Here is a 57,671-nt window from a genome sequence, read left to right as displayed (position 1 = left end):
GATCGGCTCGTAGTCGAAGGAGCCGTAGCCGCGGGTCTTGGACTTCAGCTGGTCGAAGAAGTCGAAGACGATCTCGGCCAGCGGCAGCGTGTAGCGCAGCTCGACCCGGTCCTCGGAGAGGTAGTCCATGCCCTGCAGGTTGCCGCGGCGGGTCTGGCACAGCTCCATGATGGCGCCGACGAACTCGTTGGGGGCCAGGATGGTGCCGCGCACGACCGGCTCGTACACCTCGGCGATCTTGCCGGTCGGGAACTCGCTCGGGTTGGTGACGGTGTGCTCCGTGCCGTCCTCCATCACCACCCGGTAGATCACGTTGGGCGCGGTGGAGATCAGGTCGAGGTTGAACTCGCGCTCCAGCCGCTCCCGGATGATCTCCAGGTGCAGCAGGCCGAGGAAGCCGCAGCGGTAGCCGAAGCCGAGCGCGACCGACGTCTCCGGCTCGTAGACCAGCGCGGCGTCGTTCAGGCGCAGCTTGTCGAGGGCGTCGCGCAGCAGCGGGTAGTCGCTGCCGTCCAGCGGGTACAGGCCGGAGAACACCATCGGGCGCGGGTCCTTGTAGCCGCCCAGCGCCTCGGTCGCACCCTTGTGCATCGAGGTGATGGTGTCACCGACCTTGGACTGCCGGACGTCCTTCACACCGGTGATGATGTAGCCGACCTCGCCGACGCCGAGGCCGTCCGCGACCTTCGGCTCGGGCGAGATGACGCCGATCTCCAGCAGCTCGTGGGTCGCGCCGGTGGACATCATCGCGATCCGCTCGCGCTTGGTGAGCTGGCCGTCGACCACCCGGACGTAGGTGACCACGCCGCGGTAGGAGTCGTAGACCGAGTCGAAGATCATCGCGCGGGCCGGGGCGTCCTTGACGCCGACCGGGGCCGGGATCCGGTCGACCACGTGGTCGAGCAGGTCCTCGACGCCGAGACCGGTCTTGGCGCTGACCTTGAGCACGTCCGCGGGGTCGCAGCCGATGATGTGCGCCAGCTCGGCGGCGTACTTCTCGGGCTGGGCGGCCGGCAGGTCGATCTTGTTGAGGACCGGGATGATCGTGAGGTCGTTCTCCAGCGCCAGGTACAGGTTGGCGAGGGTCTGCGCCTCAATGCCCTGGGCCGCGTCGACCACCAGGATGGTGCCCTCGCAGGCCGCCAGGGAGCGGGACACCTCGTACGTGAAGTCCACGTGGCCGGGGGTGTCGATCATGTTCAGGATGTGCGTGGTACCGGCCTTCTCGCCGGCCCGGGGGGCCCACGGGAGGCGGACCGCCTGCGACTTGATGGTGATACCGCGCTCACGCTCGATGTCCATCCGGTCGAGGTACTGGGCGCGCATCTGCCGGGGGTCCACCACTCCGGTGATCTGCAGCATCCGGTCGGCGAGCGTGGACTTGCCGTGGTCGATGTGGGCGATGATGCAGAAGTTGCGGATCACCGCCGGGTCGGTCCGGCTGGGCTCTGGCACGTTGCTGGGGGTCGCGGGCACCTTGGTCCGATTCTCCGTTGGTCCGGGGGCCGGGGTCTGCGGGGTCATCTCTGACCGCCTTCCCGGCGACCGGACGGTCTCGTCCGATCGATATGGTTCCGCCCATCTTCCCACGAGCCCGGCGTACCGTGCCGGTCAGCTCGGGCGCGGGCCGTCGCGGGGCTCCCGCGAGGGCTTCCGCGGGGCTTCTGCGGGGCCTTCCACGGGGAGGAGTCGCGGGCCGGTGCGAAGCCGGTGCCGGGGCCTTTCCGGAGCGGGGGCCGGTGCGGCAGGATGCCCGACCATGATCCTCGAAAGCGCACTGCTGGACGTCCGCCCCGGGCAGGAGACGGCCTTCCTGGCCGCCTTCGAGCGGGCCGAGCCGCTGATCTCGGCGCAGCCCGGGTTCCGCTCGCTGGAACTGCGGCGCTGCCTGGACGAGGGGCGGACCTCGCGGTTCCTGCTCCAGGTCGGGTGGGAGCGGCTGGAGGACCACACGGAGGGCTTCCGGCGCTCGGCCGAGTACCAGGAGTGGCGGGCCCTGCTGCACCACTTCTACGAGCCGTTCCCCGAGGTCGAGCACTACGGGGAGCCGCTGCTCCGGGCCTAGATGAGTAAGTCCGAAGTCTTCAGGCGCATGAAGCGAGGGCCTCGTTGGTTCGTTTGTGACGACAAACCTCGAGGTCCTCGCAACGGCACTCTACGTGAAGATCGATGACTCTCTGGCGGATACAGGGCGGCGGGGCCGTCCGCCGAGGCTGAGTGACGCCGAGCTGTTGACGCTGGCAGTGATGCAGGCCCTGCTCGGCTTCGTCTCCGAGTCCAGATGGCTGCGCTTCGCCCGTGCCCGTCTGGGGGCCGAGTTCCCGTACCTGCCCGAGCAGTCCGGCTACAACAAGCGCTTGCGGGCAGCGAACGCGCTCATCACCCGGTTCATCCGCACCCTGGCCCGGGACACGGACCTGTGGCACGACGATGTGTGGATCGTGGACTCCACACCGGTCGAGTGCGCCCGTTCCCGGCCCACCGTCAAGCGCTCCGACCTGGCCGGCTGGGCCGGCTACGGCTACTGCCCCTCGCACTCACGCTTCTTCTGGGGCCTGCGTCTGCACCTGCTCTGCACACCGGGCGGGCTACCGATCGCCTGGGCTCTGGCCACCCCCAAGACCGACGAACGCGAGGTCCTGGCCGACATGCTCACCGGCGACCAGGACCTCCTGTCCACGCACCCCGGACAGACGATCGTGGGTGACAAGGGCTATGTCTCCAAGCACCTCGACGCGTTCCTGGCCGGCCTCGGCCTGACCCTCCTGAGGCCGAGCTACCGCAACCTCAGGCCCCGACCCGGCGAACATCTGCTCAAGCCGATCCGTCAGCTCATCGAGTCGGTCAACGACACGCTCAAGGGCCAGCTCGACCTCGAACGCCACGGGGCCAGGACACCAGCCGGCGTCCTGGCCCGTGTCGGCCAACGCCTCCTCGCCCTGACCAGCGCCATCCGGCACAACCGCCAGACCGGCACCCCGATCCCCCGATCACTGATCGCCTACGACCACTGACCAGGACTTCGGACTTACTCGTCTAGGGCTGCGGACGCCGTACCGGGGCCGGGCCGGGAGGGTCGGCGCGTCCGGGCCGGGAGGGTCGGCGCGTCCGAGTCGGTTTGGGGCGCGGACGGCGCCCCTGCTAGCCTGGGTCGCTGCACCTGGCCTCGGCATGCCCTCTCGGCCCACCCGACGGCCGCCGGTGCAGACCCGTTCCACACCGAATTCACACAGACTGAGGCTCCTTCGTGGCGAACATCAAGTCCCAGATCAAGCGCAACAAGACCAACGAGAAGGCGCGCCTGCGCAACAAGGCCGTCAAGTCCTCGCTGAAGACCGCCGTGCGCAAGGCCCGCGAGGCCGCTGCCGCCGGTGAGGTCGAGAAGGCCACCGAGCTGGCCCGTGCCGCCTCCCGCGCCCTCGACAAGGCCGTGAGCAAGGGCGTCATCCACAAGAACCAGGCCGCCAACAAGAAGTCGGCGATCACCAAGCGCGTCAACAACGCCGCCGCCTGATTCTCGCTCCACGCACCACCACCGGGCCGAGCCCGGACCGGACGGCGCAGCCGGCGGCCCTCTACCCGCCCCGCGCCGACCATGCCTCGACGGCCGCTCCGGCCCTCTATCCGGAAGCCCGAGGCGATTGACCCCGTACCGCACGCGGCCTGCGTTCGCCACGCGGGTGCGGTACACAGCTGAAGATCGACAGGCGTCGCAGCCGAACCCATTCCCCGGGTGGCTGCGGCGCCTGTCGGCGTTTGCGGGACCGTGCCCGGTGGTAGGCACGGCGGGCACGGGGGTGGGCAGCGGTATGGTTCGGTGCGACCGCCCGACCGCGGTCCAGGACCGGCCAGCTGGGGGCACCGATGCCGACACCACCACCGCCGAACATGCCCTCCTCACCGTACGGCTCCGCGCCGACCCGTCCGGGGGGACAGCGGGTCGGAGCGCCGGTAGGCGGGCAGGGCGGGCCGCCCGTCGGCGGGTACGGGCCGACGCCGGGCGGCAGCTCCACCGCTCCGCCCCGGACGGGTGGCGGGCGCGGGCTGCTGTGGGGTGTGGGCGGCGCGGTGCTGGCGTCGGCGCTCTGGACGGCCGCCCTGCTGACGGTGCCCGGGATCGTCACGCCCGCCGGCGCCAAGGCACCGGACCTGGCCTCCTACCGCGTGGTGGACAACCTCTGCGAGACCGTCGAGCTGGCCAAGCTCAGCCAGCTCTACCCCGCGCCGAGCGGCACGCCCTACCACTACGCGACCCGGCACGCGGCGCTCGACGACATGTACTGCAGCCAGTACCGCAAGAAGCTCAGCGGCGACAGCGAGTACGTCTCGCTCTACCTGGACGTCCAGCTGCACCGGAAGACCGACCCGCGGCCGGAGTTCGAGGCGCAGCGCGCGGGTCTGCAGCAGCGCAAGTACCAGATCAGCCTGGTGCCCTCGCTCGGGGACGACGCCTACCTCGGGTACCTGGACGACACCAGCGGCTCGGACAAGAGCTGGCACTACCTGACCCAGGTCCTCTACGTCCGCCAGGGCGGTATGACGTACTACGCCAGCTGGTCGGGGTCGTACCAGGAGGGCAAGTCCGCGGTGGTGCCGGACCGGGAGGCGATCCGGCAGGCGTTGCTGATCGACAGCCGGGACGCGCTCAAGGTGCTGGGCGGGCGGGTCTGACCTCCGCGACCGGTAGCGGCCCGGGACCGGTGGGCGCGGGCGGTGTCGACGCGGGCCGCGTCGGTACGGGCGGTGTCAGTACGGGCGGGCGCCGGCCCGCGAGGCGCGGGCGACCGCGACCACGGCCCGCTCCAGCGCGTACGCCGGGTCGTCGGAACCGCCCTTGACGGCCGCGTCGGCCTGGGCGACGGCGGTGAGCGCGGCGGCGACACCGTCCCCCGTCCAGCCGCGCATCTGCTGGCGGACCCGGTCCACCTTCCACGGCGGCATGCCCAACTCGCGGGCCAGATCGGCCGGGCGCATGTTCCGGCCGACGGTGGCCAGCCGGCCGATGCTGCGGACGCCGGCGGCCAGCGCGTAGGTGATGCCGGTGGGCGGCTGGCCGACGGCGAGGGCCCAGCGCAGCCGCTCCAGCGCCTCGGCGGCCCGGCCGGTCACCGCGAGGTCGGCGACCTCGAAGCCGGTGGCCTCGGCCCGGCCGCTGTAGTACGTGGCGACCGCCGTCTCGTCGATGGTGCCCTCGATGTCGGCGGTGAGCTGGTTGCAGGCGGCGGCGAGCTCGCGCAGGTCGCTGCCGAGCGAGTCGAGCAGCGCCTGGCCCGCCTCCGGGGTGGCGGCCCGGCCGAGCTTGCGGAACTCGTTGCGCACGAAGGCCAGCCGCTCGCCGGCCTTGGTCAGCTTGGCGCAGGCCACCTCGCGGGCACCGGCCTTCTTCGCCGCGTCAAGCAGGCCCTTGCCCTTGGGGCCGCCCGCGTGCACCAGCACCATGATCACTTCTTCGACCGGTGCGTCGAGGTAGGCCTTGACCTCCTTGACGGAGTCGGCCGAGAGGTCCTGCGCGGCGCGGACCACGATCACCTTGCGCTCGGCGAACAGCGAGGGGGTGGTCAACTCGGCCAGGCTGCCGGGCTGGAGCGCACCGGGCGGGAGGTCGCGGACATCGGTGTCCGGGTCGGCGGCCTTCGCGGCGGCCACCACCTCGGCGACCGCGCGGTCGAGCAGCAGCTCCTCCTGGCCGACCGCGAGGGTCAGCGGGGCGAGCAGGTCGTCGGGTGCACTCTTCCTGGCCATCGCGTACCAGCATCGCACGAGCCGCGGACACCGCCGGACCTCGGTGCGGGGCACCCGTACGGGGGTTGGACAATGGTGCGATGACCGTGAGCCACCGCCGCCAACTGCTCGTCCTGCCCGACCGCGACTGCGCCGAGGAGGCCGCCGAGCAGCTCTCCGGGGAACTGCCCGGCCTGGCGCGGCCGGAGCTGGTGCGCGACGCCCTGGCGGGCGAGGACGACGCCGAGGACGCGCAGTGGCTGGTGGTGCTGGAGGCCCCGGAGGCGGACGGCTGGACGGCGGAGCACCTGGTGCTGCTGGACGGGATCGCCGCCGGGCTCGACGGCTGGCGCGAGGAGGACTGAGCCCGGACGCCGGGTGGCGTCCGCGCGGCGTTCCCCTGGTCATGGGTGTGCCGACCTGACAGGGATCGACCGTGGCCGCCCGTGCGTCGGGCGGGCCGGGCAGGATGAGCCCATGGAGATGGACCGCCGCGAACTCGCCGACTTCCTCCGCCGCTCCCGGGAACGGCTCCGCCCCCAGGACGTCGGCCTGCCGGACGGGCCCCGCCGCCGCACCCCGGGCCTGCGGCGCGAAGAGGTGGTCCAGCTGGCCGGGATGTCGGCCGACTACTACATCCGGCTGGAGCAGGCCCGCGGCCCCCAGCCGTCCGGCCAGATGCTGGCGGCGCTGGCACGGGCGCTGCGGCTGACCGAGGACGAACGCGACCACCTGTTCCTGCTCGCCGGGCACCGGCCACCGGCCGGGCGGCCCTCCGGCGAACACATCAAGCCGGGCCTGCTGTACCTGCTGGACCAGCTGAAGGAGACGCCGGCCCAGATCGTCAGCGACCTCGGCGACCTGCTCGCCCAGAACGCCATCGCAACGGCGCTGTTCGGCGGGGTCTGCCCGCTCGACCCCGACAACCGGAACGTGGTCTGGCGCTGGTTCACCGACCCGGCGACCCGGGCCGCGTACCCGGCCGAGGAGCACGCGCACCTGGGCCGGGTGCACGTGGCCGACCTGCGGGCGGCCGTCGCCCGCCGGGCCGGCGACGCGCCCTCCACCGCGCTGGTGAAGCGGCTGCGGGCGGCCAGCGACGAGTTCTCCGCGCTCTGGGAGCTGCACGAGGTCGCCGTCCGCCGCTCCGGCCGGATGCGGGTGGTGCACCCGGTGATCGGCCCGGTGAACCTGGACTGCGAGACCCTGCTCGCCCCGACCGAGGACCAGCGCCTGCTGATCTTCACCCCGCCGCCCGGCACCTCCGACGCCGCCCACCTGGAACTGCTCCGGGTGGTCGGCACCGAACGCTTTGACTCCGGTGACCTGCGCCGGGAACGGGTCTGACCGTACCTGCGGAGCCGCCGCCCTGATCGGCCGGGCGCACCGGTCAGTCCCGGTCACTCCCGGAGCGGATGCGGGTGCACCGCGGTCGCCAGGGTGGCGCCGGAGCCGAGCACCGCGATGTCACCGGAGCGGTCCGTCCGCAGCACGGTCGCGCCCTGGGCCCGGAGCCGGTCGACCGTACGCGCCGAGGGGTGCCCGTACGGGTTGTCGGCGCCGCAGCTGATCAGCGCGAGCCGGGGGTGCAGGGCCGCGGTCAATGCCCAGTCCTGGTGCGCCGAGCCGTGGTGCGCGACCTTGAGGACCTGCACCGCCAGCGAGCCCGCCCCCGGCGGCGGAGCACGCCCTCCCTCGCCCGGCGGTCCGCGCCGGAGCAGGGCTGCCTGGGCAGGTGGTTCGAGGTCACCGAGCAACGCGATCCGCAGCTGATCGTCCGGTGGTCCGACGGACGCCAGGACGGCGATGCTGGCGTTGTTCGCCCCCGGGGTGTCGGGCCCGGGGGTGCCGTCCGGCCACAGCACCTCCCAGGAGAGCCCGGGGCCCGCCGACCGGCGCTCACCGCGCTGGGCACGCACCAGCGGCACCCGGGCCGCGGCCGCCCAACCCGCCACCCGGCCCTGCTCCCCCGCCGGGGCGTCCAGGGTGGTGGTCTGGACGGCCCCCACCTGCCGCCCGCGCAGGACGCCGGGCAGCCCTTCGACGTGGTCCGCGTGGAAGTGACTGAGGATCAGGATCGGGACCCGGGTGATCCCGAGGTCGCGCAGGCAGGCGTCGGCGGCCTTGGGATCCGGACCGGTGTCCACCACCACCGCGGTGTCGGCGGCCAGCGGGAGCACCGCCATGTCGCCCTGGCCGACGTCGCACAGCACCAGCCGCCACCCGGCGGGCGGCCAGCCGGTGGCCAGCCTGGTCAGGCCGGGCGGACGCAGGAGCGCGACCGGGAGCAGCAGCGCGCCCAGCACGGCGACCGCGCGGCGCCACCGCCGGCCGCGCGCTTGGTCGGCCACGCGGTCGGCTGGCCGCACGAACAGCGCCGGCGCGGCCCAGCACAGCGCGAGGACGGCGCCGGCCAGCAGCGCTGCCCCCGGCAGGCCGGCCGGCCAGGCGAGTTCGGCGCCGGGCAGGGCGGCGCCCCGCCGGGCGACCTGGACCAGCCAGCCGGCCGGCACGGCCGCCAGGTCCGCGAGCAGGCAGGCGGCCCGGTGCGAGAGCGGATCGACGGCGAGCACCGCGAAACCGAGCAGGGTGGCCGGCCCGACGGCGAGTTCGGCCAGCAGGTTGCAGGGGATCGCGACCAGGCTCACCCGGGGCGCCAGCAGGATGGTGACGGGCGCGCAGAACGCCTGCGCCGCCGCCGTGGCGGCCGTGGCGGTGGCCAGGTGGTGCGGCCACCCGCGGCGGCGCAGCACGGCCGCCCACCGCGGGCCGAGGGTGAGCAGGCCAGCGGTGGCCAGGGCGGACAGCAGGAAGCCGAACGAGCGGGCGAGGTACGGGTCCCAGAGGATCAGCACGAGGGCGGCGCCGGCGAGCGCGGGCAGGGCGGGTCGTGGGCGGCCGCAGGCCAGCGCGAGCAGCCCGATCAGCCCGGTGGCGGCGGCGCGCAGCACGCTCGGCTCGGGTCGGCAGACCGTGACGAACGCGAGGGTGAGTGCGGTGCCGGCCAGCGCGGTGCCACGCAGTGGGAGCCCGAGCAGCCGGGCCAGTCCACGGCGCTCGGTGCCGGCGGCCCGGCCCGGGGAGCCCAGCAGGACCGCCAGCACGATGCCGAGGTTGGCCCCGCTGACCGCCGTCAGATGTCCGAGGTCGGTGGCACGGAAGGCATCCGCCAGGTCCTCCGGCAGCCGGGAGGTGTCGCCGACCACCAACCCGGGCAGCAGCCCGCCCGGATCGGGTGGCAGGTGGGCGCAGGCCGCCCTGAGGCCGGAGCGCAGCCGGGCGGCCGCCCGCTGCGGGAGGCTGGGCGCACCGAGCAGCCGGGGCGGTCCGTGGACCAGCAGCAGCGCCGCGGTGTCGTGCCGCTCGGGGCCCGCCGGCAGCACCCGGACGTCCGCGCCGAGCCTGGTGGACGGGATCACCGCACGCCAGGCGGCCGCGTCCTGGGCCCGGACCATCAGGGTGACGGGGGTCCGGGTGGCGACCGGGGACGAGCCGCCCGGTCCGCCCTGCCGGACCAGGTCGACCGTCGCGGCCACCGTCAGCAGCGGTGGTGCAGCGGCCGTGCCCGTGGCCCGGGGATGGTGGACCCGGGGATCGCCCGCCACGGTCAGCTCCACGGCGATGTCCGCGGCGATGTCCGGGGCGGGCAGCCCGTCGGGCGCCGCGGGGTCGCCCGGAACGGGGGCCGGAGGCGGGTGTGCCAGCTCGGGGACGGGCCCGCGGTGGAGCTCCGCGGTGTGCAGGACGGTGGTCGCGGTGGCGGCGGCTCCGGTGAGCAGGGCGGCTGCCACCAGCATCGCCGCGGGCTGCCTGCGGCGGCGCGGAAGGGTCAGCGGCAGCACCGCGACGGCGCCCGCAGCGGCGACCATCAGCAGCAGCGGATGGTGGCGTGGGTCGGCCTCCAGGACGGCCGCCGTCACCGCCCACGCGCAGCCGGTGGGGACGAGGAGCCGGAGGTCGGCCGCCCGCGGGCCGCCCGGCAGGGCTCGAGGTGGTCGGGGCATGGCGGGGCCTCCCTTCGGCGCCGGTCCCGCTGGGCATAGCAGGGACACCGGCCGTGGCAGGGACAGGAGAGGGCGGGTGGATCGGGCAGCGGAGTGGGTGTCAGAGCGACAGGAGAGCCTTCAGCTCCTCGTACTTGCGCGCGCCGATGCCGCTGACCTGGCGGAGCTGGTCGACCGAGCGGAACGGCCCGTGCTCCTGCCGGTACTGGACGATGCGCTGGGCCAGGGTCGGGCCGACCCCGGGCAGGGTGTCGAGCTGCTCGATGGTGGCGCGGTTGAGGCTCAGCGGACCGGCCCGGACGGTCGACCCGGTGACGGCTGGTTGCCCGGCCTGCCCGGCCTGGGGACCGACCAGGATCTGCTCCCCGTCCGTCAGCACCCGTGCGAGGTTGAGGTTCTCGGTGTCGGTGCCCGGCACCGGGCCCCCGGCGGCGGCCACCGCATCGGCGACCCGGGAACCGCCCGGGAGTCGGCGCAGGCCCGGGTGCAGCACCCGCCCGGCCACGTCCACCACCAAGGCGGTGCTGTCCGCGCTCACCAGCGCGGAAGGGGCGGCCGGCGCGGAGGCATCGGACGACGTGGCCGCGTCCGGCGGCGAGGCGGCGGGCGGGCCCGCCCCCGCAGGACGTTCGGGAGGCTCGGCGACGGCCGTCGTCGGAACGGCGACCGGGTGCGGACGGCCCAGCCAGAAGTGCTGCACGGCGTAGCCGACCGCGAGCAGCAGGAGCACGGACAACCCCAGCACCGCCCGCCGGTCGACCAGCAGCCCGGGATGCAGGCCCGGCCACCGGCGCCCCGACCTGGGCGGCATCGGCGCCAGCTCCGGCTCTGGCACCTGGTCGAACGCGGGGTCGGGAATCGCCGGTGGGGCCGGTGGCGGCTCCGGCGGAAGCTCCGCCGACCGCTCGGGCACGTCGGGCCGCTCCCCGCGCGGCGCGGTGAACAGGTGGGCCATCCGGTCGCGGACGGCTTCGGAGGTCTCTCGGCGACGGGCTGCGCCCGGGGTCATCGTTCCCATGCGCAGGACGTTAGAGCCGCCGCCGGCCCCCGTCCGCAGCCACCGAATTCCTGTGGAAAAACCCGCCCTGTGGATAACTCAGGTCCCTCGAAGGGGTGAACCACACCAGCCTCACCCGCCGGCCCGCACGCCGCAGCGGCCCCACCCGCCCTCAGCGCGGCGAGACCACCACCGCCAGCAGTCCCGGCCCCACGTGCGCGCCGATCACCGCGCCCACCTCGCCGACGTACAGCTCGCGCAGCCCGGGGACCCGCTCCCGCAGCCGCTCCGCCAGCGGCTCCGCCCGGTCCTCGGCCGCCAGGTGGTGCACCGCGATGTCGACCTCCCGGTCGGCCGCCTCGGCCACCGCGATCTCCTCCAGTCGGGCGATCGCCCGGGACGCGGTCCTGACCTTCTCCAGCGGCTCGATCCGGCCGCCGGACAGGTGCAGCAGCGGCTTCACGGCCAGTGCGGACCCGACCAGCGCCCGGGCGGCCCCGATCCGCCCGCCCCGGCGCAGGTACTCCAGGGTGTCGACGTAGAAGTAGCCCCGGGTCAGCTCGGACCGGCGCCTGGCCTCGGCGGCGACCTGCTCGATCCCCTGCCCCGCCGCCGCGGCGGTCGCGGCGGCCAGCACGCTGTGCCCGAGCGCCATCCCGACCAGCCGGCTGTCCACCACCTCGACCGGGATCCCGACCTCGGCGGCCGCGAGCTGCGCGGCCTCGACGGTGCCCGAGAGCTCCGCCGAGATGTGCACCGAGACGATCCCGCGCGCGCCCGCCTCGGCGGCCGCCCGGTACGCGGCCGCGAAGGTCTCCGGGCCCGGCCGGGAGGTGGTCACCCGGTGCTTGGCCCGCAGCGCCTCGGCCACGTCCTTGGGAGAGATCTCGACGCCCTCGGCCAGCACCTCGTCGCCGACGACGACGCTGAGCGGTACGACCTCGATCCCGTGCCGGTCCACAGCGTCCTGCGGCAGATAGGCGGTGGAGTCGGTGACAAGAGCGAGGTGGCCGGGCATGTGCCGGAGGTTACTCCCCGTCGGGCCCGGAGGACAGCGCCCCTCCCCGCCCGTGCCGCCCGCGCCACCGCAGCAGCTCATCGCGCACCTCCCCGGACACTGCCCCGCAGGTCGGACCCACCCCGCGCGGGTCTCGGCCCGCAGGTCTCAGCCCGCGGGCCTCAGCCCGCCGACGATCCGCCCGCGTTCGGCTTGCGCAGCCGGTCGGCCAGCCGGGCGAGCGGCTCCGCGAGCCCGAGCACCTCTTCCGCGCTCGGCCGGCGGCCACCCGCCCCGAGCCCCTTGCGACCGTCCGCGCCGGTCGGAACACCGGCCCCGGCAGCGGAACCGGCCCCAGCTCCGGCCCCGGCCCCGGGACCAGCAGCACCGGAGGCCGAGGCCGCCGCCCCGGTGTCCCAGTGCCGCAGCGCCCCGGCCTCGTTGGCGCACTCCTCCGTCAACCGGCCCAGCTCGTCGTCGGCGAACCGCCGCATCCGGTCCTGCGCCGCCCAGCGCAGCGACTCGGCCGAGTGCGTGATCCGCTCGGCCCGCTCCCGCAGCTCCGCCAGCTTGGCGGTGACCCGGCTCTCGTCCGGCTCCCGCTCCAGCATCCGCAGCTCGGCGTCGAGTTCGGCGGCGTGCGCCTCCAGCCGGGCGAGCAGCTGCATGGCCTCGGCGAGCTGCCCGTCCTGCGGGAGGCCGGCCGCCAGCACCTGCCGGGTGCTGTCGAGCGCGTTGCGCAGGGCGAGCCGGACGGCCGCCAGCCGCCCCTGGGCTCCGGGCTTGGTGAAGGTCTTCGCCTTGAGCGCGACGTTCTCCACCGCGCGGCGGGCGTTGGCCTCGTGCCGCTCCACCTTCGTCGCCACGGCCTTGGCCGCCTTGACCGTACCGACCACCGCCATCCCCAGCAGCGCCGCCCCGAAGAGCAGGACCAGCACGAGCACCACACCGAGCGCGTCCATGGAAAGCCCTCCTTCTCCCACCGCCGCCACCGGGCCCGGCTTCCCGGGTACGGCCTGCCGCGACTGCCGATGTCTCCACCGTAGCCGCCGTCCCGCCCCCGCCGGGGGCCCGGGCGGCCCCCGGGCCCAGAGATCAGGGGCAGCTCAGGGACGACTCAGGGACGTCCCCACCTCTCCTACCCCGTCCCCGGGCTCCGCACCGCCCGACGACCGACGACCGGACGACCGGACTGCCGGACTCCCGGGCCAACCCAGCCAGGTCCGTCGCGCCCGGCCGGCCGCGGACCCCGCCGATCCGCTCGGCGTCGAGGTCCGCACGGTCCACCGGGAGGTCCACAGGCTGCACGGCCTCGGCCACCGGGTGGAGTCCGCCCCAGGCCCACGCCAGCCCCGACCTGCCCCCGAACACAACGGCGCCGGCCGCCTTCCCCGAGGGAAGACGGCCGGCGCCCGTGACGATCCGTCAGCCGGTGACGATGTTGACCAGCTTCGGCGCCCGCGCGATCACCTTGCGGACCGGCGCGTCACCGATCGCGGCAACGACGGCCGGGTCGGCCAGCGCCAGCGCCTCCAGCTCGGCGTCCGAGATCGACGGCGGGACGTCCAGCCGGGCCTTCACCTTGCCCTTGATCTGCACGACGCACACGACGCTCTCGTCCACCAGGTACGCCGGGTCGGCGACCGGGTAGTCCGCGAAGGCCAGCGAGTCCTCGTGGCCCAGTCGGCGCCACAGCTCCTCGGCGATGTGCGGGGCCAGCGGGGCGATCAGCAGCACGGTCCGCTCGGCCACCGAGCGCGGCGTGGAGCCGCGCTTGACCAGGTGGTTGTTCAGCTCGATCGCCTTGGCCACGGCCGTGTTGAAGCGCAGGCCGGCCAGGTCACCGCGGATGCCGTCGATCGTCTTGTGCAGGACGCGCAGGGTCGCCTCGTCCGGCTCCTCCTCCGAGACGACCAGCTCGCCGGTGGTCTCGGAGACGATGTTGCGCCACAGCCGCTGCAGGAAGCGGAACGGGCCGACCACGGCCCGGTCGTCCCACGGGCGGGAGACGTCCAGCGGGCCCATCGACATCTCGTACAGGCGCAGCGTGTCGGCACCGTACTGGTCGGCGAAGTCGTCCGGCGCGATGGCGTTCTTCAGGGACTTGCCCATCTTGCCGGCCTCGCGGCGGACCTTCTGGCCCTGCCAGAAGAACTCGTCGTCGATCTCCTCGACCTCGACGGCGGGCACCGGGAAGCCCCGGTCGTCGCGGTAGACGTCGGCGGTGATCATGCCCTGGTTGAACAGCTTGTGGAACGGCTCGACCGAGGAGACGTGCCCCAGGTCGTGCAGCACCTTGTGCCAGAAGCGGGCGTACAGCAGGTGCAGCACGGCGTGCTCGGCACCGCCGACGTACAGGTCGACGCCGCCGGCCGGCTTGTCGGCCGTCGGACCCATCCAGTAGGCCTCGTTGGCCGGGTCGACGACCTGCTCGCGGTTGGCCGGGTCGATGTAGCGCAGCTCGTACCAGCAGGAACCGGCCCAGTTGGGCATGGTGTTGGTCTCGCGGCGGTAGGACTTCGGCCCGTCACCCAGGTCCAGCTCGACGTTGACCCAGTCCTCGTTGCGCGACAGCGGGGTCTTCGGCGAGGAGGTCGCGTCGTGCGGGTCGTAGGTGTGCGGCGAGTAGTCCTCGACCACCGGCACCTCGACGGGCAGCATCGACTCGGGCAGCGCGTGCATCACGCCGTCCTCGTCGTAGACGATCGGGAAGGGCTCGCCCCAGTACCGCTGGCGGCTGAACAGCCAGTCGCGCAGGCGGAAGTTGACGGTGCCCTCGCCGATGCCGCGGCCGGTCAGCCAGGCGGTGACGGCGGCCTTGGCCTCGACCACGCCCAGGCCGTCCAGCGACAGGTCATCGTGCACGGAGTTCACGATGACGGAGTCGTAGGTGTCGAAGGCGTCGTCCCACGTGTGCGGGTCCTCGCCGCGGCCGTCGGTCGGCGCCACGACGCAGCGCATCGGCAGGTCGAAGGCGCGGGCGAAGGCGAAGTCGCGGTGGTCGTGCGCGGGCACGGCCATGATCGCGCCGGTGCCGTAGCCCATCAGCACGTAGTCGGCGATGAAGACCGGGACGGGCTCGCCGCTGACCGGGTTGGTCGCGTACGCGCCGGTGAAGACGCCGGTCTTGACCTTGGCGTCGACCTGGCGCTCGACGTCGGACTTGGCGGCGGCCTCGGCCCGGTAGGCGGCGACGGCCTCGCCGGGGGTGGCGGCGCCGCCGGTCCAGTCCTGGTGGGTGCCGGCCGGCCAGGCAGCGGGGACGATCGCCTCGACCAGCTCGTGCTCGGGCGCCAGCACCATGTAGGTGGCACCGAACAGGGTGTCAGGGCGGGTGGTGAAGACGGTGATCGCGTCGCCGCCGGGCACCGCGAAGTCGACCCGGGCGCCCTCGGAGCGGCCGATCCAGTTGCGCTGCTGCAGCTTGATCGCCTCGGGCCAGTCCAGCTGGTCCAGGTCGGAGATCAGGCGGTCGGAGTAGGCGGTGATCCGCATCATCCACTGGCGCAGCTTGGACTTGAAGACCGGGAAGTTGCCGCGCTCGGAGCGGCCGTCCGCGGTGACCTCCTCGTTGGCCAGCACGGTGCCCAGCCCGGGGCACCAGTTGACCGGCACCTCCTTGGAGTACGCCAGCCGGTACTCGCCCAGCACCTCGTCCCGCTCGGCGGCGGACAGCTCGGACCAGGCCCGGCCGTCCGGCAGCGCCCGGGAGCCGTCGGCGAAGGCGGCGATCAGCTCGGCGATCGGGCGGGCCCGGCCGGCCTCGGCGTCGTACCAGGAGTTGAAGATCTGCAGGAAGATCCACTGGGTCCAGCGGTAGTACTCGGGGTCGATCGTGGCGATCGAGCGCCGCGAGTCGTGGCCCAGGCCCAGCCGGCGCAGCTGGCGGCGCATGTTGCCGATGGCCGCCTCGGTGGTGATCCGGGGGTGCTCGCCGGTGGCGACGGCGTGCTGCTCGGCGGGCAGGCCGAACGCGTCGTAGCCCAGCGTGTGCAGCACGTTGTGGCCGGTCATCCGCTGGTAGCGGGCGTAGACGTCGGTGGCGATGTAGCCCAGCGGGTGGCCGACGTGCAGGCCCGAGCCGGAGGGGTACGGGAACATGTCCATGATGAAGCTGTGCGGCTTGGCGGAGACGTCACCGGCCGAGCCGTCGGCCAGCGGGCCGACCGGGTTGGGGGCGTCGAACGTCCCCTCCTTCTCCCACAGGTCCTGCCAGCGGGACTCGATCTCGGCGGCCAGCGCGGCGCCGTAGCGGAAAGGCTCGGTGGCGGCTTCGGCCGCGCCGGAAGCAGGGGTCGTCTCGCTCATGGTCCTTCGGGCTCCATCGTCATCGTCAGGCGAACCGGGCTGCGTCCCCGGGCAGGCCCCGGGCCCCGAACCGGGCCCGAAAGCAAAAAGGCCCCTCGCAGGAGGGGTTGCCACGCCGACTCCGGCCTCGCCCGGGGGCGTCGGCCGGTCCTGGTCAGCGCGGCCGGCTAAGGAGCAGGCGCACGGTTCGCATGGGGTCAGGGTACCGCAAGGCCGGACGGCCCCCGGGCGGTTATCCGGCCCTGACCGCCGCGTCGAACTCGCGCAGCGCCCGGGCCACCCGGCCCGACTGCATGCCGGCCGCCAGCAGTCTGGCCCGGTCGGCGATCCGGTCCGCCTCCTCCTGCTCGCCGGTGCGCCGGTAGGAGTCGGCCAGCCGGACCATCAGCAGGGCCTTGGCCCGGGCCCGCTCCGGGGAGAGCGCCTCGACGGCCGAGCCGAGCAGCCGGCGGGCCGGCTCGTGCTCGCCCAGGAAGAGGTAGCCCTCGCCGACCATGCCCTCCAGGTCGGCCCGCTCCTGGACGTGGTCCAGCTCGCCGTCCAAGGCCTGGAAGGCCCGCTCGGCGACCGCCTCGGCGCTGATCTGCTCGCCCTTCTTGCCGTGCGCGCGGGCGATCCGGCCCAGTTGCAGCGCCCGCTCACGCGGCGTCAGCACCTCGTCGGCGGCGCGCAGCGCGGTGGAGAGCATCGCCACCGCGTCCAGCCCGCGCCCGCCGGAGTTGTACGTGGCCTGCACGGCCAGGCAGCCGACCACGCTGACCCCGAGCCGCGGGTCGCCGGAGACGTGCGCGGCCCGCAGCGCGGCCACGAAGGCCCGCTGGGCCGCCGCGTCGCTGCCCATGTCGTAGCTGGCCCAGCCGACCAGCCGGGCCAGCCGGCCGGCGGCCGCGTACAGCTCCCGGCCGAGCGGTTCGTCGTAGCGGCCGAGTTCCAGCAGCTTGCCGACCATCGCGAGCTCCGCCCGGGCCGGCCCGAGGATCAGGCCGCCGCCGTACGCCCGCTCCAGCCGCTGCTTGCTGTCGTACGAGAGCCGCAGGTCGGCCAGCTGCTCGGGGGCGATCCGCAGCGCACCCTCGCCGCCGGTGACCTCGGCCGGCGGGGAGGCCCAGTGCCGGGCGGCCTGCTCCAGCTCGTCCCCGCGGAACAGGTCGGTGAGCCGGACCGGCGCCGCGTCCGCGCCGGCCTCGCGCAGCGCGGTCTGCGCGGTGTCCGCGGTCCACGGATCGGTGAGCAGCCGCGGCGAGAGCACCTTGGCCCCGCGGCCGCCGCCCATCTGGCCCCAGAGCTGCTCGTAGGTGACGGCGATGCCGACGGTACGGCTGAGCACCTCGCACACGGTCTGGTCGTGCGGGGAACGCGGCACCATGCCCCGGTCGCGCCACTTGTACGGAGCGGTGGAGCTGATCGCGAGCCCGGGCGGGAGCACGGCGCTCACCTCGCGGGCCAGCCGCTCCGGGCTCCAGCCCAGCTGGTGGAGTATCCGGGCCAGCTCTTCGTTCCGTTTGCGCGCCAGATCGGCCATGGCACGACCGTAGCCGCCCGACCGCGCGGCCCGGTAGGGCCCCACCCCTGCCCCGCCCTCGCCCTCCCACCGCGCCGCCCGGGCCCGCCGGTGGACCCCAGGGCCTGCTGACGGATCGGCCGACTGACGGAACGCCAGAAGGGCCGCCTCCCGGAGGAGACGGCCCTTCTGTTGTTCAACTGTGGAGCTATGGAGAATCGAACTCCAGACCTCCTGCATGCCATGCAGGCGCTCTACCAACTGAGCTATAGCCCCTTGTTACTGCTGTCCCCGGCGTTTCCCCCGGCGACATCGCCAACAATACACGGTCCCGGGGGTGCCTCCCTAATCGCTTTCCGGCACCCCGCCACCGGCCCCCACCAGCCGGATCCGTCCACCTCGACCGTCACGGTGCGGCGCGGTGGCGCGGTGCGGCCGGGAACGCCGAAGGCCGCCGTCCGGATCGGACGGCGGCCTTCGCAGCTCCTGTGGAGCTATGGAGAATCGAACTCCAGACCTCCTGCATGCCATGCAGGCGCTCTACCAACTGAGCTATAGCCCCGCGACACATGCGGTCCTCACGGACCACCGGTGCGGAGTGGAGCTATGGAGAATCGAACTCCAGACCTCCTGCATGCCATGCAGGCGCTCTACCAACTGAGCTATAGCCCCGCGTTCCCGCGATTCCCGCTTTCCTGTCGGTCTGCGTTCCTCGCTGCGAACGAGGAAGACTCTAGCTGGTCAGAGCCGGAACTGCGAAATCGCCCCTAGTTCACCGTCAGGTCTCGTCACCGATGACCGGCTGCGGGAGGGTGCCCGCGTTGTGTTCGAGCAGTCGCCAGCCGCGCGCGCCCTGGCCGAGGACCGACCAGCAGCAGTTCGAGAGGCCGCCGAAACGCTCCCAGTGCACCGCGTCCAGCTCCAGCATCCGGCCGAGCATGGTGCGGATGGTGCCGCCGTGGCTGACCACCACGAGGGTCCCGTCCTCGGGCAGCTTCTCGATCGCGTCCAGCACCACCGGCACCGAGCGGTCGGCGACCTCGGTCGCCAGCTCGCCGCCGCCGCGCCGGACCGGCTCGCCCTGCGCCCACGCCTCGTACTGCTCCGGGAACCGGGCCCGGATCTCGGCGTTGGTCAGCCCCTGCCACTCGCCCGCGTAGGTCTCCCGCAGGCCCTCGTGGTGGTCCACCGCGAGGCCGGTGACCTTGGCCAGCTCGGCCGCGGTGTCCCGGGCGCGCTGGAGGTCGGAGGAGATCAGCAGGTCGGGCCGCAGCCCCGCGAGCAGCCTGGCCGCGCGCCGGGCCTGCTCCAGGCCCTGCTCGGTCAGCGGGATGTCGGTGCTGCCCTGGAACCGGGACTCCAGGTTCCAGGAGGTCTGGCCGTGCCGCCAGAAGACGATGCGCGGCCCCCGCGCGGCGCGGCTCAGCTCTCGTCCCCGGAGACGGCGTTGCCCGCGGCGTCCGTGACGGCGTTCTCGGGCCGGTTGCGGGTGGCCAGCGCGTCGGCCGGCAGCGGGACCTCGGGGCAGTCCTTCCAGAGCCGGTCGAGGGAGTAGAAGGAGCGCTCCTCGGAGTGCTGGACGTGCACCACGATGTCCAGGTAGTCGAGCAGGATCCAGCGGCCCTCGCGCTCGCCCTCGCGGCGGACGGGCTTGACCCCGAGCTGCTCGCGCAGCTGGTCCTCGATCTCCTCGGCGATCGCGCGGACCTGCCGGTCGTTGGCGGCCGACGCGATCAGGAAGGCGTCGGTGATCGACAGCACCTCGCTGACGTCGAAGGCGATGATGTCGTGGGCGAGCTTGTCGGCCGCCGCCTGGGCGGCGACGTCGAGGAGCTGCTGGCTGTGGTCGGTGACGGTCACGTTGTACTTCCCGCTCGGTGGCAATATCGCCTTCCAGGATCTCACGAACGGACCGGGGCCCGGATCGCGTGATCCGGGCCCCGGGATACGGCTGTGTACGAGCCGTGTACGAGCCGCCTGCCGGCGGCGTGCGAGCGGCGGTTACTGCGCCTTCGGCGGCTGGTAGTCCTTGCCGAGGACCACCACCAGGTCCGCGTTCTGCGCGTCGGTGACCTTCTTCAGCACGGTCTCGGGCAGCCCGAGCGCACCGGCCAGGGCCTTGCCGTCGGCGGCCTTGGCGTCGTCCGTGTAGCGGATCTCGGTGGTCGCCTGGGCCGGTGCCTTCGCGGTGCTGGGCACCAGCTCGAGTCCGGCGTTCACGGCCTGGATCCCGGCGGCGGCGGCGTTCGGGTCGCTGCCCGAGGCGTTCACCACCGACACCCGCGAGGTGGCGTCGCCCCCGGTCACCGCACCGGCCTTCACCGTGCCGCCGAGGATCTCCTTGACCTGCTGGCCCGCGGTGGCCTCGTCCAGCGTGCCGTCCGGCTTCACCTTGAGCGTGCTGTCGGTGAGGTGCCCGTCCTTGGCCTGGCCGGCCAGCAGCGCGAGCACCCCGCCGAGCTGCTTCTCCGGCAGCGACGGGTCCAGCACCGCGTTCATCCGGTGCACGTCGTCGGTCGCGTCGGCCAGCGCGATCGGCATGGTGCGCAGCACCGCGTCCAGCACCTTGCCGAACCGGGCCAGCTGGGCGTCCCGGCCCTCCGTCGGCGCCTGGTAGGTGGCGTAGGCCACCGAGGCCTTGCCGCTCAGCAGGACGCCCTTGCCGGCCGTGGCCAGCACCTTGCCGTCGGGCTTGTTGTCCTCGCGCACGTCGACGTCGGCGTCCACCCGGACCCCGCCCAGCTGCGCCACCAGCAGTTCCAGGTACGGGGTGTCCAGCCGCCAGGTGCCGGCCACCGGGGCGCCCAGCACGGTGCTGAGCCCCTCCCGGGTGCCGGAGGCGCCGACGGCGTCCAGCGCCTGCCCGACGGTGGTGGTGCCGGTGTCCCCGCTGCTGGGCAGCTTCAGGGTGTCCGGCAGCATCAGCACGGAGCCCTTGCGGCCGGCCGGGTCGTTCACCAGCAGCGCCGTGGAGACCTTGCCCTGCAGGTCGCGCAGGTGCACCACGTTGACCTGGCGGTCGCCGGCCGCCGCGGCGGCGTCGTCGGCGCCGCCGAGCTTCCCGGCCCACCACAGGTAGCCGAGCACCGCCGCGCCCGCGACGGCGAGCACCGCCAGCAGGGCGATCAGCCGGTTGCGCAGGCGCCGGCGGCGCTCGGCCCGGACCTCGCTGCGGGACTCGGCGAACTTCAGCCAGTCGATGACGTCCTCGGACTCCTCCGCCTGCTCGTCCACGAAGGTGAACTCGCCGGTGGCGTAATCGTCCTTGGGGGCCTTGGGGGTGCGTCGGCCGCCGACCTGCTCGGAGGGCTGCTCGGGCCCGGTGGCCGCCGGGGCGGCGGGCGGGGCCGGCCGGGGGCGCGGCGGCGCGGCGGCCGCCGGGGCCTGCTGGACGGGCGCCTGCTGGGCCGCCTGCACCGGCTGCCCGCCCTGCTGCTGGGCCTGCTGCTGGCCCTGCTGCTGCGCAGGCCGCGGCTGCCGGAGCGGCTGGACGGGCTGCACCGGCTGCTGGAGCTGCTGCGGCGACTGCGCGTACGGGTCCTGGCCGTACGGGTCGTACGGGGCCTGCTGCCCGTACCCCTGCTGCTGACCGTACGGGTCGTAGGACGGCTGGTACGACGGCTGCTGGTAGTACCCCTGCTGGTACTGCGGCTGCTCCGGCGCCGACGGGTACCCCTGCTGCTGCCCGTACGGGTCCTGGCCGTGCTGCTGGCCCTGCTGCTGCCCCTGGTGCCGGCCGTGCTGCTGCTGGCCCTGCTGGTAGGGGTGCTGCTGCTGGTAGTACCCCTGCTGCGGCTCCTGGGGGTACTGCGGGTACGGCTCCTGGTAGGGCTGCTGCTGGTACGGGTACCAGGCCTCGTCGTCCTGGCCGCCGCGGTCTGCCGATCCGGTCACGCCGCCCCTCCCGGGATCAAGGCTGGGCCGGCGCGTAGAGCGCCCGCTTGTCGATGTAACGGACCACGCCGTCGGGCACCAGGTACCAGACCGGTTCGCCCTTGGCGACCCGCAGCCGGCAGTCGGTGGAGGAGATGGCCAGCGCGGGGACCTCGACCAGGGAGACCCGACCGACCGGGAGGCCCGCGTCGGAGAGCGTGTGCCCGGGCCTGGTGCAGCCGATGAAGTGGGCCAGCTCGAAGAGCTCCTCGGAGTCCCGCCAGGACAGGATCTGGGCGAGGGCGTCGGCGCCGGTGATGAAGAACAGCTCGGCGTCCGGGTGCAGCGCGCGCAGGTCGCGCAGGGTGTCCACGGTGTACGTCGGGCCGTCGCGGTCCATGTCGATCCGGCTGACCGAGAACTGCGGGTTCTCCGCGGTGGCGATAACCGTCATCAGGTAGCGGTCCTCGGCGGGCGAGACGCTGCTGTCGTCCTTCTGCCACGGCTGCCCGGTCGGCACGAAGATCACCTCGTCGAGGTGGAACGCGCTCGCCACCTCGCTGGCGGCGACCAGGTGGCCGTGGTGGATCGGGTCGAAGGTGCCGCCCATCACGCCGAGTCGCCTCTTCGCCACGCCGCGCGCGGCCGGGGCCTGCTCTCTCATGGCGCCACACCTTACGCGACCCCGATTGCGGCGGGGTACGTGCGGGGCGCCGGGGCCCCGCGGGAGCCCCGGTACCCGCGTGGGGTCAGCGGTCGCGGTTGAAGCGGGTGGTCACGAAGAGCAGCAGCAGCAGGATGAACAGCGCACTGCCACCGGTCAGGTACGGGTTGAGGCTGTCGTGGTTGCCGCCCTCGGACTCGGCGAGCTGGGTGAGGGCGGACAGTGCGGCGTGGCTCATGGTCGGCAGGACCTTCTCGGCTCGGTGACGGACCAGGGGTGCGGGCCGGCTCGGCCTGCGCGCTCATCGTACGGGGGGCGCCCCCGCAACCGCGCGGCGGCCCACCGCGTCCCAGGGGAGGGGCGGAGCACCGCCGGACGGGCCGTCAGCCGACGCCCGGTCAACGGGCCGGTCGCCGGCCCCTCGTGCCCAGTTGTTGCGGCCGGCTCAGTTGTTGCGGCCGGCCCGCACCAGCAGCCAGGCCAGCAGTCCGACGCCGACGAAGGACGCGACCACGATGATCCGCAGGAACAGGCCCGGCCCGGACTCGGTCGAGATCGGTCCGGCCAGGTGGGCCAGGGTGGCAGGGGACATCGGGGTGCTCCTCGGTGCTGCTGGGCGGCCCGGACCGGTCACCGGGGCCTGCCCTGCCAGGGTAGTCCGGCTTACGGCCGCACCCCGGCAGGCCCCCCACCCGCGACCTGCGGCGGCGGCCCGGGGACGAGTGCGGGCCCACGGACGTTGGAGCCATCAGCAGCGGGGGCCGGCCGGGGAGCCGGTGCCGGCATCGACCAGGGAGGTACTCACAGCATGTCCGATCTGACCAAGGAGACCGCGCCGAGCCGGCGCCGCCAGCGCTTCCCCGAGATCTCCACCCGGGCCTGGGAGCACCCGGCGGACCGCTCGGCCCTGGTGGCCCTGCGCAAGCTCAGCGGCTTCGACGAGGTGCTGAAGAAGCTCGCCGGGCTGGTGTCCGAGCGCAGCGTCCGGCTGATGTTCCTGGCCACCGCGGTGCGGACCTCCGAGCGCCAGTTCCCCGAGCTGTACGACATGGTCCGGGACGCGGCGTACGCGCTGGACCTGGAGCAGGTCCCGGACCTGTACGTGACGCAGGACCCGGCGGTCAACGCCATGTGCATCGGCATGGACACCCCGATCATCGTGGTGACCAGCGGCCTGGTCGAGCTGCTCGACGAGGAGGAGCTGCGGGCGGTGATCGGCCACGAGGTCGGGCACGCGATGTCCGGCCACGCGGTCTACCGGACGATGCTGCTGATCCTCACCAACATCGCCGCCCGGATCGCCTGGATACCGCTGGGCAACCTGGCCATCACCGCGGTCATCACCGCGCTCAAGGAGTGGTTCCGCAAGGCCGAGCTGTCCTGCGACCGGGCCGGCCTGCTGGCCGGCCAGGACCTGCAGGCCTCGATGCGCGGCCTGATGAAGCTCGCCGGCGGCCACAACCTCGCCGAGATGAACGTGGACGCCTTCCTGGAGCAGGCCGAGGAGTACGACCGGGCCGGCGACCTGCGCGACGGCGTGCTCAAGCTGCTCCAGGTGCTGCCGCAGACCCACCCGTTCGCGGTGGTCCGGGTGGCCAAGCTGAAGAAGTGGGCGGAGAGCGAGGAGTACCGCTCGATCCTGGCCGGTGCCTACCCGCGCCGGGGCGACGACCGGGACTCCTCGGTCGGCGCGCAGTGGAAGGCCGCGGCCGACTCGTACTCGCAGTCGGTCAAGGAGAGCAAGGACCCGCTGATGGGCCTGCTGCGGGACGTGGCCGGCGGGGTCGGCACGGTGGGCGGCAAGCTGCGGGACACCTTCGCGGGCGCCCGGGCCGGCGGTGACGGCTCGGCGAACGGGTCTGCGGACGGCTCGACGGACGGCTCGGCGGAGGGTGCCAAGAGCACCGGCTGACGCCCGCTGCGGGAGTGCTCGGCCCCGTCCGGCCTCAGCCGGTCAGCGGGCCGAGCACCCCGCACAGCTGCCAGGCGGGCCGGCTGTGGTCGGCCGGGCTGACCGGTGCCGCACCGGCCGCCGCCCCCGCCAGCAGCGGCTGCAGGTAGGCCGAGGTGTCGGTGCCGCAGGCGGTCGGCCCGGCCTGGACCACGGCGTTCACGATCCGCAGCCGGCCAGTGCCGATGTCGCCGTGCTCGAACTCCAGGCGCAGCTCCCGGCGGACCGAGAACAGGCTGGCCGGCGCGTCCGCCGTCCCGGCCGGCCGTACCGCGTACACCAGCGTGTGGTCGGCGACCAGGTCGAGGGTCCCGCTGTCCACCTCGTCGACGGTGACCGTGCCGGCCACCTTCACGGTCGGCGAGGCCAGCGCCACCTTCCCGGGATCGAAGCGCACCAGCCAGCCGGTGGCGGCGTGCCGCTGGTCGTCCCTCGGCGTGGCCACGCTCTCGTCGTACTGGGTCTGCTCCCCCGCCGTCACCAGGGCGCGCGCCTGGCCGGTCTCCGACTGCGCCACGGTGGCCGGCGCGAGCGCGGACGCCGTGAGGTAGCGCTGCGCGGTCTCCAGCGCCCGGGCCACCTCGCCCCGGGTGAAGTGCGCGGTGGCGGCCGCGGCGGGCAGTCCGAGACCGGCGGCGCCGTCGGCGTAACCCGCGGCGAGCCCGGCGAACGGCTGCGCCGGGTCGGTGACCGCGGCGACCGGGCCGGGCGGGGCGAGCGCCACCGTGCTGGAGGTCAACTGGGCGCCGCTGGGGACCGTACCCGGGCGGTGCGGGGAACTCACCCCGAAGTACACCGCGGCGGCGAACGCCAGCACCACCACCAGCAGCAGGGCGACGGCCTGGCGGGGCAGCGAGCCGAGCGCACCGAAACCGATCCTGGAACGGGTGGCCCGGGGGTGGTCACCGTCCAGCCGCTCCTGGGCGGAGAGCTCCTGGATCCGGGCAGCCCGCACGAACGATTCGTCGAAGACCACGGATCGGAACTCGTCCTCGTTTCCGGAACCGCCCTCGGGGGCACCCTCGGGAGGCTCGCGCGGGTCACCCATACCACCAGGGTAGACGCGGGCCCCGCCCGGTACGAGGGGATGGGCGCAACTTCCGGCCGACGGGGTCAGCCGGAGGGCAGGCCCGCCACCGCCGGCGCCCGGTCGACCGCCGCACCCGTGCTGCTGCCGCTCTCCGGCCGGCGCGGGGACTCCCCGGCGCCACCGGTGCCCCGGTAGATCGCGGCGACCGCGACGGCCACCACTCCGAGCCCCATCACCACCGCCAGCACCCAGGCCACCGGCCGGTGCCAGCGCTGCTGCGCGACGTCGCGGCCGCGGCCCGAGCCGGGCCGCCCGTACCGGGCCGGACGGCCCCGGCGGGAGCGCCGCCGGGAGCGGTCCAGGCCGGACCACGGGTCCGGGAAGTGCCGGTCGTCGTCGAGACCGCGCGGGTGCGGGCGCAGCTCCAGCGGCACGCCCTCCCCGGAGGTCGTCAACTCGTAGCCCCGGCCGGTGCCGACCGCGTCCGGCTCGAACCGCGCCTCGGCGGCGGCCAGCTGCCGCTCCAGCGCGCTCGGCTCGTGGACCGCGGCGGACCGGACGAACGCCTCGTCGAAGACCACGGTGGCGAACTCGTCGTCCGCACCACCGTGATCGGCGCCGTCGGGGTACGGCGAACCCCCCACATCGTCAGCCACGGATTCAGCGTATTACCGGGCGGCCCTTTTGTCTGGGTCTCCCGCCAGTTGCTCCGTCGCACGGGTGGCCCGGCCGCCGCGCCGGACCATCCGTGCGCGCCGGGTTCAGGAGCCGACGGTCTGCGTCGCCTCGCCGCGCACGTGCCCGTCACCGGTGACGATGTACTTGGTCGAGGTCAGTTCGGGCAGGCCCATCGGGCCGCGGGCGTGCAGCTTCTGGGTGGAGATGCCGATCTCCGCGCCGAAGCCGAACTCACCGCCGTCGGTGAACCGGGTGGAGGCGTTGACGGCCACCGTGGTGGCGTCCACCAGCTGGGTGAACCGGCGGGCGGCCGCCTGCGAGGTGGTGACGATCGCCTCGGTGTGGCCGGAGGACCAGCGGCGGATGTGCGCGACCGCGGCGTCCAGCGAGGGCACCACGGCGGCCGCCAGGTCGAGCGAGAGGTACTCGGTCTCCCAGTCCTCCTCGGTGGCCGGCACCACCGTGGCCGCCGTCCCCTCGGCGGCCTTGAGCACCGCCTCGTCGCCGTGCACCGTCACGCCTGCCCCGGCGAGCGCCGCCAGCGCGAGCGGCAGGAACTCCTCGGCCACGTCCTGGTGCACCAGCAGGGTCTCCGCGGAGTTGCAGACGCTGACCCGCTGGGCCTTGGAGTTGAGCAGGATGCCGACGGCCATCGCCAGGTCGGTGTCCGCGTCCACGTACACGTGGCAGTTGCCGGTGCCGGTCTCGATCACCGGCACGGTGGAGCCCTCCACCACGGTGCGGATCAGCGAGGCCCCGCCGCGCGGGATCAGCACGTCGACCAGGCCGCGGGCGCGCATCAGCTCCTGCACCGATTCGCGGCTCTCCCCCGGGACCAGCTGGACGGCGTCGGCGGGCAGGCCCGTGCCGGCCACGGCGTCCCGCAGGACGGCCACCAGCGCGGTGTTGGAGCGGTAGGCGGAGGCCGAGCCGCGCAGCAGCACGGCGTTGCCGGACTTCAGGCAGAGCGCGGCGGCGTCCACCGTCACGTTGGGGCGGGCCTCGTAGATGATCCCGACCACGCCGAGCGGCACCCGGACCTGGCGCACGTCCAGGCCGTTGGGCAGGGTGTAGCCGCGCACCACCTCGCCGACCGGGTCGGGCAGGCCGGCCACGTCCCGGACGTCGGAGGCGATCGCGGCGATCCGCTCCGCGGTCAGGGTGAGCCGGTCCACCACCGACTCGGCGGTGCCCGCCTCGCGGGCCCTGGCGACGTCCTCGGCGTTGGCCGCGGTGATCTCCGCGGTCCGCTCGACCAGGGCGTCCGCGATCGCCAGCAGCGCGACGTCCTTGGCCCGGCGCGGCACTGGGGCGAGCTCGGCGGCCGCCTCCCGGGCACGGCGCGCGGCGGCGAGGACGGGGCTGTCGGTGGTGGCGTGGTCGCTCATGCCGAAAGGGTAGCGAGTCCGGCCCCCGCACCCGGCCCGCATCCCGGCCGGTGAGACACCGTCCCACCGGCCGTCCGGTCAGTACGGGTGCACGCCGCCCAGCTGCGGCGGCGGATCCCCGAAGCCCTCGGCGACCCGCTGGTGGTAGGTCGGCCGGTCGACCACCTCCAGGCCGACGATCTCCCACGGCGGCAGGTTGGCCGAGCCCTTGTGCTCCCCCCACAGCCGCAGCGCGATGGCGGCCGCGTCGTGCAGGTCGCGGGCCTCCTCCCAGTAGCGGATCTCCGCGTGGTCGGTGGCGTAGCGGGCGGTCAGGAAGAACGAGTGGTCGTGCGCGAGCCGCTCCAGCGCGGCCCGCAGCTCCCCGAGCGGGGTGGCCCGGCCGGCCACGCTGAGCACCACGTGCCACAGCCGGCCCTGCTCGGGCTGCGGCTGCTCGTCCTCCTCGCGCGGCCGCAACTCCCGGACGCCCTCCGGCGCTTGGCGCTGCGGCCCGTCGACCGCCGCGCGGCCGCCCGCGATACTGGTCAGCCTCCGCCCCGCCGTCTCTCCGGGCAGTGCTCCCGGCAGCCTGCGTCCCACCGGCGGCCTCCTGTTCGGCGACGACTGTCCGGACCCGGCCGGGCCCGCCTGACCCTCTCCCCCTCGGGGCCTTCCGTCAGCCGCGCAGGACGACCAGGTCGTCACGGTGGACGACCTCGCGCTCGTACTCGGCTCCGAGCTCCTGGGCCAGTTCTCGGGTGGACCGGCCGAGCAGACGGGGCAACTCCCTCGCATCAAAGTTGACCAGTCCGCGGCCGACGATGTGGCCGTTTTCACCAAGAAGGTCGACCGGATCACCCGCGGTGAAGTCCCCGTCCACCTGCGTCACCCCGGCGGGCAGCAGCGACTTCCCTCCGTGCACCACCGCCTCGACCGCGCCGGCGTCCAGGTGCAGCGCGCCGCGCGGGGAGGAGGCGTGCTCCAGCCAGAGCAGCCGGTCCGCGCTGCGGTTGCCGGTGCGCTCGAACAGGGTGCCGGTGGGGCGGCCGGCCAGCGCGTCGGCGGCCTGGCTGGCGGCCGTGAGGACCACCGGGATGCCGGCGCCGGTGGCGATCCGGGCCGCCTCGATCTTGGTCACCATGCCACCGGTGCCGACCCCGGCCTTGCCGGCGCTGCCGATCTCGATGCCGTCCAGGTCGTGCGGGCCGCGCACCAGCTCGATCCGGCTGGTGCCGGGGCGGCTCGGGTCACCGTCGTAGAGTCCGTCGACGTCGGAGAGCAGCACCAGCAGGTCGGCCCGGACCAGGTGGGCCACCAGGGCGGCCAGCCGGTCGTTGTCACCGAACTTGATTTCGGCGGTGGCGACGGTGTCGTTCTCGTTGACGATCGGCATCGCGCCCATCGCCAGCAGCTGGTCCAGGGTGCGGTAGGCGTTGCGGTAGTGCGCGCGCCGGCTGGCGTCCTCGGCGGTCAGCAGCACCTGGCCGACCCGGACGCCGTACCGCGCGAACGAGGCGGTGTAACGGGCCACCAGCAGGCCCTGGCCGACGCTGGCGGCGGCCTGCTGCCGGGCCAGGTCGCTCGGGCGGCGCTCCAGCCCGAGCGGGGCGAGGCCGGCCGCGATCGCACCGGAGGACACCAGCACCACATCGGGCGCGTCCGGGCGGCTGCGCACCTTGGCGAGGGCGTCGACCAGCGCGTCCACCCGGTCGGCGTCCAGACCGCCGGCCGCGGTGGTGAGCGAGGAGGAGCCGACCTTGACGACGATCCGCCGTGCGGCCAGCACCTCCTGCCGCAGTGTCCGATCGGTCATCAGTGCCCTCCGGGTCGTACGGGATCGAGCCCTCGGCTCGGACCGCAATCTACGCGATCCGGCGCCCGCCGCCGCACGCCGTTCCACCCCCCGGACGGCCCGGCGTACGCTCCGGCGGCCGCGGCCCGGGGCGTCGGGTCGGCCCCAACGCCCCTGGCCGGCTTGCTCAGTAGTCCTCGTCGTCGCCTTCGAGGGCCTGCCGGCCGGAGGAGAGCGCCTCGAACGCGAGGTACTCGGACTCGGCGGCGTCGCGCCCCTTCTGGCGCTCCCGGCGGCGGTCGACGGCCGGCCGCTGGGTCTCCATCCGGTGGTCCTCGCCGCGGCGGCCGAGCATCTCCGCACCGGCGGCCATGGTCGGCTCCCAGTCGAAGACCACGGCGTTGTCCTCGGGGCCGATGATGACCGTGTCGCCCTCCTGGGCGCCGACCTTCCACAGCTCCTGCTCGACGCCGAGCCGGGCCAGCCGGTCGGCGAGGTAGCCGACCGCCTCGTCGTTGGAGAAGTCGGTCTGGCGGACCCAGCGCTCGGGCTTGATGCCGCGGATGCGGAAGGCGCCGTCCTCCTCGGTGATGGTGAAGCCGGCGTCGTCCACCGCGGTCGGCCGCAGCACGATCCGGGTCGACTCCTGCACCGGCTTGGCCGCGCGGGCGTCCATGACGATCTGCGCCAGCGCGTAGTTGAGCTCGCGCAGGCCCTTGTGGGCGAGCGCGGAGACCTCGAACACGCGGTAGCCGCGCTCCTCCAGGGAGGCCCGGGTGAGGTCGGCGATGTCCTGGCCGTCCGGCACGTCGACCTTGTTCAGCGCGACCAGTCGCGGCCGGTCCTCCAGCCCGCCGTACGCGGCGAGTTCGGACTCGATGGTCTCCAGGTCGGTGAGCGGGTCGCGGCCCGGCTCCAGGGTGGCGCAGTCCAGCACGTGCACCAGCACCTCGCAGCGCTCGACGTGCCGCAGGAACTCCAGGCCCAGACCGCGGCCCTGGCTGGCGCCGGGGATCAGGCCGGGGACGTCCGCGATGGTGTAGACGTTCTCGCCGGCGGTCACCACGCCGAGGTTGGGGATCAGGGTGGTGAAGGGGTAGTCCGCGATCTTCGGCTTGGCCGCGGAGAGCACCGAGATCAGCGAGGACTTGCCCGCGCTCGGGTAGCCGACCAGGGCCACGTCGGCGACGGACTTGAGCTCCATCACGATGTCGCCGGCCTCGCCGGGCTCGCCGAGCAGGGCGAAGCCGGGGGCCTTGCGGCGGGCGGAGGCCAGCGAGGAGTTGCCGAGTCCGCCGCGGCCGCCGGCGGCGGCGACGAAGCTGGTGCCGTGGCCGACCAGGTCGGCGAGCACGTTGCCCTGCTTGTCGAGCACCACGGTGCCGTCCGGGACGGGCAGCACCAGGTCCTCGCCGGTGGCGCCGGTGCGGTGACCGCCCGCGCCGGGCTTGCCGTTGGTGGCCTTGCGCTTCGGGGAGTGGTGGTACTCGAGCAGGGTGGTGATGTTGGCGTCGACGGTGAGGATGACGCTGCCGCCCTCACCGCCGTTGCCGCCGTCGGGCCCGCCGAGCGGCTTGAACTTCTCCCGGTGCACGGAGGCGCAGCCGTGGCCCCCGTTACCCGCGGCGACGTACAGCTCGACGCGGTCCACGAAGGTGGTCATGGGATGTGCCTCCAGTGCGAAGAAATGATGTTCCTGCGGTAAAACACGGAGGGTGGACCGGGTCATCCCGGCCCACCCTCACTGTGAGTCTTGACGCAAGGTCAGCAGACTCAGGCCTCGACGGCCACGATGTTGACGACCTTGCGGCCGCGACGGTTGCCGAACTGCACCGCACCGGCGGTCAGCGCGAACAGGGTGTCGTCGCCACCGCGGCCGACACCGGCACCCGGGTGGAAGTGGGTGCCGCGCTGGCGGACGATGATCTCGCCGGCGCTGACGACCTGGCCGCCGAAGCGCTTGACGCCGAGGCGCTGGGCGTTCGAGTCACGGCCGTTACGGGTAGAGCTTGCGCCCTTCTTGTGTGCCATCTCGCTATCCCCTTACTTGCTGACGGAGTCGATGCTGGTGATCCGCACAGCGGTGTGCTGCTGACGGTGACCCTGGCGGCGACGGTAGCCGGTCTTGTTCTTGTAGCGCAGGATGACGATCTTCTCACCCTTGGTCTGGTCCACGACCTCGGCGTGAGCCTTCACGCCGGCGAGCACCCACGGGTCGGAGGTGACAGCTTCACCGTCGACGATGAGGATGGTCGAGAGCTCGACCGAGTCACCCGGCTTGGCCTCAATACGGTCAATCTCCAGCACGTCGCCGACGGCGACCTTGTGCTGGCGGCCGCCTGCGCGAACGATCGCGTACATGCGGTACCTGCTTTCTGTACTCGGTCGGAACTCGCCGATGCCAGCCACCTGGGTACGGACACAGGGGCCTCCCCCGGGCCAGAAGGACTGAGCCCGGGAGGTGATCTGCTCGGGAGCGCGGCGCTAAACACGCCAAGGGTCAAGAATACGGACCGGCCGCCCAAGGGGCAAACCGGGCCCTACCCGGTGCCGGCCGGGCCCACCCCGCAGGGTCGGCCCGGCCGGCACCCGGGGCTTACTCGGACGCCGTATCACCTTCGGCGGCCGCGGCCTTCTTGGCCGCCGCGCTGGTCCGCTTGGTGGCGGTCTTGCGGGCGGTGGTCTTCTTCGCCGCGGCGGTCTTCTTGGCCGCCGTCGCCGTGGTCTTCTTCGCGGCCGCCTTGCGCGGCGCCCGCTTCTTGGGTGCCGGGGCCTCCTCGGCCTCCTCGACGGGCGCCTCGGCCTCGGCGGCCTCGGCCTCGGGGGTCTCGACGACCTCCACGACCTCGACGACCTCGGCCTGCGGGGCCGCCTCGACGGCCGCCTCGACGACCTGCTCGGTCACCGGCTCCTCGTCCTGGCGCTGGTCGGCCGCGGCCGACAGCGCGGCCTCGACCACGGCGTCCGCACGGGCCTGCAGCACCACGATCTCGGCCTCGCCCGGGGCACCGGCCGGAGCCGTCGCCTTTCGCACCGCGCGGCGGCGGGTGCGGCCGGCGGCCGGCGCGGCGGCCGGGATCTCGACCAGGCTCGGCTGGGCGGCCGGAGCCTCGGCCTCGACCGGCGCCGCCGGCTCCTCGACCGCGATCTCCAGCTGCTCGCCGGCCTCGGGCTCGACGAACTCGAAGGTCTCCTCGGCCTCGGCCTCGGTCTCGTCGCTCTCCAGCGCCTCCGGCTCGTGCTGCCCGGCGCCGCCCTTGCCCCGGCGCCGGCGCTTGCTCCCGCCCGCGGACTCGCCGGCCGTGCCGGTCTGGCCACCGCCGCCACCACCGTGGCTGTGCGGCTGGTCCATGTGGACGATGACGCCGCGCCCGTTGCAGTGGACGCAGGACTCCGAGAAGGACTCCAGCAGGCCCTGGCCGACCCGCTTGCGGGTCATCTGGACCAGGCCGAGCGAGGTGACCTCGGCCACCTGGTGCTTGGTGCGGTCCCGGCCCAGGCACTCCAGCAGGCGGCGGAGCACCAGGTCGCGGTTGGACTCGAGCACCATGTCGATGAAGTCGATCACGATGATGCCGCCGAGGTCGCGCAGCCGCAGCTGGCGCACGATCTCCTCGGCCGCCTCGATGTTGTTGCGGGTGACGGTCTCCTCGAGGTTGCCGCCCTGCCCGACGAACTTGCCGGTGTTGACGTCGACCACGACCATCGCCTCGGTCCGGTCGATCACCAGCGAACCGCCGCTGGGCAGCCAGACCTTGCGGTCCAGCGCCTTCATCAGCTGCTCGTCGATCCGGTAGGTGGCGAACACGTCGACGTCCGAGGTCCAGCGCTGGAGCCGGTCCGCGAGGTCGGGGGCCACGCCGCCGACGTACTCGTGGATGGTGTTCCACGCCTCGGCACCGCTGACGATGACCTTGCTGAAGTCCTCGTTGAAGATGTCGCGGACGACCCGGACGGTCATGTCCGGCTCGCCGTAGAGCAGCGCCGGGGCGTTGCCGGTGGCGGCCTTCTTCTGGATCTCCTCCCACTGCGCCTGCAGGCGCTGCACGTCACGGGTCAGCTCGTCCTCGCTGGCGCCCTCGGCGGCGGTGCGCACGATCACGCCCGCGTCGTCCGGGACGATCTTCTTGAGGATCTGCTTGAGCCGGGCCCGCTCGTTCTCGGGGAGCTTGCGGCTGATGCCGGTCATCGAGCCCTCGGGCACGTAGACCAGGTAGCGGCCGGGCAGCGAGATCTGGCTGGTCAGGCGGGCGCCCTTGTGGCCGATCGGGTCCTTGGAGACCTGCACCAGCACGGACTGGCCCGACTTGAGCACCGACTCGATCCGGCGCGGACCGCCGTGGCCCATGGCGCCGAAGTTGACCTCACCGGCGTACAGCACCGCGTTGCGGCCCTTGCCGATGTCGACGAACGCGGCCTCCATCGACGGCAGCACGTTCTGGACCTTGCCCAGGTAGACGTTGCCGACGTACGAGGTGGCCTGCTCCTTGTTGACGTAGTGCTCGACCAGCACACCGTCCTCCAGGACGCCGATCTGGGTGCGGGCGCCGTTCTGGCGGACCACCATCACCCGCTCGACCGACTCCCGGCGGGCCAGGAACTCGGCCTCGGTGATGATCGGCACCCGGCGGCGGCCGAGCTCGCGGCCCTCGCGGCGGCGCTGCTTCTTCGCCTCCAGGCGGGTGGAGCCCTTGATGGACTGCACCTCGTCCGGGTCGAAGGCCGGCTCGGTGGAGCGGCGGCGCGGCTCGCGCACCTTCACCACCGTGCGGACGCCGTCCTCGGTGGTCTCGGCGGCCGGGTCGGCGCCACCCTCGCCGCTGCGGCGACGACGGCGACGGCGGCGGCGCGAGGAGGACAGGCCGGCGGCCAGGTCGTCGTCCTCGTCCTCGTCGTCCTCGACGGGCTGGTCCTCGGCCTGCTCGGCGGTCACCGTGGTCTCGGTGTCGGCCTCGGGCTCGTCGCTCTCACCGCGGCGGCGGCGACGGCCGCCCCGGCGGCGGCGACGCGACGGGCGACCGTCCTCGTCCCACTCGGTGTCGGTCTCCGGACCGGCGGCGGGCGCCTCCACGGGCGCCTCGACCGCGGCCGGCTCGGCCTGCGGGGCGCGGGTCTCGGCGGGCACCCGGGCCTCGACGGGCTTCCGGGTCTCCTGCGCGCGGGTCTCCTGCGCCTTGGGCTCCGCCTGCGGGCGGCTCTCCGGGCGGACCCGCACCGAGGTGCGGACCCGGCGCCGGCGGCCGACGCCGCTGTACTCGAACTCGTCCTCGGCGGCCTCCGCGACGGCGGCCGCGGCGGCCTTTCCGGCCTTCACCGGAGCGGCCTTCACGGGCGCGGCCTTGACCGGCGCGGCCTTGACCGGCTGCTCGGCGGCAGCGGCAGCCGGCTCGGCGGCCTGGGTGGGCGCGAACGCGGCGGGCTCCTGGAAGACCGGGGCCTGGAAGATCGCGGTGGACGGGCGCACGGCGCGGCGGCGGACCCGCTGCGGCGGCTCGGCCTCGGCGGGCGCCTCGACGACCGGGGCGGCGGCCTCGGCGGGCGCCTCGGTCTCCTCCTCGGGCTCCTCGACCGGCGCCTCGGCGGCGGCCGGCTCGGCGGGGGTCTCCTCGACCACGACGGGGGCCGACTCGACCACGCGACGGCGGCGCGGGCGGCGGGCCGGGGCCTCCTCGGCGACCGGCTCGGCGGCGGCGGGCTCCTCGGCGGCGGCCGGGGGCTCCACGGCGGCCGGCTCGGCGGCAGGGGTCTGGACCGGCGCCTCGGCCCGCTTGCGGGTCCGGCGGGCCCGGACGGGCTTCTCGGCGGCCGGCTCGGCCTCGGCGGTGGGCGCCTCGGTGGCGGCCGGCGTCTCGGGTTCGGTCACCACGACGGCGGCGGCCTCCGGCGCACCGGCCGGGGACTCGACGCGCTTGCGGGTGCGGCGGGCCCGGACCGGCTTCTCGGCCGGGGCCTCGGCCTCGACCGGGGCGGCGGGCGCCTCGGCGGTGGGGGCATCGGCCGGCAGCACGGTCTCGGCGGACTCCGCGGCAGCGCCCTGCGGCGCCCCGGCGGGGCGGGAGACCGCCCGACGGCGGCGGCGGGGTGCGGCGGCGGAAACGCCGTCGGCATCGTGGTCGGCCGGTTCCGCAGCGGACTGCGGTTCGGTGTTCTCGAGCATGCGGGTGGATCTCCCGTCAGGCCCCCGGGCTCCGCATCCGAGCACGGCCGGTCACCGGGGTTCCGGTCGGTCGCGATGATCGCGGACCGACTCCCACGGCGCCGCCGCGCGGACGCGAGGCCGCACAGGGGCTCGTAGTCTCGCTCGGCGCCCCGCACGGTGCGGGGTGTCGAAAGTCTTCTGGTCTTGGCCAGTGTTCTCAGTTGTCCGGGCCACTCCGGACCCGACCTGGTTGGCTGCCAGGCGGACCCTCCGGCCCGGTTGCGGGGCGGAGGAAGGGTCCTCGGGCCCACCGACCATCCGGGTCGGCAGGCCGCAAGGGCTGGCCTTCATGTGCGACGGCGCTCGCTCCCCTGGGGAGCCGCGGGGCCCGTGGAGCCGCAGGCCCGGAGTTGCTCCGGACCGGGGCTCCCGCCCACTCGGCGGACGCGGATGCGCGCAGCCAGGAGGCCTCTACTGGCCGTCCGTGGCCGCTGCGCGGTCGAGCGCCAGCGGGTCGGTCACCGTGCCGGTCCCCTCGTCGAGCGGCCCCTGCGCCAGCCTGGTCACCTCAGCGGGGACCGGCGGCGCGAGGTCGGCCGTCGCACGGAGACCGGACAAAACGTCGTCGGGTCGTACGGCGGGTGTGGCGTGTCGTACTACCAGCCGCAGTATCGCACAGGGACCGGCAGTCCGAACATCACCGGTACCGTCCGTACCGGTGTCGTTACCATTCCCGACCTGGGCCGGAATAACCTCCAGCGACGCGACGGCACCGCGCGCGTCGAAAACGCGCACGCCGTTCTTGGTCTGCCGCTGCACTTCGACCGCCTCCGCGGCCAGGAACACGCCGACCGCGCGGCCGGCCTCCTCGTGCGGCACGCCGTCGAGTTTCAGCTGCCACTCGGAGGCCTCCAGGCGCTCCACGAAGTTGGGCGTGCGCACCTCGACGGCCTCGATCACGTCCAGGCCGGCCGGCAGCGACTCGTCCAGCTGGGCGCGCAGTTGCTCCGGGTCACGGGCCTCGGCGAGGCCGATCTCCAGGTACTCGGCCTCGCTGGCCACCCCGGTGGGGGCCGCGTTGGCGTACGAGACCTTGGGGTGCGGGGTGAAGCCCGCGGAGTACGCCATCGGGACGGCGGAGCGGCGCAGCGCGCGCTCGAAGGCCCGCTGGAAGTCCCGGTGGCTGGTGAAGCGCAGACGGCCGCGCTTGGTGTAGCGGAGACGGATGCGCTGCACCGTCGGAGCGGGCGGCGGACCGTCGGGCGTGCGGCGTGCCAGGGTCGCTCAGTCCTTAGTCAGTTGGCCAGGCCGGCCCGCCGCCTTCTCGGGGCTGTGGCCGGTCCTCTGTCAGGACAAGGGTACGCGGCCCGCGGGCACCGGTTGCGCCGCACTCAGCCCAGCAGCGCCCGGCGGAACTCCCGGGAGGCCCGGCGGACCTCCTGGCCCATCCGGCGCAGCTCAGCCTTGGCGGGCCACCAGAGCTCCCGCCGCACCCAGCGGCACGGCCGCACCACCAGGTGGCGCCAGGCCCGGCCGGCCAGCCGCCAGGCCCAACGCAGCAGCCGCCACAGGCCGCTCAGGACGGGGCCGAGCAGGTGCCGCCACAGCAGGGCCAGCGGCCGCAGGACCACCAGGCCGAGGACGGTGCCGACCACCACCGCGAGCGCCCCGGCCAGCCACTCGACGGCCGTACGGGTGGCCCGGCCGGCCCGCAGCAGGCCGCGGCCGCACCGGCCGAGGGCGACGGCCAGCACCCGGGCGCACCGTCCGGCGGCCCGGGCGGACCAGCGGCAGCAGCGCGCCAGGGCGCGGCCGAGCGGCGCCAGCAGGTACCGGCCGAGGGCGACGGCGGGGGCGACCAGCAGGTACCGCACGAGCCCGCCGGCGGCCACGCGGGCGCCGCGCAGGGTGGCCGCCAGGCCGGCGAGCAGGGCCCGGCCGAGCGGCACCAGCACGTGCCGGCCCAGCAGTACCAGGGGCAGCACCAGCAGCACCCGTGCCAGCCGGGCGAGGCGGGGGCCGAGTCGGTTCAGCAGGCGGGCGAGCGCCCTCGCGGGGGCGGCCGCGGCCGCCCCGAGGAGGCGCAGCAGCCGGGCCACGGCCTGCCCGAGCAGGCCGACCGCGGCGAGCACCACCAGCACGGCCGGGCCGAGCACCCGCCGCACCAGGAACCCGAGCGCGGTCACCAGGGCGCGGGCCAGCCGTCCGGCGGCCCGGCCGGCCGCGCGTACCAGCCGTCCCAGGCCCCGGCCGGCCGCGTGCACCAGCCTCCGCAGGCCCCGGCCGGCGGGGAGCAGGCAGCGGCGGCCGAACCAGCCGAGCGGACGGACCACCAGGTGGATGCCGAGCAGCCGCAGCCCGCGGCCCAGCGGGGCCAGCAGGTGCCGGTGCAGGAACCGGGCCGGCCGCAGCAGCAGCCACTTCGCCAGCAGCGCCAGGGCCCGCCGCAGGGCACGGTCGGCCACCCCGAGCCCTTCCCAGGCGAACCGCAGCGGCAGCACCACCACCAGCGCCACCACCCGGGCCACCCAGGTCAGGTACCCGCCGGGCCGCTGCTGTCCGTCCATCCGCTCCCCCACCCCGTACACGACGACGTGCCCCGCCCGAGGTCCGTCGGGCGGGGCACGATCAGGTGCGGGCTACTTTACGACCGTCAGCGGCAGCAGCTTCTTGCCGGTCGGGCCGATTTGGATGGCCGTATCCATCTGGGGACACACACCGCAGTCGAAGCACGGGGTCCAGCGGCAGTCCTCGACCTCGACCTCCTCCAGGGCGTCCTGCCAGTCCTCCCAGAGCCAGTCCTTGTCGAGGCCGCTGTCCAGGTGGTCCCAGGGCAGCACCTCCTCGTAGGTGCGCTCGCGGGTGGTGTACCAGGCGACGTCCACGCCGGTGCCGGCGAGGCCCTTGTCGGCGCAGGCGATCCAGCGGTCGTAGCTGAAGTACTCGCGCCAGCCGTCGAACCGGCCGCCGTCCTCGTAGACGGCGCGGATGACGGCGCCGATCCGGCGGTCGCCGCGGGAGAGCAGGCCCTCGATGATGCCGGGCTTGCCGTCGTGGTAGCGGAAGCCGATGTTCTTGCCGTACTTGCGGTCGCCGCGGATCGACTCGCGCAGCTTGGCCAGCCGGGCGTCGGTGTCCTCGGCGCTCAGCTGCGGGGCCCACTGGAACGGGGTGTGCGGCTTGGGCACGAACCCGCCGATGGAGACGGTGCAGCGGATGTCGTTCTGACCGGTGACCTCGCGACCCTTCTGGATCACGTTCTTGGCCATGGTGCCGATCTGCAGCACGTCGTCGTCGGTCTCGGTCGGCAGGCCGCACATGAAGTACAGCTTCACCTGCCGCCAGCCGTTGCCGTACGCGGTGGCGACCGTGTTGATGAGGTCCTCCTCGGACACCATCTTGTTGATCACCTTGCGGATCCGCTCGCTGCCGCCCTCGGGGGCGAAGGTCAGGCCGGAGCGGCGGCCGTTGCGGGAGAGCTCGTTGGCCAGGTCGATGTTGAAGGCGTCGACCCGGGTCGAGGGCAGCGAGAGGCCGATCTTGTCCTCGGTGTACCGGTCGGCCAGGCCCTTGGCGATGTCGCCGATCTCGGTGTGGTCCGCGGAGGACAGCGAGAGCAGGCCGACCTCCTCGAAGCCGGTGGCCTTGAGGCCGCGGTCGACCATCTCGCCGATGCCGGTGATGCTTCGCTCCCGCACGGGGCGCGTGATCATGCCGGCCTGGCAGAAGCGGCAGCCGCGGGTGCAGCCGCGGAAGATCTCGACGGACATCCGCTCGTGCACGGTCTCGGCCAGCGGGACCAGCGGCTGCTTGGGGTAGGGCCACTCGTCGAGGTCCATCACGGTGTGCTTGGAGACCCGCCACGGCACGCCGGCCCGGTTGGGCACCACGCGGCCGATCCGGCCGTCCGGCAGGTACTCGACGTCGTAGAACCGGGGCACGTAGACCGCGCCGGTGCGGGCGAGGCGCAGCAGCACCTCGTCCCGGCCGCCGGGGCGGCCCTCGGCCTTCCAACCGCGGATGATGCCGGTCATGTCGAGCACGGCCTGCTCGCCGTCGCCGATCACGGCGCAGTCGATGAAGTCGGCGATCGGCTCGGGGTTGAACGCGGCGTGGCCGCCGGCCAGCACGATCGGGTCGTCGACGGCGCGGTCCTTGGACTCGATCGGGATGCCCGCGAGGTCCAGCGCCGTGAACATGTTGGTGTAGCCGAGCTCGGTGGAGAACGACAGCCCGAACACGTCGAAGGCCTTCACCGGGCGGTGCGCGTCCACGGTGAACTGCGGCACCCCGTGCTCGCGCATCAGCGCCTCGAGGTCCGGCCAGACGCTGTAGGTGCGCTCGGCGAGCACGCCCTCGCGCTCGTTCAGCACCTCGTAGAGGATCATGACGCCCTGGTTCGGCAGGCCGACCTCGTAGGCGTCGGGGTACATCAGGGCCCAGCGCACGTCGCAGGCGTCCCAGTCCTTGACGGTCGAGTTGAGCTCGCCACCGACGTACTGGATCGGCTTCTGGACGTGCGGGAGGAGGGCCTCCAGGCGTGGGAAGACCGATTCGACTGGCATACGTGAGCCTTTGGCGAAGGGAACAGGACGACTCTCAAGGGTAGCCGAGTCGGACCCTTCCGATTGCTGGCGCCAAAGCCGGCGCCCGCGCCCCCCGAGGGGACGCGGGCGCCGGGCGGACGGGCCTCAGATCCCTATCGGCCGTTGCGAGCGGACCGATTGGAGCAGCCCGACCGCGATCCACACCGCGAACATCGAGGATCCCCCGTACGAGACGAAGGGCAGCGGGATGCCGGCCACCGGCATGATGCCGAGGTTCATCCCGATGTTCTCGAAGGCCTGGAAGGCGAACCAGATCACCACCCCGGCCGCGACGATCGTGCCGTAGAGGTCGGTGGCCTGCCGGGCGATCCGGCAGGCCCGCCAGAGGATCACGCCGAGCAGGCCGAGCAGTGCCATGCCGCCGATGAAGCCGAGCTCCTCGCCGGCGACGCTGAACACGAAGTCGGTCTGCTGCTCGGGGACGAACTGGCCGGTGGTCTGGGTGCCGTGGAACAGGCCCATCCCGCTCAGCCCGCCGGAGCCGATCGCGATCCGGGCCTGGGCGGTGTTGTAGCCGACGCCGCCCGGGTCGAGCGAGGGGTCGGCGAAGGCGGCGAACCGGTCGATCTGGTACTTGCTCAGCACCCCGAGCTTCCAGATCGCCACCGCGCCGCCGGCGCCCACCGTGAGCAGGCCGAGCACCCAGCGGTTGGCCGCGCCCGAGCCGAGCAGGATGCCCATCACGGTCACCGCCATGACCATCACCGAACCGAGGTCCGGCATCAGCATGACGACGCCCATCGGGACGGCCGCCACCACCAGGGCGTGGATCACGCTGCGGCTGGGCGGGAACGCCCGCTCGCCGGCGTCGACCCGGGCGGAGAGCACCACGGCCATCCCCAGCACGATGGCGAGCTTGGCGAACTCGGCGGGCTGGATGGAGAAGCCGCCGCCGAACTGGATCCAGGAGTGCGCGCCGTTGATGGTCGAGCCCAGTGGGCTGAGCACCGCCAGCAGCATCAGCAGCACGGCGATGTAGACGAACGGCACGGCGGTGCGCAGCCGCCTCGTCCCTATCACCACCACGACCCCGCAGAGCACCAGCCCGATCAGCAGGTTGGTGAGGTGGCGGTACAGGAAGTACTGCGGGTCGCCGTGGGTCAGCGAGTCACGGCCGCGGGTCGCCGACCAGACCAGCAGCGAGCTGCCCAGCGAGAGCGCCAGCGCGGCCAGGATCATGATCCAGTCCACCCGGCGCAGCGGGGCGTCCTTGGCCAGCGCCCGCGAGATGGTGCCGCGCTGGGGGCTGAGCCGGACCTGCCGGTACGAGCCGTAGGAGGTCATGCCCGGCTCCTTCCGCCGGTACGGGTGGGTTCGAGCGCGACGGGCGCGACCGGGTAGGGGTCGGCGCTGCCGCCGGTCGGCGGGGCCTGGTCGAGGAAGGTGGAGCCGGCCGGGAAGGCGGCGCCGTCCTGGAACGAGGCGGCCTTGACGATCGCCGTGCCGTCCGGGTTGAACTTGGGCAGCTCGGCCTGCGGCTTGGGCAGCAGGGCCTTGGAGTTGTCCACGTTGCCCTTGTCGTCCACGCCGTACAGCGCCTGGTAGATCCGTCGCACCGAGTCACCGGAACCGCCGGAGCCGGTGCCGCCTTGGCTTATCGTCATCACGACCGCGTAGTCGCCGCTGTAGGTGGTCAGCCACGAGGTGGTCTGCTTGCCGGCGACCTCGGCGGTGCCGGTCTTGGCGTGCAGCTCGATCTTCCCCTGCGGCCAGCCCGCGCCGGTGAACTTCCAGGCGGCGGTGCCGCTGGTGATGACGCCGGCGGTGGCCTGGTTGATGTAGCTGAGCAGCTTGTTGTCGGCCGGCAGCTTGCCGTCCTCGTGCGGGGCGATGTCCCGTACCAGGGTGCCGTCGGGGCTCATGACCGCCTTGCCGACGGTCGGGCGGTAGAGCGTGCCGCCGTTGGCGAGGGCGGAGTAGATCCGGGCCATCTGCACCGGCGTGACCAGGGTGTCGCCCTGGCCGATCGCGAAGTTGACGCTGTCACCGGCGCGCATCTGGTTGCCGTCGACGCAGTTCTCGCGGGCGATCTCGTCGGCGTACTCGTGACCGCCCTTGGCCGCCTGGGCGCACCAGGAGTCCTTGTTGGCGTCGAAGAAGGACTGCTTCCACTGCCGGTCGGGCACCCGCCCGGGCACCTCGGCCGGCAGGTCGATGCCGGTCTTGCTGCCGAGGCCGAACTGGTGGGCGGTCTTGAAGAACCAGTCGTTCGGGTTGGTCGGCTTGATGCCGCCGTCCTTCATCCACTGGTCGTAGGCGAGCCCGTAGAAGACGGTGTCGCAGGAGACCTCGAGCGCCTTCTCCAGCGTGATGTCGCCGAAGCTCTCGCTCTCGAAGTTCTTGAACTCGCGGCCGCCGATGGTGAGGCTGGTCGGGCAGGGGTAGTGGCCGTCGAGCGAGTAGCCGGCCTGGACGGCCGCGGTGGTGGAGATCACCTTGAAGGTCGAACCGGGGGCGGACTGACCCTGTATGGCGCGGTTGATCAGCGGGTAGTTGGAATCCTTGCTGGTCAGGTTCTGGTAGTCCTTGGCCGAGATGCCGCCGACCCACAGGTTCGGGTCGAAGGTGGGGGCGCTGGCCATCGCGATGATCCGGCCGGTGTGCACGTCCATCACCACGGCCGCGCCGGAGTCGGCCTCGTAGTTCTTCTGGGTCTCCTTGTCGTACACCTTGCGGGCGTCGACCATCGCCTGGGCCAGCTGGTCCTCGACCACCTTCTGGACCCGGGCGTCGATGCTGGTGACCAGGTTGTCGCCGGGCTTGGCCTCGGTGCGGCCGGCGCTGCCGATCACCCGGCCGAGGTTGTCGACCTCCAGCTTGTCCACGCCGGTGGTGCCGCGCAGGGCGTCGTCGTAGACGGACTCCAGCCCGGCCCGGCCGATCTGGTCGGAGGGCAGCCGGCGCTCGCGGCCGCTCTTGTCGGCGCTCTTGGTGACCTCGTCGTCGGTGACCGGCGAGAGGTACCCGAGCACCTGGGAGGCGTTGGCCCCCTCGACGCCGGTGTAGCGGCGGACGGCGGTGGGCTGCGCGGTGACGCCGGGGAAGTCCTCGCGGCGTTCCATTATCTGCATCGCCTGCTGGGTGGTGGCCTGCTGGGTGACCGGGATCGGCTGGTACGGCGAACCGTTCCAGCACGGCTGCGGGGTCTTGGCGTCGCAGAGCCGGACCTTGTCCTGGACGTCCTTGGCCGGCAGGCCGAGCACGTCGGCGAGCCGGGTCAGCACGCCCTTGCCGTGGTCCTTCTGCTGCAGCAGCGAGGTGCGGCTGACCGAGACGACCAGCTTGGTCTCGTTGCCGGCCAGCACCCGGCCCGAGGCGTCCAGGATCTCCCCGCGGATGGCGGGTTCCACCACCTCGCGGATGTGGTTGCCCTGGGCCTTGGCCGCGTACTCGTCGCCGGTGCGGATCTGCAGGTACCAGAGCCGGCCGCCGAGGGTGGCGAGCAGCGAGAGGACCAGGATCTGCAGCACCACAAGACGGATCGTCACCCGCTGGGTGCGGCCGGTCTCCGGGATGTTGCTCACGGGGCAGTGACTCCTATCACCGTGCTGCTGCTCAAGGGCGCTTGGCGAGGTTCAGCGGACGCTTCTTCTTGGTGTTCACCGGCAGCGGCGAGGCCTCCCGGGTGGTCCGGTAGCGCGCCAGCGAGCCGAGGCCGCCGCCGTCCCCGGTGCCGACCTCGGCCGGCGCCGGGCCGTGGTCGAACCGGCGGGCCAGCAGCATCACGGCGGGGACCACGAACGGGGCCAGCAGCACGTCGTACAGCAGCGCGCTGAGGACCAGGCCGGTGAGGCCGACGTGGCGCGCCGCGGTGTCGCCGACCAGGGCGCCCACCGTGGCGTACAGCAGCGTGGAGACCACGGCCGCGCTGGCCACCACCAGCAGGGCGCTGAGCGCCGAGCGCTGCCGGCCGGCCTCCGGGCGCAGCAGGCCGGCGGCGTAGCCGACCAGGCAGAGCACCAGGGCGTAGCGGCCGATGGCGTGGTCGGACGGCGGTGCCAGGTCGGCCAGCAGGCCGCCGGCGAAGCCGACCAGGGCGCCGCCGCTCGGCCCGTAGACCAGGGCGAGGCCCACCACCACGAGCATCAGCAGGTCCGGGGTGGCCCCGGGGAGTTGGAGCCGGCCCAGCACGCTGACCTGGATGACCAGGGCGAGCAGCAGCAGGGCGGCGGGCAGCAGGATCCGGCTAGGACGCACGGTCAGTTCCCCCCGGCGGGCTTGGTGGGCGGTGCGGCGGCGCTCGGCTGGGCCGGGGCCGCCGGGGCGGCGGCGCCGGTGGGCGCGGGCGGCAGGACGGCGTCCCGCGGGTCGGTGCGCGGCGGCACCACGACCACGCCGACCAGGTCGAGCCGGGTGAACTGGACGAACGGTTCGACCAGCACGGTCTTGGTGAGCTGGCCCGGGGTCGCCTGGACCTCGACCACCTTGCCGACCGGGACGCCGGGCACGAACGGGCGGCCGCTGTGCGAGCCGAAGGTGACCAGCCGGTCCCCCGGCTTGACCTGGGCCTTGCCGTTGAGCAGCTGGACCTTCATCGGGCCGGTGCCCTGGCCGGCGGCGAAGCCGATCTCCTCGCTGCTCTCGATCCGGGTGCCGGCCGTGAAGCCGGGGTCGGAGGCGAGCAGCACGGTGGCGGTGGTCGGGGCGACGGTGGTGATCCGGCCGACCAGGCCCTGGCTGTTGATGACCGTCATGTCCCGGGTCAGCCCGTCGTCGCTGCCGGCGTCGATGGTGATGGTCCAGGAGAAGCCCTGGGCTGCGCCGATCGCGATCACCTGGGCGGCCTTGACGGTGTAGCCGCCGGCCCCGGCGGTGCGGAGCATGTCGTCGAGCTGCTTGGTGCGGCCGGCGGCGGCGTCGGAGGAGGCGAGCCGCTGGCGCAGCTCGGTGTTCTCCCGGGTGATCAGGTCGAGCCGCTCCTGGTGGGTGCCCGCGTCACGGACCGCCCGGACGTACCCCGCCACCGGGTCGACCACCCCTGCCGCCCCGCGCTCGACCGGTCCGAGCGCCCCCGCGGCGGCCCTGCGGGCCCCGTTGAGGGGGGAGCTCTCGCCGCCCTTGATGTCCACGGTGATCAGTGCGAAGGCGACAGCCACCAGCAGGATGAGCAGTAGTCGGCTCTCTCGTGTGTCCCTCACGGTGCTGGAACTGCCCCTTCAGTTGCCGGGCCCCCACCCGCCGGGAAGGAGGGCGGGGACCATTCAGTTGACGAACGCTTCCTACGTACCAACGACCGGCCGGGGCCGGCGTCGCGGCCGGGTCAGCGGCGCGGCTGGGCGTCGAGGACCTGCTGCAGGGCCTCGAACTCCTCCACGCACTTGCCCGAACCCAGTGCGACCGAGTCCAGCGGGTTCTCCGCGATGTGGATCGGCATGCCGGTCTCGCGGCGCAGCCGCTCGTCCAGCCCGCGCAGCAGCGCACCCCCGCCGGTGAGCACGATGCCCCGGTCCATGACGTCGCCGGCCAGCTCGGGCGGGCACTGGTCGAGGGTGGTCTTCACCGCGTCGATGATCGAGTTGACCGGCTCGTCGATCGCCTCGCGGACCTCGGCGGCGGAGATCACCACGGTCTTGGGCAGGCCGCTGACCAGGTCGCGGCCGCGGATCTCGGCGTGCTCGTCCTTCTCGCCCTCCAGCGCGAACGCGGAGCCGATCGACATCTTGATCTGCTCGGCGCTGCGCTCACCGAGGAGGAGGCTGTACTCCTTCTTGATGTGCTGGACGATCGCGTTGTCCAGCTCGTCGCCGGCCACCCGCAGGGACTGCGCGGTGACGATCCCGCCGAGCGAGATCACCGCGACCTCGGTGGTGCCGCCGCCGATGTCGACGACCATGTTGCCGGTCGGCTCGTGGACCGGAAGGCCGGCGCCGATCGCGGCCGCCATCGGCTCCTCGATGATGTGCACCTGGCGCGCGCCGGCCTGCGAGGAGGCCTCGATCACAGCGCGGCGCTCGACCCCGGTGATGCCGGAGGGCACGCAGACCACGACCCGGGGGCGGGCCAGGTAGCGGCGCCGGTGGATCTTGAGGATGAAGTAGCGCAGCATCCGCTCGGTGATCTCGAAGTCGGCGATCACGCCGTCCTTGAGCGGGCGGATGGCGACGATGTTGCCGGGCGTGCGCCCGATCATCTTCTTCGCCTCGGCACCGACCGCGAGGATCCCGCCGGTGTTGGTGTTCACCGCGACCACGGAGGGCTCGTTGAGGACGATCCCCTTGCCCCTGACGTACACCAGCGTGTTGGCAGTGCCGAGGTCGATCGCCATGTCACGGCCGATGAACGACAGGTTGTTGGCCATGGGGTGTGGAGTGCCTTCCCGGGTTCGGTATGGATGGCGGGGCGGGAGCGGGCCGACCGCGGCGCGCCCGCAGCAGGGCTGACATCAGCTGAGCAGCCGTACCGGGCCCATGAGTTGTGTCCATCGTAGCCAGGCCGGTCGAGCTGGTCGGCGGGCCACGGCATGCTGCTCATTCTCCGGGGACCGGTCGGCTTCTCGCAGGATTGGGACGCCGTGTCGGAGGTCCCAGTTCCGTATTTGAGGATGAAAAGGTGAGATTCGCCCGGTCGGATCAGCAGGTGGCGAGGGGTGCGGGCACCCGGGCCTGCGCCGCCCGCCGGGTCGCGACGGGGCGGGCGGCGCCGGGTGCCTGCCGGGCGTGCTGCTAGGCGTGCGCCGGGAAGAAGATCTTGATCTCGCGCTCGGCCGACTCCGGGGAGTCCGAGGCGTGGATCAGGTTCTCCCGGGTGATCGTCGCGTAGTCGCCGCGGATGGTGCCGGCGCCGGCCTGCAGCGGGTCGGTCGCGCCGGCCAGCACGCGGATGCCCGGCACGACGTTCTCGCCCTCGACGATCAGCGCGATCGACGGGCCGGAGGTCATGAACTCCAGCAGCGGCTCGTAGAACGGGCGGCCGACGTGCTCGGCGTAGTGCTGCTCCAGCGTCGCGCGGTCGAACGTGCGCAGCTCGACGGCGGCGAGCCGCCAGTTGGCCTTGCGCTCGATCCGGCTGATGATCTCGCCGGCCAGGCCGCGCTGGACGGCGTCGGGCTTGAGCAGGACGAGAGTGCGCTGGGACACGGTGCGGCTCCAGAGGAATCGGTACAGCAGGGTGTATGCGGCTACCCCAGAGATTACCTTGCGTGAGCAGCACATTCGTGCGGCCGGGGGTCCCCGGCCGCACCGGGGGATCAGGCCGCCGCGGCGGCCCGGGCGGCCTTGATCTCGTCGATCTTGCGGCCGTAGTGCACCGAGCACCACCACAGCGCGGCGAACACCAGCCCGAGCCCGTACATGGTCGGCAGCACCAGGCCGCTGGCGATCAGGCCGAGCTGGAGCGCCCAGCCGACCGCGACCGCGCCGGGGCGGTTGATCGCGCCGCAGAGCAGCACGCAGAGCAGCATGGCCACCCCGCTGACCGTCCAGATGACCGTGCCGGAGACGTCGGTGAGCTGCATGGCCACCAGGCCGGCGAACATCACCAGCAGGGCCTCGCCGATCAGCGTCGAGGAGCAGAGCGTGCGCATGACTACTTGTTCCTTCCGAGCAGCAGGCGGGCCTCGCCCACCGTGATCACCGAGCCGGTGACGAGCACCCCGGTGCCGGTGAGGTCACCGTCCTCCTCGGCCAGCGTGATCGCGGCCTCGATGGCGTCGTCGAGTCGGGGCTCGACCTGGACCCGGTCCTCGCCGAAGATCTCCACCGCGATCGCGGCCAGCTGGTCGACCGGGGTGGCGCGGTGGGTGGTGTTCTGGGTGACGACCACCTCGGACATGATCGGCTCGAAGGCCGCCAGCAGCCCGGAGACGTCCTTGTCGCCGCTGGTGCCGACCACGCCGACCAGCTTGGAGAAGCCGAAGGACTCGCTGATCGCGGCCACCGAGGCCTCGGCGCCGTGCGGGTTGTGCGCGGCGTCCAGGATGACGGTGGGGCTGCGGCGGACGACCTCCAGGCGGCCCGGGGAGCTGACCCCGGAGAAGCCCTCGCGGATCTTGTCCGGGTCGAGGTTGCCGCCGCGCGCGCCGCCGACGCCGAAGAAGGCCTCGACCGCGGCCAGCGCCAGGGCGGCGTTGTGCGCCTGGTGGGCGCCGTGCAGCGGGATGAACAGGTCCTGGTACTCGTAGCCGCCGAGGCCGCGCAGGGTGATCAGCTGCCCGCCGACCGCCACCTCGCGGTGGACCACGCCGAACTCCATGCCCTCGCGGGCGACCGTGGCGTCGACCTCGACCGCGCGCTTGAGGATGGACTGCGCGGCGTCCAGGGGCTGCTGGGCGACCACCGCCAGGGCACCCTGCTTGATGATGCCGGCCTTCTCGGTGGCGATCTCGCCGGTGGTGTTGCCGAGCCGGTCGGTGTGGTCGAGGCCGACCGGGGTGATCACCGAGACGGCCGCGTCGATCACGTTGGTGGCGTCCCAGCTGCCGCCCATGCCGACCTCGACGATCGCCACGTCCACCGGGGTGTCCGCGAAGGCCGCGTACGCCATGCTGGTGAGCACCTCGAAGAAGGACAGCGCGACCGGCTGCTGCTCGTCGACCATCCGCACGTACGGCTCGATCTCGCGGTAGGTCTCCACGAAGCGCTCGACGCTGATCGGCTCGGAGTCGAGGCTGATCCGCTCGGTCACCGACTCGACGTGCGGGCTGGTGTACCGACCGGTGCGCAGCTCGAAGACGTTGAGCAGCCGCTCCACCATGCGGGCGGTGGAGGTCTTGCCGTTGGTACCGGTGATGTGGATCGACGGGAAGGCCCGCTGGGGCTGGCCCAGGATGTCCATCACCGCGTTGATCCGGTCGAGCGAGGGCTCGAGCTTGTTCTCCGGCCACCGCCGGGACAGCTCGGCCTCGATGGTGCGCAGCTCGCTGTCGTCCGCGGAGTCCGCACCGCTGGGTCGGATGGTGTACGGGTTCTGCCCGGCCTTGTCACTCACGCGCCCAGTCTAGGGAGCCCGGCGGCGGGCGCGGACCAGGGCGGGGCCGGGGGTGACCGGGTCGGCTCCGCCGCGGCCGGGGGCCCGGGGCCGGCGCGGTGGCCGGGCCCGGGCCCCCGGTGGTTCAGCGGTGCGAGCGGAACTGGACGACCTGCTGGTAGGTCGGCCGGTTCTGCCAGGTGGTCTTGGCGTCCGTCACCCCGCCCAGCGGGCGCTGGATGACGGTGTCGGCGCACCACTGGTCGCCCGCGGCGCAGTCCGGGTCGCCGGGGTAGACCTGGGCCGGGGTCTGCGCGGCGGCCTTCTTCAGGCTGTCCAGCAGGACGGTGCGGCAGGCCGCCAGGTCGCCGCCGCCGCAGAACGGGCGGGCCAGCGGTCCGGCCACCGGCTCGCCGAGCACCGAGCGCAGGTCCTTGTCCAGGTAGCTCCACCAGCCGTACTGGAAGGCGGAACCCTTGTGCGGGATCGACTCGTTGGCGCTGGAGGTGCCGCTGGTCGGTCCGGTCTGGCCGCCCGAGGGCGACTCGTTGATCTGCAGCGCCCCGGTCAGCGCGGCGAACAGCGGGTCACCGAGGCCCGGCCGGAAGACGCCGTCCGCCAGCAGCGGCCACCAGGCGTCCAGGGTGCGGATCGCGTCGGCGTCCGCGTAGGCGTGGCTTCCCGTCGAGGTCTCGACCCGTCGGCCGCCCGCCGCCAGCCAGGAGTCCAGCCGCTGGACGGCGGTGGCGGTGGCCGGGTCGGTGACGGGGCTGCCGTGGATCACCCGCAGGAGCTCGGGCAGCACGTCCTCGGCCCGCAGGTCGGTGGTGGCCGCGCTCTCCATGGCCTGGGTGAGCGCGACCCGGGTGACCTTGGCCGGCCCCCGGACCAGCGCCTTGACCCGGTCGTCCAGCAGGTTGCCCCGGTGCACCGAGCCGTTGCCGAAGCCCGCCGCGGCGAACGACGCGGCCTGCTTGTTGTTCCACGAGATGTAGTAGTCCTGGTCGGCCGACTGCGGGTGCTCGGCCGGCGGGGTGTACCGGGCGGTGTTCGCCACCGGGTCGAAGTCCCGCCACTCGTAGGCGGGTTCGGCCATCACCGGCAGTCCGGGGTCGACCCCGGGGGCACGCACCGGATTGCTGCCGGAGTTGTAGTAGGCGGTGTGCGCGGAGTCCGCGTAGAACCAGTTGAACGTGTAGTTGATGTTCTGCGCGGCCTGCTGGAAGCTCGCGGTGTCGTGCACCGCGCCCGGGTCGTTGAGCATCTGGAAGCCGATGATGGAGTCGGCCTCGTGCCGGTAGGTGGAGCGCAGCGCGGTGAAGGCCACCGGTTTGCCGCCGACCGTGCCGCGGGCCTGCACCAGCCCGTAGTTGGACCGGTACATCACCAGCGTGTAGGAGCCGGTCGCGGTGGAGTCCGCGGTGGTGGGGCTCCACGCGTTCTTGCGCTCCAGCCGCTCCAGCGGCACGCACCGGCCGTGCCACAGGTAGGAGTTGGCCGCGGTGGTCACCGGCGAGCCGTCGGTGGTGCACAGCGGTACGGCGTAGCTGTCGGTGATGTCCTGCCCGGCCGAGGTGGCGCTCCAGGCGTAGTCCTGGCCGCGGCCGAGCTGGACGTAGAAGCTGAGCCCGGCGAAGGCGGCGCCGCGGGCGCTGATGCCCGGGCCCTGGATCTCCTCCAGCATCAGCAGCTGCGGGGCGAAGTACCCGGTCTGCGGCCCGAACACGGCGACCGGGTGGCCGTCGTCGGTGTGGCTGCCGGAGACCACCAGCGCGTTGGACATGCCGTGCTTGGCGGTGAGCAGGTTGCCGGGCAGCACGCCCTGGGCCGCGGTGGCGCTCTGCCCGGCCGAACCGGTGGCGTCGTAGATCAGCCGCTCGGGCACCACCGATCCCGGGTCCGGCAGCGCCGTTCCCTGCGGGTCGTCCGGCGGCAGCGCGTACGGGAACTGCTGGCCGTCGTGCAGGGTCAGCACGGCCTCGGGGTCGTCGGCCTCGCGCAGCGACTTCCAGACCGCGTCGCCGGCGTCCTTGCCGTAGGTGGCCTCGGCCGTCAGCTTGACCTGGGCGGAGGCCAGTTCGCCGCCGCCGCCGGCGCCGAACAGCGCGCCCACCACGGAGGCCAGCGCGACCAGGTCGGTGAGCTTGAACGGCTCGATCCCGCCAGCGTTGGTGATCGGGTTGATGTGGCCGGTCAGGTCGTACTCGCCGGGGAACCAGCGGCCGTTGTAGGACTCGGTGACGTACTTGTTGATGCCGTCCAGGTACGCCTTGGCGTCGTCCAGCGCCTGCCGGGCCCGGTCGCCCTGGCCCGCGATGGCGTCGATCTGGCTCTGCAGCTCGGCCTCGGTGTACGGGGCGGCCTGCCAGAAGCTCTGCTCCAGTTCGCGGTTGGCCGCCGCGCCGCCGGCGAAGCCGGACAGCTGGCCGCGGCCGACGTGCCGGAACAGGTCCATCAGCCAGAGCCGGTCCTGCGCGGCGGCGTAGCCCGCGCCGAACTCGGTGCCGTACCGGGTGGTGCCGGTGATGTGCGGGGCGCCGGTGGCCTTGTCGCGGACGATGGCGACGTCCGAGCGGGGGCGGGTGGTGCTGGCGACCTGGTCGGCCGGCACGCCGAAGGAGGCGTCGTTGAAGAAGTTGCGCAGGGTGGCCTCGGACAGCCCGGGGTAGGCGGCGGCGAGGTTGGCGTACGGGCCGAGCTGGTCGTCGGTGTGCGCGGGGCGGGTGCCGAAGACCTTGTTGGCGAGGATGTCGGCGAGGGTGGCGTTGCCGTTCTCGCCGGGCGGCAGGATGTCCAGGCAGCGGCCGCCGCAGTAGTCGTTCGTGGCGGCGACCGGGTCGGGGGCCCGGGTGGGGGTCGGGGCGGCGGCCAGGGTGGCGGCCGCGAGCAGGGCCACCGTGAGACCGGTGGCCGGGAGCCTGAGCGCGTGGGGGCGTCGTTGCATGCCAGCTCCTCCGTCGAAGCTACGGATGTCGACGGTAGGACGGTTACTGACCGGTTGCCTAGTGGCGTGCATGCCACTTCTGGCTCGCGCTGACAGATTGTCAACTGCGTTACGCGTGGCGCGCCTCGGGCACCTGGGGCGCGGTGCGACCACAGTGCCGGCGGCGCAGTTCGGCCGCGATCTCCTCGGCCTCACCCTCCGGGAGCAGCGGCAGCATCATGGCCACCGCCTGCAGCAGCCCGCCGAGCAGGTACGTGGTGTCCGGCGTGCCCGCCACCAGTGCCCGGACCGTGCCCACGTCGCCGGTGGCCACCGACTCCAGCAGCAGCGCCGCGTCGACCGAGTCCTCGTCCACCGCCACCGCCGAGGTGTCCTCCGGCGCCCGCCGCACCAGGGCGCGCAGCACCCGGTCGCCCACCTCGTGGGCGTAGGCCTTGCGGACCGCCTCGGCCGCGATCCACACCAGCAGGGTGGCCACCTCGCGCTCGGCGTGCTCGGCCAGCAGCCGGTCCAGCTCGCGGTCGAAGGCGAGCTGGTTGCCGTGCCGGAAGGCCAGCAGCAGCACCGCCGCACGGGCCTTGACCGCCTCCACCGCCTCCGCGGGCAGTTCGTCGGCCAACTCCGTGGTCACCACCATGCTCGCGCCCTCCCGCCAGTCGCACCGCCCGAATGGGAACGTGGGCAACACCGTACACATCCGAACTCGGAACGGACGGGAACCCGCTCATACGGAGCATCGGAAAACAATCACACGGGCTTTGGGACCGGATCACAGCGGCCCTTTCCGCCGGACCGCCGGGCCGTGCGTCAAATACCGTGAAAGGGCGCGGAGATCGACGCCGGGTGAGGTAACTCCCGCCCCACCGGTATCGCTTCGAATCACGCCGCACACCGGTTGCAGGTACCGCCACCGGCCAATGCGCCGTGCGCACGGAGCGCTGCGGCCCGGTCCGGAGGCCAGCGGGACAAGGCTCTTCGCGACCATCCCCTATCGCGCGCCGCCCTCTTCGAATACCGCCGAACGAGGGACCGAAAGGCCGTCGAATACGGCGGCCGGCGCGGCGCCAGCCGGCCTGCGCCCGGCCGGTACGGCTACGCCGCCGCCGGTTTGGCGCGGTATTGCGGAAATCGGCAACCCGCGCCCGCGCGGCGGCAGTTATCGCGGCTTCCCGCCCATTGCGACGACCGGACCTTTGCGGTGCCCCCACCCATTGCCGCCGCCGGCGCCCTTTGCGGCCGCCCCGCCCATTGCCGCGGCTCGACCCCCGTCCCGGTGGCCCGCCGCAACGGCCGAGGGCCCGCCACCCGGTGCGGGTGGCGGGCCCTCGGCGCCGGCGGGGCCGGTCAGGCCTGCGGCAGCGAGGCGAGCTGCGCGGTGATCCGGACGATGTCCGCCTCGGCGGCCTCCTGCCGGATGCGGATCTTGGCGACCACCTCGTCCGGCGCCTTGGCGAGGAAGCCCTCGTTGCCGAGCTTGGCGGTGGTCTGCGCCTTCTCCTTCTCGGCCGCCGCGAGGTCCTTGGCGAGCCGCTTGCGCTCGGCCGCGACGTCGATGGTGCCGGAGAGGTCGAGCGACACCGTGGCACCGGCCACCGGCAGCGAGGCGGTGGCCGCGAACCCGGCCTCCGGCCGGGTGAGCCGCAGCAGCGAGCGGATCGCCGCCTCGTGCGGGGCCAGCGCGGTGCCGGCCAGCTCCAGCGCGGCGGGGACGCGCTGCGCGGGCTGCAGACCCTGGTCCGAACGGAACCGGCGGACCTCGGTGACCACCTGCTGGAGGGTGGCGATCTCCGCCTCGGCCGCCGGGTCGCGGTAGCCGCTGTCCGCGGGCCACTCGGTGACCACCAGCGACTCGGCGCCGGTGAGCGTGGTCCACAGGGTGTCGGTGACGAACGGGACCACCGGGTGCAGCAGCCGCAGGGTGACGTCCAGGACCTCACCGAGCACCCGGCGCGCGGCGTCCGCCTGCGCGCCCCCGGCGGCCAGGGTGGTCTTGGACAGCTCGACGTACCAGTCGAACACCTCGTCCCAGGCGAAGTGGTAGAGCGCGTCCGAGACCTTGGCGAACTCGTAGTCCTCGTACAGCGCGTCGACCTCGGCCACGGTGGCGTTCAGCCGCGACAGGATCCACCGGTCGACCGCGGTGAGCTCCTCCGGGGCCGGCAGCGGGCCCTGCACCGTCGCGCCGTTCATCAGCGCGAAGCGGGTGGCGTTCCAGATCTTGTTGCAGAAGTTCCGCGAACCCTTGACCCAGTCCTCGCCGATCGGCACGTCCGCACCGGGGTTGGCGCCGCGGGCCAGCGTGAAGCGGACCGCGTCGGCCCCGTAGGCGTCCATCCAGTCCAGCGGGTCGACCGCGGTGCCCGAGGACTTGGACATCTTCTTGCCGAACTCGTCGCGGACCAGGCCGGTCAGCGCGACCGTCTTGAACGGCGCCTGGCCGTCCATCGCGTACAGGCCGAACATCATCATCCGGGCGACCCAGAAGAAGATGATGTCGTGGCCGGTCAGCAGCACGTCGGTCGGGTAGAACTTCTCCAGGTCCGGGGTGCGCTCCGGCCAGCCCAGGGTGGAGAAGGGCCACAGGCCGCTGGAGAACCAGGTGTCCAGGACGTCCGGGTCCTGCTCCCAGCCCTCGCCGGTCGGCGGCTGCTCGTCCGGGCCGACGCAGACGACCTGGCCCTCGGGGCCGTACCAGACCGGGATCCGGTGGCCCCACCAGAGCTGGCGCGAGATGCACCAGTCGTACATGTTGTCGACCCAGTCGAAGTACCGGCGCTCCAGCTCCTTGGGGTGGATCTCCACCCGGCCGTCCCGGACCGCGTCCCCGGCCGCCTGGGCCAGCGGGGCGACCTTGACCCACCACTGCAGCGACAGCCGCGGCTCGACCACGGTGTGGCAGCGCGAGCAGTGGCCCACCGCGTGCTCGTACGGACGCTTCTCGGCGACGATCCGGCCCTGCTCGCGCAGCGCCCCGACCACGGCCGAGCGGGCCTCCAGCCGGTCCAGGCCGAGGAACGGGCCGTGCACGGTGATCACGCCGCGCTCGTCCATCACGGTCAGGTTGGGCAGGTCGTGGCGCTGGCCGATGGCGAAGTCGTTGGGGTCGTGCGCGGGCGTCACCTTGACGGCGCCGGTGCCGAACTCCGGGTCGACGTGCTCGTCCGCGACCACCGGGATCTCCCGGTCCGTCAGCGGCAGCTTGATCGTGCGGCCGACCAGGTGGCGGTAGCGCTCGTCGTCCGGGTGGACGGCCACCGCGGTGTCGCCGAGCATCGTCTCGGCCCGGGTGGTGGCGACCACGATCGAGTCGTCGCCGTCGCCGTAGCGGATCGAGACCAGCTCGCCGGGGACGTCCTCGTGCTCGACCTCGATGTCGGAGAGCGCCGTCAGGCAGCGCGGGCACCAGTTGATGATGCGCTCGGCCCGGTAGATCAGACCGTCGTCGAAGAGCTTCTTGAAGATGGTCTGGACGGCCTGGGAGAGGCCCTCGTCCATGGTGAACCGCTCGCGCGACCAGTCCACGCCGTCGCCGAGCCGGCGCATCTGACCGAGGATCCGGCCGCCGTAGTTCTCCTTCCACTCCCAGACCTTGTCGACGAAGGCCTCCCGGCCCAGGTCGTGGCGGGACAGGCCGGCCTCGGCCAGCTGCTGCTCCACCTTGTTCTGGGTGGCGATGCCGGCGTGGTCCATGCCGGGCAGCCACAGGGTCTCGAAACCCTGCATCCGCTTGCGGCGGGTCAGCGCGTCCATCAGCGTGTGCTGGAAGGCGTGGCCGAGGTGCAGCGCACCGGTCACGTTCGGCGGCGGGATGACGATCGTGTACGGGGGCTTGTCGCTCTTGGCGTCGGCGGTGAAGTAACCGCGCTCCACCCAGCGCTCGTACAGCTCGCCCTCTACCTCCGCCGGGGCGTAGGTCGTCGGGAGGGTGGCTGCGTCGTCCCCGGGGTAGGAGCTGTCGGGGCGCTGGTTCGTGGTGTCGGTCACGACGGACAGTTTACGTAAGAGGGGGGCCCGGTTACGAACCGCGCCGGGCCGGACCGCCCGGCCCGGGGCCGGCGGCGTACGGTAGCGTGCCCGAATACTCGTACGCCACAGTCCGCGCGCGTGCCCGCGAAACGAGTGCACGCCGCAACGAGGCCGCTCCACGAGCGGTGGGGGAGATCGACGCCGATGTACGGCCAGGGTCAGCAGAATCCGCAGGGGCAGCCGCCGCAGCCGTACGGACAGCCGCAGTACGGCGGCGCACCGCAGCCCGGCTACGGCCAGCCCCCGCAGTACGGCGCCCCGGCCCCGCAGCCCGGCTACGGCTACCCGCAGCAGCCGCCCGCACCGCAGTACGGCGCCCCGCAGGCCGGCTACCAGCAGCCCGGGTACCCGAACGCCGGGCACCAGCAACCGCAGTACGGCGGCGGCTACCCGCCTCCGCCGCCGCCGCCGCGCAAGGGCAACACCGGCCTGGTGGTCGGCCTGGTGATCGGCGCCCTGGTGCTGGTCGGCGGCGGCCTGGTGGCGATGAACCTCTCGGACAAGGACTCCTCGAACGGCGGGAGCACGAGCAGCAGCGGCGGCGGCAAGGGCTCCTCCTCCGCCGGCAAGTACAAGCTGAGCGCCCCGGAGAGCCTGCCCGGCGGCTACACCAAGAAGTCCGGCCAGGACGTGCCGGTCAGCGGCAGCAACGGCATCACCAAGGTCGAGGGCTCGCTCTCCGCGATGTACCAGAAGAGCGCCACCGACCTGATCAGCGTGGGCGGCAACTGGGGCACCGTGGACGACCCGGCCGGCGTGATGGCCGCGACCGCCGCCGCGATGAAGATGACCTGGAAGACCCCGCTCGCCGAGGTGGACGCCAAGGACACCAAGGACCCGGGCGGCAAGATGCAGTGCGGGGTGGCGACCAGCGGCACCACCGCCAGCGCCATCGACACCCCGTTGTGCATCTGGGTCGACCACTCCACGGTCGGCACGGTGGTCTTCACCAGCATCTCCCTCACCGGCTCCGGCTCCACCATGTCCGCGGCCCAGGCCGCCGACCGCTCGCGGCAGATCCGCGACGCCCTGGTGATCGCCAAGTAGTCCCCCGGGCCGGCCACCCGTCGGCCGGCCCCGCCCGACCCGTCCCTCCCCAACCGGAAGCGATACCTGGTGTCCGAGCAGAACCCCTACGGCGGCCAGCCGCCCGCCCAGCCCTACGGCGCTCCCCCGCCGGCCCAGCCCTACGGCGCCCCCGGTCAGCCGCAGCAGCCCTACGGGGCCGCTCCGGCACAGCCGTACGGCGACCCCGCCCAGCCGCAGCAGCCCTGGGGCTCGGTGCCCCCGCAGGGCGGCGCACCGTACCCGGGCTACCCCGGCTACCCGGTGCAGCAGCAGAAGAAGTCCCGCAAGACGCTCTGGATCGTGCTGGGCTGCGTCGGCGGGGCGATCCTGCTCGGCGCCGGCGCCCTCGCCTACGTGGTCTACGACGTCTCGTCAAAGACCGGCACCCACAAGGTGGTCATGCCGGAGACCTTCAAGGGCATGAAGCGCAACACCACCAACCCGCTGGCCGAGCAGATGCAGAGCAGCCTCCAGGAGGAGTTCGGCAAGGGCAAGGACGCCTGGACGCCGACCGCGGTCAGCGCGCTCTACACCGACGAGGCCGCCGACACGGGCAAGGTCGTGATCACCTTCGGTGGCTACGGCAACGTGCTCGCGCCGAACACCCAGGTCGACGAGTTCTTCGACAGCTTCGAGAAGGGCGCGTCCGGTCAGGGCACCACCTTCAACGGCCGCAGCGACTTCGACCCGGGCCCGCTCGGCGGCAAGCTCACCTGCGAGGTGATGGCGGCCGAGACCGAGACCGACAGCCTCTGCGTCTGGGCCGACGGCAGCTCGGTGGTCGGCGTGCTGACCGGCCAGGCCGACACCACCACCAAGCCCGACCTGGCGGCGGCGGCCGCGGACACCCGCGAGCTGCGCCAGGTGGCCGAGATCCCGAAGTAGTCCCACCGCCGGCCCCCGGGCCGAACGGCGAAGCGGCCCCGCACCATCCGGTGCGGGGCCGCTGTCGTGGCCGGGGGAGCAGCGCGGTCAGGCGCTCTTCTCGCGCCGCTCGCGCTTGATCATGTCGCGCGGGACCAGGGTCGGGATGGCGTGCTTGGAGACCACGTCCCCGGTCACCACCACGCGGGCGACGTCCTGACGCGAGGGCACCT

At 73.3% G+C, this 57,671-nt stretch carries 47 protein-coding genes and 3 tRNA genes (2 of these 50 cut by a window edge); 9 read left to right on the top strand and 41 right to left on the bottom strand.

Annotated features, from left to right (window positions below):
- Positions 1-1,476 carry the 5' portion of a translation elongation factor 4 gene (gene lepA, locus ABT014_RS22425; RefSeq protein WP_350640782.1) on the bottom strand. Its footprint begins 393 nt before the window's first position, so the window shows 1,476 of its 1,869 coding nt (coding positions 1-1,476); its start codon is at positions 1,474-1,476; the stop codon falls past the left edge of the window.
- 283 nt (positions 1,477-1,759) lie between these two features.
- On the opposite strand from lepA, the gene ABT014_RS22420 reads away from it, so the two are divergent.
- The 4 genes from ABT014_RS22420 to ABT014_RS22405 all read left to right on the top strand — a co-directional run bounded on the left by ABT014_RS22420 (position 1,760) and on the right by ABT014_RS22405 (position 4,671).
- Positions 1,760-2,065, top strand: a complete 306-nt coding sequence (locus tag ABT014_RS22420; RefSeq protein WP_350640781.1) for an antibiotic biosynthesis monooxygenase family protein — start codon at positions 1,760-1,762, stop codon at positions 2,063-2,065.
- Positions 2,066-2,120: 55 nt separating this feature from the next.
- Positions 2,121-3,014: an IS982 family transposase gene (locus ABT014_RS22415; RefSeq protein WP_350640780.1), complete on the top strand. Its 894-nt coding sequence runs from the start codon at positions 2,121-2,123 to the stop codon at positions 3,012-3,014.
- A gap of 233 nt (positions 3,015-3,247) precedes the next feature.
- Complete coding sequence (rpsT, locus tag ABT014_RS22410) at positions 3,248-3,514, top strand: 30S ribosomal protein S20 (RefSeq protein ID WP_350640779.1); 267 nt, start codon at positions 3,248-3,250, stop codon at positions 3,512-3,514.
- 542 nt (positions 3,515-4,056) lie between these two features.
- A complete protein-coding gene (locus ABT014_RS22405; RefSeq protein WP_350640778.1) occupies positions 4,057-4,671 on the top strand; it encodes a hypothetical protein in 615 nt (204 codons plus the stop codon).
- A gap of 75 nt (positions 4,672-4,746) precedes the next feature.
- Here ABT014_RS22405 and holA read toward each other — a convergent pair whose 3' ends face one another.
- Positions 4,747-5,742, bottom strand: a complete 996-nt coding sequence (gene holA / locus ABT014_RS22400; protein ID WP_350640777.1) for a DNA polymerase III subunit delta — start codon at positions 5,740-5,742, stop codon at positions 4,747-4,749.
- 80 nt (positions 5,743-5,822) lie between these two features.
- Between holA and ABT014_RS22395 the strand changes: the two genes are divergently transcribed.
- Both ABT014_RS22395 and ABT014_RS22390 read left to right on the top strand, forming a co-directional pair.
- Positions 5,823-6,086 carry a hypothetical protein gene (locus ABT014_RS22395; RefSeq protein ID WP_350640776.1) on the top strand — a complete coding sequence of 88 codons (264 nt, stop codon included), beginning with the start codon at positions 5,823-5,825 and terminating at the stop codon, positions 6,084-6,086.
- Positions 6,087-6,198: 112 nt separating this feature from the next.
- Positions 6,199-7,068 carry a helix-turn-helix transcriptional regulator gene (locus ABT014_RS22390; protein WP_350640775.1) on the top strand — a complete coding sequence of 290 codons (870 nt, stop codon included), beginning with the start codon at positions 6,199-6,201 and terminating at the stop codon, positions 7,066-7,068.
- A 53-nt stretch (positions 7,069-7,121) separates the two neighbouring features.
- On the opposite strand, the gene ABT014_RS22385 is transcribed toward ABT014_RS22390, so the two are convergent.
- From ABT014_RS22385 to ABT014_RS22315, 15 genes are all read right to left on the bottom strand, one after another.
- Complete coding sequence (locus ABT014_RS22385) at positions 7,122-9,725, bottom strand: ComEC/Rec2 family competence protein (RefSeq protein ID WP_350640774.1); 2,604 nt, start codon at positions 9,723-9,725, stop codon at positions 7,122-7,124.
- 100 nt (positions 9,726-9,825) lie between these two features.
- Positions 9,826-10,743, bottom strand: a complete 918-nt coding sequence (locus ABT014_RS22380; RefSeq protein ID WP_350640773.1) for a ComEA family DNA-binding protein — start codon at positions 10,741-10,743, stop codon at positions 9,826-9,828.
- A 151-nt stretch (positions 10,744-10,894) separates the two neighbouring features.
- Complete coding sequence (locus ABT014_RS22375) at positions 10,895-11,740, bottom strand: DegV family protein (RefSeq protein ID WP_350640772.1); 846 nt, start codon at positions 11,738-11,740, stop codon at positions 10,895-10,897.
- Between the two features lie 161 nt (positions 11,741-11,901).
- Complete coding sequence (locus ABT014_RS22370; protein ID WP_350640771.1) at positions 11,902-12,681, bottom strand: hypothetical protein; 780 nt, start codon at positions 12,679-12,681, stop codon at positions 11,902-11,904.
- A 463-nt stretch (positions 12,682-13,144) separates the two neighbouring features.
- A complete protein-coding gene (leuS, locus tag ABT014_RS22365) occupies positions 13,145-16,027 on the bottom strand; it encodes a leucine--tRNA ligase (RefSeq protein ID WP_350640770.1) in 2,883 nt (960 codons plus the stop codon).
- Positions 16,028-16,259: 232 nt separating this feature from the next.
- Positions 16,260-17,549, bottom strand: coding sequence for an NsdA family TPR-like regulatory protein (locus ABT014_RS22360; protein ID WP_350640769.1), 1,290 nt, complete (start codon positions 17,547-17,549; stop codon positions 16,260-16,262).
- Positions 17,550-17,731: 182 nt separating this feature from the next.
- A tRNA-Ala gene (locus ABT014_RS22355) sits at positions 17,732-17,804 on the bottom strand.
- A gap of 213 nt (positions 17,805-18,017) precedes the next feature.
- Positions 18,018-18,090: transfer RNA gene (locus ABT014_RS22350), tRNA-Ala, on the bottom strand.
- 37 nt (positions 18,091-18,127) lie between these two features.
- Positions 18,128-18,200, bottom strand: a tRNA-Ala gene (locus ABT014_RS22345).
- 106 nt (positions 18,201-18,306) lie between these two features.
- Positions 18,307-18,954, bottom strand: coding sequence for a histidine phosphatase family protein (locus ABT014_RS22340; protein WP_350640807.1), 648 nt, complete (start codon positions 18,952-18,954; stop codon positions 18,307-18,309).
- The gene (gene rsfS / locus ABT014_RS22335) at positions 18,951-19,388 is read right to left on the bottom strand and encodes a ribosome silencing factor (protein ID WP_350640768.1); all 438 of its coding nucleotides are present in this window, start codon (positions 19,386-19,388) and stop codon (positions 18,951-18,953) included. The genes ABT014_RS22340 and rsfS overlap by 4 nt, the downstream gene beginning before the upstream one ends.
- Positions 19,389-19,529: 141 nt before the next feature.
- Positions 19,530-21,422 carry an LCP family protein gene (locus ABT014_RS22330; protein WP_350640767.1) on the bottom strand — a complete coding sequence of 631 codons (1,893 nt, stop codon included), beginning with the start codon at positions 21,420-21,422 and terminating at the stop codon, positions 19,530-19,532.
- A 16-nt stretch (positions 21,423-21,438) separates the two neighbouring features.
- Entirely contained in the window at positions 21,439-22,065 is a 627-nt protein-coding gene (gene nadD / locus ABT014_RS22325) for a nicotinate-nucleotide adenylyltransferase (protein ID WP_350640766.1), read from the bottom strand.
- An 85-nt stretch (positions 22,066-22,150) separates the two neighbouring features.
- On the bottom strand, positions 22,151-22,303 hold the full coding sequence (locus tag ABT014_RS22320) for a hypothetical protein (protein ID WP_350640765.1): 153 nt from the start codon (positions 22,301-22,303) through the stop codon (positions 22,151-22,153).
- 207 nt (positions 22,304-22,510) lie between these two features.
- A complete protein-coding gene (locus tag ABT014_RS22315) occupies positions 22,511-22,657 on the bottom strand; it encodes a hypothetical protein (RefSeq protein ID WP_350640764.1) in 147 nt (48 codons plus the stop codon).
- A gap of 216 nt (positions 22,658-22,873) precedes the next feature.
- On the opposite strand from ABT014_RS22315, the gene ABT014_RS22310 reads away from it, so the two are divergent.
- Positions 22,874-23,977 carry a M48 family metallopeptidase gene (locus ABT014_RS22310; protein WP_350640763.1) on the top strand — a complete coding sequence of 368 codons (1,104 nt, stop codon included), beginning with the start codon at positions 22,874-22,876 and terminating at the stop codon, positions 23,975-23,977.
- Between the two features lie 34 nt (positions 23,978-24,011).
- On the opposite strand, the gene ABT014_RS22305 is transcribed toward ABT014_RS22310, so the two are convergent.
- The 23 genes from ABT014_RS22305 to ABT014_RS22195 form a co-directional block, all read right to left on the bottom strand.
- Entirely contained in the window at positions 24,012-25,064 is a 1,053-nt protein-coding gene (locus ABT014_RS22305) for an SCO2583 family membrane protein (protein WP_350640762.1), read from the bottom strand.
- A 65-nt stretch (positions 25,065-25,129) separates the two neighbouring features.
- The gene (locus ABT014_RS22300) at positions 25,130-25,702 is read right to left on the bottom strand and encodes an SCO2584 family spore wall biosynthesis protein (RefSeq protein ID WP_350640761.1); all 573 of its coding nucleotides are present in this window, start codon (positions 25,700-25,702) and stop codon (positions 25,130-25,132) included.
- Between the two features lie 105 nt (positions 25,703-25,807).
- Positions 25,808-27,112, bottom strand: a complete 1,305-nt coding sequence (locus ABT014_RS22295; RefSeq protein ID WP_350640760.1) for a glutamate-5-semialdehyde dehydrogenase — start codon at positions 27,110-27,112, stop codon at positions 25,808-25,810.
- A 78-nt stretch (positions 27,113-27,190) separates the two neighbouring features.
- Positions 27,191-27,694 carry a DUF8830 family protein gene (locus ABT014_RS22290; protein WP_350640759.1) on the bottom strand — a complete coding sequence of 168 codons (504 nt, stop codon included), beginning with the start codon at positions 27,692-27,694 and terminating at the stop codon, positions 27,191-27,193.
- 76 nt (positions 27,695-27,770) lie between these two features.
- Positions 27,771-28,907, bottom strand: coding sequence for a glutamate 5-kinase (proB, locus tag ABT014_RS22285; RefSeq protein ID WP_350640758.1), 1,137 nt, complete (start codon positions 28,905-28,907; stop codon positions 27,771-27,773).
- Between the two features lie 166 nt (positions 28,908-29,073).
- Positions 29,074-30,549: a GTPase ObgE gene (gene obgE, locus ABT014_RS22280; RefSeq protein ID WP_350640757.1), complete on the bottom strand. Its 1,476-nt coding sequence runs from the start codon at positions 30,547-30,549 to the stop codon at positions 29,074-29,076.
- Between the two features lie 110 nt (positions 30,550-30,659).
- Complete coding sequence (gene rpmA, locus ABT014_RS22275; RefSeq protein WP_030233756.1) at positions 30,660-30,917, bottom strand: 50S ribosomal protein L27; 258 nt, start codon at positions 30,915-30,917, stop codon at positions 30,660-30,662.
- A gap of 12 nt (positions 30,918-30,929) precedes the next feature.
- Positions 30,930-31,247: a 50S ribosomal protein L21 gene (gene rplU, locus ABT014_RS22270; protein WP_350640756.1), complete on the bottom strand. Its 318-nt coding sequence runs from the start codon at positions 31,245-31,247 to the stop codon at positions 30,930-30,932.
- 235 nt (positions 31,248-31,482) lie between these two features.
- Positions 31,483-35,043 carry an Rne/Rng family ribonuclease gene (locus ABT014_RS22265; RefSeq protein WP_350640755.1) on the bottom strand — a complete coding sequence of 1,187 codons (3,561 nt, stop codon included), beginning with the start codon at positions 35,041-35,043 and terminating at the stop codon, positions 31,483-31,485.
- 453 nt (positions 35,044-35,496) lie between these two features.
- Entirely contained in the window at positions 35,497-36,261 is a 765-nt protein-coding gene (locus ABT014_RS22260; protein WP_350640754.1) for a TIGR03936 family radical SAM-associated protein, read from the bottom strand.
- A gap of 155 nt (positions 36,262-36,416) precedes the next feature.
- Positions 36,417-37,592: a hypothetical protein gene (locus tag ABT014_RS22255; RefSeq protein ID WP_350640753.1), complete on the bottom strand. Its 1,176-nt coding sequence runs from the start codon at positions 37,590-37,592 to the stop codon at positions 36,417-36,419.
- A 72-nt stretch (positions 37,593-37,664) separates the two neighbouring features.
- A complete protein-coding gene (locus tag ABT014_RS22250; protein ID WP_350640752.1) occupies positions 37,665-39,590 on the bottom strand; it encodes a TIGR03960 family B12-binding radical SAM protein in 1,926 nt (641 codons plus the stop codon).
- A gap of 126 nt (positions 39,591-39,716) precedes the next feature.
- Positions 39,717-40,916, bottom strand: coding sequence for a rod shape-determining protein RodA (gene rodA, locus ABT014_RS22245; protein ID WP_350640751.1), 1,200 nt, complete (start codon positions 40,914-40,916; stop codon positions 39,717-39,719).
- Positions 40,913-43,156, bottom strand: a complete 2,244-nt coding sequence (gene mrdA, locus ABT014_RS22240; RefSeq protein WP_350640750.1) for a penicillin-binding protein 2 — start codon at positions 43,154-43,156, stop codon at positions 40,913-40,915. The genes rodA and mrdA overlap by 4 nt, the downstream gene beginning before the upstream one ends.
- A gap of 31 nt (positions 43,157-43,187) precedes the next feature.
- Complete coding sequence (gene mreD / locus ABT014_RS22235) at positions 43,188-43,829, bottom strand: rod shape-determining protein MreD (RefSeq protein ID WP_350640749.1); 642 nt, start codon at positions 43,827-43,829, stop codon at positions 43,188-43,190.
- A 2-nt stretch (positions 43,830-43,831) separates the two neighbouring features.
- Positions 43,832-44,770: a rod shape-determining protein MreC gene (gene mreC, locus ABT014_RS22230; protein ID WP_350640748.1), complete on the bottom strand. Its 939-nt coding sequence runs from the start codon at positions 44,768-44,770 to the stop codon at positions 43,832-43,834.
- Between the two features lie 122 nt (positions 44,771-44,892).
- On the bottom strand, positions 44,893-45,918 hold the full coding sequence (locus ABT014_RS22225) for a rod shape-determining protein (RefSeq protein WP_033821861.1): 1,026 nt from the start codon (positions 45,916-45,918) through the stop codon (positions 44,893-44,895).
- A 376-nt stretch (positions 45,919-46,294) separates the two neighbouring features.
- A complete protein-coding gene (gene ndk / locus ABT014_RS22220) occupies positions 46,295-46,708 on the bottom strand; it encodes a nucleoside-diphosphate kinase (RefSeq protein WP_350640747.1) in 414 nt (137 codons plus the stop codon).
- A gap of 110 nt (positions 46,709-46,818) precedes the next feature.
- Positions 46,819-47,154, bottom strand: a complete 336-nt coding sequence (locus ABT014_RS22215) for a DUF4233 domain-containing protein (RefSeq protein ID WP_350640746.1) — start codon at positions 47,152-47,154, stop codon at positions 46,819-46,821.
- Positions 47,155-47,156: 2 nt separating this feature from the next.
- A complete protein-coding gene (gene folC, locus ABT014_RS22210) occupies positions 47,157-48,524 on the bottom strand; it encodes a bifunctional tetrahydrofolate synthase/dihydrofolate synthase (protein ID WP_350640806.1) in 1,368 nt (455 codons plus the stop codon).
- Between the two features lie 157 nt (positions 48,525-48,681).
- Positions 48,682-51,480: a penicillin acylase family protein gene (locus ABT014_RS22205; protein ID WP_350640745.1), complete on the bottom strand. Its 2,799-nt coding sequence runs from the start codon at positions 51,478-51,480 to the stop codon at positions 48,682-48,684.
- Positions 51,481-51,589: 109 nt separating this feature from the next.
- Positions 51,590-52,117 carry a hypothetical protein gene (locus ABT014_RS22200; protein WP_350640744.1) on the bottom strand — a complete coding sequence of 176 codons (528 nt, stop codon included), beginning with the start codon at positions 52,115-52,117 and terminating at the stop codon, positions 51,590-51,592.
- A 707-nt stretch (positions 52,118-52,824) separates the two neighbouring features.
- Complete coding sequence (locus ABT014_RS22195; RefSeq protein ID WP_350640743.1) at positions 52,825-55,464, bottom strand: valine--tRNA ligase; 2,640 nt, start codon at positions 55,462-55,464, stop codon at positions 52,825-52,827.
- Between the two features lie 186 nt (positions 55,465-55,650).
- On the opposite strand from ABT014_RS22195, the gene ABT014_RS22190 reads away from it, so the two are divergent.
- Positions 55,651-56,553: a hypothetical protein gene (locus ABT014_RS22190; RefSeq protein ID WP_350640742.1), complete on the top strand. Its 903-nt coding sequence runs from the start codon at positions 55,651-55,653 to the stop codon at positions 56,551-56,553.
- Between the two features lie 69 nt (positions 56,554-56,622).
- Positions 56,623-57,459 (top strand): hypothetical protein, encoded by an 837-nt coding sequence (locus ABT014_RS22185; protein WP_350640741.1) that lies wholly within the window; start codon positions 56,623-56,625, stop codon positions 57,457-57,459.
- An 87-nt stretch (positions 57,460-57,546) separates the two neighbouring features.
- Here ABT014_RS22185 and clpX read toward each other — a convergent pair whose 3' ends face one another.
- Positions 57,547-57,671, bottom strand: partial view of an ATP-dependent Clp protease ATP-binding subunit ClpX gene (gene clpX, locus ABT014_RS22180; protein WP_350640740.1) — the end only. The gene runs 1,165 nt beyond the window's last position; only the last 125 of its 1,290 coding nucleotides appear in the window; its start codon lies beyond the right edge, outside the window — the gene reads right to left on this strand; its stop codon occupies positions 57,547-57,549.

Origin of the sequence: Kitasatospora sp. NPDC094015 (genome assembly GCF_040304075.1) — a bacterium.
Lineage (GTDB): Bacteria > Actinomycetota > Actinomycetes > Streptomycetales > Streptomycetaceae > Kitasatospora.
The sequence above is the reverse complement of the archived record's forward strand: the minus strand, read 5'-3'. Positions and strand labels throughout refer to the sequence as shown.

Bases quoted from the DNA above. Each gene is read 5' to 3' on its own strand.
- proB (WP_350640758.1), bottom strand. From the start codon at position 28,907: ATGACCGATCGGACACTGCGGCAGGAGGTGCTGGCCGCACGGCGGATC.
- leuS (WP_350640770.1), bottom strand. From the start codon at position 16,027: ATGAGCGAGACGACCCCTGCTTCCGGCGCGGCCGAAGCCGCCACCGAG.
- ABT014_RS22390 (WP_350640775.1), top strand. From the start codon at position 6,199: ATGGAGATGGACCGCCGCGAACTCGCCGACTTCCTCCGCCGCTCCCGG.
- ABT014_RS22370 (WP_350640771.1), bottom strand. From the start codon at position 12,681: ATGGACGCGCTCGGTGTGGTGCTCGTGCTGGTCCTGCTCTTCGGGGCG.
- ABT014_RS22315 (WP_350640764.1), bottom strand. From the start codon at position 22,657: ATGTCCCCTGCCACCCTGGCCCACCTGGCCGGACCGATCTCGACCGAG.
- nadD (WP_350640766.1), bottom strand. From the start codon at position 22,065: ATGAGAGAGCAGGCCCCGGCCGCGCGCGGCGTGGCGAAGAGGCGACTC.
- ABT014_RS22375 (WP_350640772.1), bottom strand. From the start codon at position 11,740: ATGCCCGGCCACCTCGCTCTTGTCACCGACTCCACCGCCTATCTGCCG.
- ABT014_RS22420 (WP_350640781.1), top strand. From the start codon at position 1,760: ATGATCCTCGAAAGCGCACTGCTGGACGTCCGCCCCGGGCAGGAGACG.
- ABT014_RS22200 (WP_350640744.1), bottom strand. From the start codon at position 52,117: ATGGTGGTGACCACGGAGTTGGCCGACGAACTGCCCGCGGAGGCGGTG.
- ABT014_RS22320 (WP_350640765.1), bottom strand. From the start codon at position 22,303: ATGAGCCACGCCGCACTGTCCGCCCTCACCCAGCTCGCCGAGTCCGAG.
- obgE (WP_350640757.1), bottom strand. From the start codon at position 30,549: ATGACCACCTTCGTGGACCGCGTCGAGCTGTACGTCGCCGCGGGTAAC.
- ABT014_RS22255 (WP_350640753.1), bottom strand. From the start codon at position 37,592: ATGGACGGACAGCAGCGGCCCGGCGGGTACCTGACCTGGGTGGCCCGG.
- ABT014_RS22360 (WP_350640769.1), bottom strand. From the start codon at position 17,549: ATGGCCGATCTGGCGCGCAAACGGAACGAAGAGCTGGCCCGGATACTC.
- rodA (WP_350640751.1), bottom strand. From the start codon at position 40,916: ATGACCTCCTACGGCTCGTACCGGCAGGTCCGGCTCAGCCCCCAGCGC.
- ABT014_RS22380 (WP_350640773.1), bottom strand. From the start codon at position 10,743: ATGGGAACGATGACCCCGGGCGCAGCCCGTCGCCGAGAGACCTCCGAA.
- ABT014_RS22190 (WP_350640742.1), top strand. From the start codon at position 55,651: ATGTACGGCCAGGGTCAGCAGAATCCGCAGGGGCAGCCGCCGCAGCCG.
- ABT014_RS22250 (WP_350640752.1), bottom strand. From the start codon at position 39,590: ATGCCAGTCGAATCGGTCTTCCCACGCCTGGAGGCCCTCCTCCCGCAC.
- rplU (WP_350640756.1), bottom strand. From the start codon at position 31,247: ATGTACGCGATCGTTCGCGCAGGCGGCCGCCAGCACAAGGTCGCCGTC.
- ABT014_RS22205 (WP_350640745.1), bottom strand. From the start codon at position 51,480: ATGCAACGACGCCCCCACGCGCTCAGGCTCCCGGCCACCGGTCTCACG.
- ABT014_RS22310 (WP_350640763.1), top strand. From the start codon at position 22,874: ATGTCCGATCTGACCAAGGAGACCGCGCCGAGCCGGCGCCGCCAGCGC.
- ABT014_RS22295 (WP_350640760.1), bottom strand. From the start codon at position 27,112: ATGAGCGACCACGCCACCACCGACAGCCCCGTCCTCGCCGCCGCGCGC.
- rpmA (WP_030233756.1), bottom strand. From the start codon at position 30,917: ATGGCACACAAGAAGGGCGCAAGCTCTACCCGTAACGGCCGTGACTCG.
- ABT014_RS22215 (WP_350640746.1), bottom strand. From the start codon at position 47,154: ATGCGCACGCTCTGCTCCTCGACGCTGATCGGCGAGGCCCTGCTGGTG.
- ABT014_RS22385 (WP_350640774.1), bottom strand. From the start codon at position 9,725: ATGCCCCGACCACCTCGAGCCCTGCCGGGCGGCCCGCGGGCGGCCGAC.
- ABT014_RS22395 (WP_350640776.1), top strand. From the start codon at position 5,823: ATGACCGTGAGCCACCGCCGCCAACTGCTCGTCCTGCCCGACCGCGAC.
- holA (WP_350640777.1), bottom strand. From the start codon at position 5,742: ATGGCCAGGAAGAGTGCACCCGACGACCTGCTCGCCCCGCTGACCCTC.
- ABT014_RS22265 (WP_350640755.1), bottom strand. From the start codon at position 35,043: ATGCTCGAGAACACCGAACCGCAGTCCGCTGCGGAACCGGCCGACCAC.
- ABT014_RS22305 (WP_350640762.1), bottom strand. From the start codon at position 25,064: ATGGGTGACCCGCGCGAGCCTCCCGAGGGTGCCCCCGAGGGCGGTTCC.